General features: G+C 37.9%; 57 protein-coding genes (1 of these 57 running past the window's edge). 23 read left to right on the forward strand and 34 right to left on the reverse strand.

Going from position 1 to position 57671, the window contains the following annotated elements; translation table 11 throughout:
* Positions 1 to 391: 391 nt before the first annotated feature.
* The 4 genes from ACFX4E_RS23450 to ACFX4E_RS23465 all read right to left on the reverse strand — a co-directional run bounded on the left by ACFX4E_RS23450 (position 392) and on the right by ACFX4E_RS23465 (position 4642).
* Positions 392 to 1168, reverse strand: coding sequence for an enoyl-CoA hydratase-related protein (locus tag ACFX4E_RS23450; protein ID WP_028410294.1), 777 nt, complete (start codon positions 1166 to 1168; stop codon positions 392 to 394).
* Positions 1169 to 1203: 35 nt separating this feature from the next.
* Positions 1204 to 2736: a fatty acid--CoA ligase family protein gene (locus ACFX4E_RS23455; RefSeq protein WP_098332981.1), complete on the reverse strand. Its 1533-nt coding sequence runs from the start codon at positions 2734 to 2736 to the stop codon at positions 1204 to 1206.
* 169 nt (positions 2737 to 2905) lie between these two features.
* Complete coding sequence (gene lplA, locus ACFX4E_RS23460; RefSeq protein ID WP_377238623.1) at positions 2906 to 3895, reverse strand: lipoate--protein ligase; 990 nt, start codon at positions 3893 to 3895, stop codon at positions 2906 to 2908.
* Between the two features lie 15 nt (positions 3896 to 3910).
* Positions 3911 to 4642, reverse strand: a complete 732-nt coding sequence (locus ACFX4E_RS23465; RefSeq protein WP_098334700.1) for an MBL fold metallo-hydrolase — start codon at positions 4640 to 4642, stop codon at positions 3911 to 3913.
* Positions 4643 to 4870: 228 nt separating this feature from the next.
* On the opposite strand from ACFX4E_RS23465, the gene yhfH reads away from it, so the two are divergent.
* Positions 4871 to 5002: a protein YhfH gene (gene yhfH / locus ACFX4E_RS23470; RefSeq protein WP_013055337.1), complete on the forward strand. Its 132-nt coding sequence runs from the start codon at positions 4871 to 4873 to the stop codon at positions 5000 to 5002.
* A gap of 38 nt (positions 5003 to 5040) precedes the next feature.
* Here the strand turns inward: yhfH and ACFX4E_RS23475 are convergent, their stop codons facing one another.
* The 3 genes from ACFX4E_RS23475 to ACFX4E_RS23485 all read right to left on the reverse strand — a co-directional run bounded on the left by ACFX4E_RS23475 (position 5041) and on the right by ACFX4E_RS23485 (position 9861).
* On the reverse strand, positions 5041 to 6624 hold the full coding sequence (locus tag ACFX4E_RS23475) for a response regulator (protein WP_377238625.1): 1584 nt from the start codon (positions 6622 to 6624) through the stop codon (positions 5041 to 5043).
* Positions 6602 to 8422 carry a cache domain-containing sensor histidine kinase gene (locus ACFX4E_RS23480; RefSeq protein ID WP_098334699.1) on the reverse strand — a complete coding sequence of 607 codons (1821 nt, stop codon included), beginning with the start codon at positions 8420 to 8422 and terminating at the stop codon, positions 6602 to 6604. The genes ACFX4E_RS23475 and ACFX4E_RS23480 overlap by 23 nt, the downstream gene beginning before the upstream one ends.
* Positions 8423 to 8571: 149 nt before the next feature.
* The gene (locus ACFX4E_RS23485; protein ID WP_028410288.1) at positions 8572 to 9861 is read right to left on the reverse strand and encodes an ABC transporter substrate-binding protein; all 1290 of its coding nucleotides are present in this window, start codon (positions 9859 to 9861) and stop codon (positions 8572 to 8574) included.
* 280 nt (positions 9862 to 10141) lie between these two features.
* Between ACFX4E_RS23485 and ACFX4E_RS23490 the strand changes: the two genes are divergently transcribed.
* Positions 10142 to 12319 (forward strand): peptidoglycan D,D-transpeptidase FtsI family protein, encoded by a 2178-nt coding sequence (locus tag ACFX4E_RS23490; protein ID WP_095380412.1) that lies wholly within the window; start codon positions 10142 to 10144, stop codon positions 12317 to 12319.
* A 52-nt stretch (positions 12320 to 12371) separates the two neighbouring features.
* On the opposite strand, the gene ACFX4E_RS23495 is transcribed toward ACFX4E_RS23490, so the two are convergent.
* The 5 genes from ACFX4E_RS23495 to ACFX4E_RS23515 form a co-directional block, all read right to left on the reverse strand.
* Entirely contained in the window at positions 12372 to 12941 is a 570-nt protein-coding gene (locus ACFX4E_RS23495) for a TetR/AcrR family transcriptional regulator (RefSeq protein WP_013081690.1), read from the reverse strand.
* Between the two features lie 162 nt (positions 12942 to 13103).
* A complete protein-coding gene (gene hemY, locus ACFX4E_RS23500; protein ID WP_025751394.1) occupies positions 13104 to 14525 on the reverse strand; it encodes a protoporphyrinogen oxidase in 1422 nt (473 codons plus the stop codon).
* A 137-nt stretch (positions 14526 to 14662) separates the two neighbouring features.
* Positions 14663 to 15595, reverse strand: a complete 933-nt coding sequence (hemH, locus tag ACFX4E_RS23505) for a ferrochelatase (protein WP_028410285.1) — start codon at positions 15593 to 15595, stop codon at positions 14663 to 14665.
* Between the two features lie 97 nt (positions 15596 to 15692).
* Positions 15693 to 16736, reverse strand: a complete 1044-nt coding sequence (gene hemE / locus ACFX4E_RS23510; RefSeq protein WP_013055329.1) for a uroporphyrinogen decarboxylase — start codon at positions 16734 to 16736, stop codon at positions 15693 to 15695.
* 196 nt (positions 16737 to 16932) lie between these two features.
* The gene (locus tag ACFX4E_RS23515) at positions 16933 to 19062 is read right to left on the reverse strand and encodes a transglycosylase domain-containing protein (protein WP_377238626.1); all 2130 of its coding nucleotides are present in this window, start codon (positions 19060 to 19062) and stop codon (positions 16933 to 16935) included.
* 185 nt (positions 19063 to 19247) lie between these two features.
* On the opposite strand from ACFX4E_RS23515, the gene ACFX4E_RS23520 reads away from it, so the two are divergent.
* Both ACFX4E_RS23520 and ACFX4E_RS23525 read left to right on the forward strand, forming a co-directional pair.
* Positions 19248 to 19754, forward strand: a complete 507-nt coding sequence (locus ACFX4E_RS23520) for an antibiotic biosynthesis monooxygenase family protein (protein ID WP_025751398.1) — start codon at positions 19248 to 19250, stop codon at positions 19752 to 19754.
* A gap of 83 nt (positions 19755 to 19837) precedes the next feature.
* Positions 19838 to 21226 carry a hypothetical protein gene (locus tag ACFX4E_RS23525; RefSeq protein ID WP_098579352.1) on the forward strand — a complete coding sequence of 463 codons (1389 nt, stop codon included), beginning with the start codon at positions 19838 to 19840 and terminating at the stop codon, positions 21224 to 21226.
* 47 nt (positions 21227 to 21273) lie between these two features.
* On the opposite strand, the gene ACFX4E_RS23530 is transcribed toward ACFX4E_RS23525, so the two are convergent.
* On the reverse strand, positions 21274 to 21939 hold the full coding sequence (locus ACFX4E_RS23530) for a phosphatase PAP2 family protein (protein ID WP_097825009.1): 666 nt from the start codon (positions 21937 to 21939) through the stop codon (positions 21274 to 21276).
* 224 nt (positions 21940 to 22163) lie between these two features.
* Between ACFX4E_RS23530 and ACFX4E_RS23535 the strand changes: the two genes are divergently transcribed.
* Both ACFX4E_RS23535 and ACFX4E_RS23540 read left to right on the forward strand, forming a co-directional pair.
* Positions 22164 to 23372 carry a M20 family metallopeptidase gene (locus ACFX4E_RS23535; protein WP_098334697.1) on the forward strand — a complete coding sequence of 403 codons (1209 nt, stop codon included), beginning with the start codon at positions 22164 to 22166 and terminating at the stop codon, positions 23370 to 23372.
* A 113-nt stretch (positions 23373 to 23485) separates the two neighbouring features.
* A complete protein-coding gene (locus tag ACFX4E_RS23540; protein WP_028410280.1) occupies positions 23486 to 24205 on the forward strand; it encodes an EcsC family protein in 720 nt (239 codons plus the stop codon).
* Between the two features lie 37 nt (positions 24206 to 24242).
* Here ACFX4E_RS23540 and ACFX4E_RS23545 read toward each other — a convergent pair whose 3' ends face one another.
* Together ACFX4E_RS23545 and ACFX4E_RS23550 are read right to left on the reverse strand one after the other, a co-directional pair.
* The gene (locus tag ACFX4E_RS23545) at positions 24243 to 25448 is read right to left on the reverse strand and encodes an ABC transporter permease (protein ID WP_028410279.1); all 1206 of its coding nucleotides are present in this window, start codon (positions 25446 to 25448) and stop codon (positions 24243 to 24245) included.
* On the reverse strand, positions 25441 to 26184 hold the full coding sequence (locus tag ACFX4E_RS23550) for an ABC transporter ATP-binding protein (protein WP_013055321.1): 744 nt from the start codon (positions 26182 to 26184) through the stop codon (positions 25441 to 25443). Before ACFX4E_RS23550 ends, ACFX4E_RS23545 begins: the two co-directional genes overlap by 8 nt.
* Positions 26185 to 26875: 691 nt before the next feature.
* On the opposite strand from ACFX4E_RS23550, the gene ACFX4E_RS23555 reads away from it, so the two are divergent.
* Entirely contained in the window at positions 26876 to 27310 is a 435-nt protein-coding gene (locus tag ACFX4E_RS23555; protein ID WP_014461670.1) for an HIT family protein, read from the forward strand.
* Between the two features lie 102 nt (positions 27311 to 27412).
* Here ACFX4E_RS23555 and ACFX4E_RS23560 read toward each other — a convergent pair whose 3' ends face one another.
* The 3 genes from ACFX4E_RS23560 to ACFX4E_RS23570 form a co-directional block, all read right to left on the reverse strand.
* Complete coding sequence (locus ACFX4E_RS23560; protein ID WP_043981713.1) at positions 27413 to 29308, reverse strand: acyltransferase family protein; 1896 nt, start codon at positions 29306 to 29308, stop codon at positions 27413 to 27415.
* Positions 29309 to 29611: 303 nt separating this feature from the next.
* Positions 29612 to 30055 (reverse strand): GNAT family N-acetyltransferase, encoded by a 444-nt coding sequence (locus ACFX4E_RS23565; RefSeq protein WP_028410277.1) that lies wholly within the window; start codon positions 30053 to 30055, stop codon positions 29612 to 29614.
* A 17-nt stretch (positions 30056 to 30072) separates the two neighbouring features.
* Positions 30073 to 30627, reverse strand: coding sequence for a PadR family transcriptional regulator (locus tag ACFX4E_RS23570; protein ID WP_025752934.1), 555 nt, complete (start codon positions 30625 to 30627; stop codon positions 30073 to 30075).
* 253 nt (positions 30628 to 30880) lie between these two features.
* Here ACFX4E_RS23570 and serC point away from each other — a divergent pair, with 253 nt between their 5' ends.
* Both serC and ACFX4E_RS23580 read left to right on the forward strand, forming a co-directional pair.
* The gene (gene serC, locus ACFX4E_RS23575; RefSeq protein ID WP_098332973.1) at positions 30881 to 31978 is read left to right on the forward strand and encodes a 3-phosphoserine/phosphohydroxythreonine transaminase; all 1098 of its coding nucleotides are present in this window, start codon (positions 30881 to 30883) and stop codon (positions 31976 to 31978) included.
* Between the two features lie 124 nt (positions 31979 to 32102).
* Positions 32103 to 32633: a tryptophan transporter gene (locus ACFX4E_RS23580; RefSeq protein WP_025752938.1), complete on the forward strand. Its 531-nt coding sequence runs from the start codon at positions 32103 to 32105 to the stop codon at positions 32631 to 32633.
* Between the two features lie 257 nt (positions 32634 to 32890).
* On the opposite strand, the gene yhzF is transcribed toward ACFX4E_RS23580, so the two are convergent.
* Positions 32891 to 33109 carry a membrane protein YhzF gene (gene yhzF, locus ACFX4E_RS28255; RefSeq protein ID WP_464722081.1) on the reverse strand — a complete coding sequence of 73 codons (219 nt, stop codon included), beginning with the start codon at positions 33107 to 33109 and terminating at the stop codon, positions 32891 to 32893.
* 73 nt (positions 33110 to 33182) lie between these two features.
* Between yhzF and ACFX4E_RS23585 the strand changes: the two genes are divergently transcribed.
* Together ACFX4E_RS23585 and ACFX4E_RS23590 are read left to right on the forward strand one after the other, a co-directional pair.
* Positions 33183 to 33578: a YtxH domain-containing protein gene (locus tag ACFX4E_RS23585; protein WP_013055314.1), complete on the forward strand. Its 396-nt coding sequence runs from the start codon at positions 33183 to 33185 to the stop codon at positions 33576 to 33578.
* 113 nt (positions 33579 to 33691) lie between these two features.
* Positions 33692 to 34288, forward strand: coding sequence for an HTH-type transcriptional regulator Hpr (locus ACFX4E_RS23590; RefSeq protein ID WP_014461677.1), 597 nt, complete (start codon positions 33692 to 33694; stop codon positions 34286 to 34288).
* A gap of 3 nt (positions 34289 to 34291) precedes the next feature.
* Here the strand turns inward: ACFX4E_RS23590 and ACFX4E_RS23595 are convergent, their stop codons facing one another.
* Positions 34292 to 34636, reverse strand: coding sequence for a DUF1878 family protein (locus tag ACFX4E_RS23595; protein ID WP_013081673.1), 345 nt, complete (start codon positions 34634 to 34636; stop codon positions 34292 to 34294).
* Between the two features lie 476 nt (positions 34637 to 35112).
* Between ACFX4E_RS23595 and ACFX4E_RS23600 the strand changes: the two genes are divergently transcribed.
* Positions 35113 to 35292: a hypothetical protein gene (locus tag ACFX4E_RS23600; RefSeq protein WP_013055312.1), complete on the forward strand. Its 180-nt coding sequence runs from the start codon at positions 35113 to 35115 to the stop codon at positions 35290 to 35292.
* A gap of 35 nt (positions 35293 to 35327) precedes the next feature.
* On the opposite strand, the gene ACFX4E_RS23605 is transcribed toward ACFX4E_RS23600, so the two are convergent.
* Complete coding sequence (locus tag ACFX4E_RS23605; RefSeq protein ID WP_016762974.1) at positions 35328 to 35423, reverse strand: YjcZ family sporulation protein; 96 nt, start codon at positions 35421 to 35423, stop codon at positions 35328 to 35330.
* Between the two features lie 36 nt (positions 35424 to 35459).
* The gene (locus tag ACFX4E_RS23610) at positions 35460 to 35549 is read right to left on the reverse strand and encodes a YjcZ family sporulation protein (RefSeq protein ID WP_016762973.1); all 90 of its coding nucleotides are present in this window, start codon (positions 35547 to 35549) and stop codon (positions 35460 to 35462) included.
* A 307-nt stretch (positions 35550 to 35856) separates the two neighbouring features.
* Here ACFX4E_RS23610 and ACFX4E_RS23615 point away from each other — a divergent pair, with 307 nt between their 5' ends.
* A complete protein-coding gene (locus ACFX4E_RS23615) occupies positions 35857 to 36780 on the forward strand; it encodes a peptidylprolyl isomerase (protein WP_013055311.1) in 924 nt (307 codons plus the stop codon).
* Positions 36781 to 36822: 42 nt separating this feature from the next.
* Here ACFX4E_RS23615 and ACFX4E_RS23620 read toward each other — a convergent pair whose 3' ends face one another.
* The 4 genes from ACFX4E_RS23620 to ACFX4E_RS23635 all read right to left on the reverse strand — a co-directional run bounded on the left by ACFX4E_RS23620 (position 36823) and on the right by ACFX4E_RS23635 (position 40656).
* Positions 36823 to 37005, reverse strand: a complete 183-nt coding sequence (locus ACFX4E_RS23620; RefSeq protein ID WP_013055310.1) for a sporulation YhaL family protein — start codon at positions 37003 to 37005, stop codon at positions 36823 to 36825.
* Between the two features lie 65 nt (positions 37006 to 37070).
* Positions 37071 to 38012 (reverse strand): 3'-5' exoribonuclease YhaM, encoded by a 942-nt coding sequence (yhaM, locus tag ACFX4E_RS23625; RefSeq protein WP_013055309.1) that lies wholly within the window; start codon positions 38010 to 38012, stop codon positions 37071 to 37073.
* A gap of 498 nt (positions 38013 to 38510) precedes the next feature.
* Complete coding sequence (locus ACFX4E_RS23630; protein WP_060745402.1) at positions 38511 to 39764, reverse strand: ABC transporter permease; 1254 nt, start codon at positions 39762 to 39764, stop codon at positions 38511 to 38513.
* Positions 39757 to 40656, reverse strand: coding sequence for an ABC transporter ATP-binding protein (locus ACFX4E_RS23635; RefSeq protein WP_060745401.1), 900 nt, complete (start codon positions 40654 to 40656; stop codon positions 39757 to 39759). The genes ACFX4E_RS23630 and ACFX4E_RS23635 overlap by 8 nt, the downstream gene beginning before the upstream one ends.
* A gap of 141 nt (positions 40657 to 40797) precedes the next feature.
* Here ACFX4E_RS23635 and ACFX4E_RS23640 point away from each other — a divergent pair, with 141 nt between their 5' ends.
* Entirely contained in the window at positions 40798 to 40983 is a 186-nt protein-coding gene (locus tag ACFX4E_RS23640) for a YhzD family protein (protein ID WP_025752944.1), read from the forward strand.
* Between the two features lie 40 nt (positions 40984 to 41023).
* Here the strand turns inward: ACFX4E_RS23640 and ACFX4E_RS23645 are convergent, their stop codons facing one another.
* The 6 genes from ACFX4E_RS23645 to ACFX4E_RS23670 form a co-directional block, all read right to left on the reverse strand.
* Complete coding sequence (locus tag ACFX4E_RS23645; RefSeq protein WP_013055305.1) at positions 41024 to 41296, reverse strand: HU family DNA-binding protein; 273 nt, start codon at positions 41294 to 41296, stop codon at positions 41024 to 41026.
* Between the two features lie 112 nt (positions 41297 to 41408).
* Positions 41409 to 42212: an enoyl-CoA hydratase gene (locus ACFX4E_RS23650; RefSeq protein WP_028410271.1), complete on the reverse strand. Its 804-nt coding sequence runs from the start codon at positions 42210 to 42212 to the stop codon at positions 41409 to 41411.
* Positions 42213 to 42217: 5 nt separating this feature from the next.
* Positions 42218 to 43831, reverse strand: a complete 1614-nt coding sequence (locus ACFX4E_RS23655) for a long-chain fatty acid--CoA ligase (RefSeq protein ID WP_377259214.1) — start codon at positions 43829 to 43831, stop codon at positions 42218 to 42220.
* A gap of 115 nt (positions 43832 to 43946) precedes the next feature.
* Complete coding sequence (locus tag ACFX4E_RS23660; protein ID WP_028410269.1) at positions 43947 to 45446, reverse strand: coproporphyrinogen III oxidase; 1500 nt, start codon at positions 45444 to 45446, stop codon at positions 43947 to 43949.
* Positions 45447 to 45892: 446 nt separating this feature from the next.
* Positions 45893 to 46771: a Cof-type HAD-IIB family hydrolase gene (locus ACFX4E_RS23665; RefSeq protein ID WP_013055300.1), complete on the reverse strand. Its 879-nt coding sequence runs from the start codon at positions 46769 to 46771 to the stop codon at positions 45893 to 45895.
* A gap of 179 nt (positions 46772 to 46950) precedes the next feature.
* A complete protein-coding gene (locus tag ACFX4E_RS23670) occupies positions 46951 to 47301 on the reverse strand; it encodes a YlbF/YmcA family competence regulator (protein ID WP_013055299.1) in 351 nt (116 codons plus the stop codon).
* Between the two features lie 187 nt (positions 47302 to 47488).
* Between ACFX4E_RS23670 and ACFX4E_RS23675 the strand changes: the two genes are divergently transcribed.
* The 7 genes from ACFX4E_RS23675 to ACFX4E_RS23705 all read left to right on the forward strand — a co-directional run bounded on the left by ACFX4E_RS23675 (position 47489) and on the right by ACFX4E_RS23705 (position 54879).
* On the forward strand, positions 47489 to 48832 hold the full coding sequence (locus ACFX4E_RS23675; RefSeq protein ID WP_060745399.1) for a YheC/YheD family endospore coat-associated protein: 1344 nt from the start codon (positions 47489 to 47491) through the stop codon (positions 48830 to 48832).
* Positions 48829 to 49911: a YheC/YheD family endospore coat-associated protein gene (locus tag ACFX4E_RS23680; RefSeq protein ID WP_225049873.1), complete on the forward strand. Its 1083-nt coding sequence runs from the start codon at positions 48829 to 48831 to the stop codon at positions 49909 to 49911. The genes ACFX4E_RS23675 and ACFX4E_RS23680 overlap by 4 nt, the downstream gene beginning before the upstream one ends.
* 4 nt (positions 49912 to 49915) lie before the next feature.
* Entirely contained in the window at positions 49916 to 51265 is a 1350-nt protein-coding gene (locus ACFX4E_RS23685) for a YheC/YheD family endospore coat-associated protein (RefSeq protein ID WP_377259211.1), read from the forward strand.
* Entirely contained in the window at positions 51262 to 52422 is a 1161-nt protein-coding gene (locus ACFX4E_RS23690) for a YheC/YheD family endospore coat-associated protein (RefSeq protein ID WP_098526269.1), read from the forward strand. The genes ACFX4E_RS23685 and ACFX4E_RS23690 overlap by 4 nt, the downstream gene beginning before the upstream one ends.
* A 66-nt stretch (positions 52423 to 52488) precedes the next feature.
* The gene (locus ACFX4E_RS23695; RefSeq protein WP_013055294.1) at positions 52489 to 52698 is read left to right on the forward strand and encodes a YheE family protein; all 210 of its coding nucleotides are present in this window, start codon (positions 52489 to 52491) and stop codon (positions 52696 to 52698) included.
* Between the two features lie 29 nt (positions 52699 to 52727).
* A complete protein-coding gene (locus ACFX4E_RS23700; RefSeq protein WP_098250122.1) occupies positions 52728 to 53630 on the forward strand; it encodes a PucR family transcriptional regulator in 903 nt (300 codons plus the stop codon).
* Between the two features lie 139 nt (positions 53631 to 53769).
* Positions 53770 to 54879 carry an ABC transporter ATP-binding protein gene (locus ACFX4E_RS23705; protein ID WP_098526268.1) on the forward strand — a complete coding sequence of 370 codons (1110 nt, stop codon included), beginning with the start codon at positions 53770 to 53772 and terminating at the stop codon, positions 54877 to 54879.
* A 24-nt stretch (positions 54880 to 54903) separates the two neighbouring features.
* Here ACFX4E_RS23705 and ACFX4E_RS23710 read toward each other — a convergent pair whose 3' ends face one another.
* The gene (locus ACFX4E_RS23710; RefSeq protein ID WP_306460673.1) at positions 54904 to 55068 is read right to left on the reverse strand and encodes a hypothetical protein; all 165 of its coding nucleotides are present in this window, start codon (positions 55066 to 55068) and stop codon (positions 54904 to 54906) included.
* Between the two features lie 371 nt (positions 55069 to 55439).
* Here ACFX4E_RS23710 and ACFX4E_RS23715 point away from each other — a divergent pair, with 371 nt between their 5' ends.
* Positions 55440 to 55658, forward strand: coding sequence for an alpha/beta-type small acid-soluble spore protein (locus tag ACFX4E_RS23715; protein WP_013055290.1), 219 nt, complete (start codon positions 55440 to 55442; stop codon positions 55656 to 55658).
* A gap of 65 nt (positions 55659 to 55723) precedes the next feature.
* Here ACFX4E_RS23715 and ACFX4E_RS23720 read toward each other — a convergent pair whose 3' ends face one another.
* Entirely contained in the window at positions 55724 to 56989 is a 1266-nt protein-coding gene (locus ACFX4E_RS23720) for a hemolysin family protein (protein WP_028410262.1), read from the reverse strand.
* A gap of 185 nt (positions 56990 to 57174) precedes the next feature.
* Here ACFX4E_RS23720 and ACFX4E_RS23725 point away from each other — a divergent pair, with 185 nt between their 5' ends.
* Positions 57175 to 57671, forward strand: partial view of an NAD(P)-dependent oxidoreductase gene (locus ACFX4E_RS23725; protein WP_013081655.1) — the 5' portion only. 124 nt of this gene lie beyond the right edge of the window; the window shows 497 of its 621 coding nt (coding positions 1–497); it begins with the start codon at positions 57175 to 57177; its stop codon lies off the right edge, out of view.

Consider the following 57671-nt stretch of genomic DNA (forward strand, 5'->3'; position numbering starts at 1 on the left):
AAAAAATAAAAATTAACGTTGACGTTTGTCGCTTTGTTCAGTTTTCAAAGTTCAACCGCCGCTCTTAAGCGACTTTATCATCTTATCAAGTTTTCAACGTAATGTCAACAACTTTTTAAAATTCTTTTTTTAGCTTCGTTTTTAACGGTATGTCTCAACGACGCTTTATAATAATAAAATATATTTTAACTAAAGTCAACAGTTTTTAAAGAAAAAATTAAAAACTATTATTTATAGACTTGAACAATGACTACTGTACCGTATTATAGTAAATATTATAGGCAAAAGCCAGCTGTAACTTTGCCTTCTTTGTTCCTGCGCTTTTACATATTCTTTTTTATTATTCTTATAGAAGAAACTAAAAAAGAGCTGTCCATTAGACAGCCCTTTCTTATTTCCCTTTAAAACTAGGTCTTCTCTTCTCAGCAAATGCTTGAAGCGCCTCTAAACGATCTTCTGTCGGAATCGTTAACTCATATGCTTTTCGTTCAATTTGCAAACCAGTCTGCAAATCGGCCTTCATTCCTTCTTTGATAGCAAATTTTGCTTGCTGAAGCGCAATTGGCCCATTTTTCAATAAAAGAGAGATAAAAATATCTATTGTTTCTTCTATTTCATATCCGGGAGCCACCTTCGTTACTAGACCACATTCTTTCGCTTCTGATGCTGAGAGACGCTGAGCTGTTAAAATTAGTTCCATTGCTTTTGCTTCCCCAACTAACCGAGGGAGACGCTGTGTTCCTCCTGCGCCTGGTATAATCGCTAAGCTTGTTTCCGTTAAACCCATAAGCGCTTCGGTTGAAGCAACCCGGAAATCACATGCTAAAGCCAGCTCCATTCCTCCTCCAAATGCATATCCATTGATGATTGCTATCGTTGGCTGAGGAAGCTGCTCTATCTTCGAAAACACTTCTCCTATTTTGTAAATATTGCGCTTTACCTCTTGATCAGAAAGGGTTTTACGTTCTTTTAAATCGGCCCCTACACTAAAAGACTTTTCACCTGCCCCTTTAAACGTCACAACTCGAATATCTTTTTGAGTACGAATTCCTTCAATTACTTCTTCCAATTCTTTAAGCATATCGTAATTAAAAGCATTCATTGCTTCCGGACGGTTCAGTATCACATGGGCGACGTGTCCCTTCATTTCATAAGAAATAGATGACATCCTTTTACCACCTCCAACTTGGAATCGCTTTCATTTTATCGCTCCTGGGATACTTGTTGCTTCAGTGCACGCCGTAAAATTTTTCCCGTTGTATTTTTAGGAAGTTCTTTTAAAAATTCAATTTCACTTGGCACTTTATATTTAGCAAGGTGCTCTTTGCAGTAGGCAATAAGCTTCTCTTCCGTTATCTCTTGATTATTGCAAACCACGTAACACTTCACACATTCACCTAAGGAAGGATCAGGGACTCCGATAACAGCCACTTCTACAATATCCCGATGCGCATATAGCACTTCTTCTACTTCGCGAGGATAAACATTATATCCTCCTACAATAATTAAATCTTTTTTACGGTCAACGATATAAAAATAACCTTCCTTATCCATTCTTGCTAAGTCACCTGTATACAGCCAACCATCTCGGAGAGCATATTCCGTGTCTTCAGGAAGCTTGTAATACCCTTTCATCACGTTAGGGCCTTTGACGATAAGTTCGCCGACTTGTCCTACTTCTACTTCTTCTCCTAGTTCGTTTACCACTTTATTTTCAACATTCATAATAGATGTGCCTATAGAACCGGCTTTTCTCTCTCGGTCAATCGGATTGAAACACGTCACAGGAGAAGCCTCAGATAATCCATACCCTTCTGCTACCATTACCCCAAACTTACGTTCAAAATTGGTTAGAAGTGCCACCGGCATTGATGCCCCCCCTGATATACAAAGCCTTACCGTGTGAAAGTGCTCTTTTTTCCCTTTGTCATGCTGAAGTAAGAAATTATACATTGTGGGAACGCCGGCAAAAATAGTCGCTTGTCGATTTTGAATTAATTCAAATATAGAAGATGGACTGAATTTTGGTTCAATTAATATCGTTCCTCCATTCATTAAAGGCGCATTCAATGAAACAGTTAAACAAAATACGTGAAACATCGGCAAAGCAGCTACGACTCGGTCATTCCCATTTATACTTAAATAATCTGCTACGTCTTGAGCATTTGAATAAATATTTTTATGTGTAAGCATAGCTCCTTTTGGTTTTCCAGTTGTTCCTGACGTATACAGAATGAGGGCCACATCTTCTTCTTTTAACTCCAGAAAATCATATGTAGCTTCCCCTCTGTTTACAACTTGCGAAAACGTGTGAAAATAAGAAGGTATATTTTCTACTGTATCTGTCGTTTCACACAAGATAACGTGTTCCAAAAATGGAGCGTGTCCAATGATTTTCTTTAAAATAGGGAGAAGTAAATCAACCGCAATAACTGCTTTTACATCCCCATCCTGAAGCATGTAGCTAATTTCATCCGCTGTGTAAATAGGATTAATGGGTATAACAGTAGCTCCTACTCGAAGAGCACCGTACAATCCAATAACAAAATGAGGCGAGTTGCCGACAATCAAAGCGATATGATCTCCTTTTTTTACACCTAATTGCTTCAGACCATTAGCAAACTTAGATACCGATGCATCAAGATTTGCATAAGATGTTTCCTGGTCCATAAAAACATATGCCGATTTTTGTGGAAATTGCTCAGCTGTTTTATGAAGCTGTGCTGCCAAATTCATCTCATAACTTCCTCCTTTTAATAACGAATGAATGAACGCCCATTCATTATTAAGTCATAATAATGTAAAAATTCTTACTTCTTCTATTATATTATAATGTTACTGCTGTTCTATTGACAAGACTCATCTGTTTAAAAAGAAAAAAAGCCTGATATAGCAGACTTTTTTCTTAATAGATTAATTCAACAAACTCTTCTTTTGTAATATTACCAAAATAATGTGGAATATCGATGTCTTCTAAGGCTTGTTCAATAGAAGCTTTTTCATAACGAACACCTGTTAATTTTCCCTGCACTTCCTGGACATCCCCCACTCCAAAGAAATCTCCGTAAATGGTGCAAGCATCGATTTTCCCTTTATTCACTTCTAAACGAACGTCAATTTGTCCCACAGGAAAGCGGTGAGAGTGCTGTAAGTTAAATTTAGGTGATTTTCCATAGTTCCAACCCCATGACTGATAGCGCTCTTTAGAAATTTGATGAATCGTTTCCCAATCTTTTTCCGTTAGTTTATATTCTGTTATATTTTCTTCTCCGTCAAAGATATATCGAAGCAGCATTTCTCTAAACTCTTCCACCGTTACTTTCTGTTCTAAAAATTCGCTGATATTTGCTACTCTATTTCGAATAGACTTAATGCCTTTGGATTCAATTTTATCTTTTTTTACTCTTAACGCTGATACGACGTTTTCAATCTCTGAATCAAAAAGAAGAGTTCCATGGCTGAACATTCTCCCTTTCGTTGAAAACTGAGCATTTCCAGAAATTTTCCGTCCTTCAGCCATTAAATCATTTCGTCCGCTTAGCTCAGCATTAACTCCTAATTTCTTTAACGCTTCCACGACCGGCTCGGTAAACTTTTTAAAATTATGAAAGCTATTTCCATCGTCTTTCGTAATAAAGCTGAAGTTTAAATTTCCTTTATCATGATAAACGGCACCGCCTCCAGACAGACGTCTCACTACATGAATTTGCTGATCTTCAACATATTTTGTATTAATCTCCTCAATGGTGTTTTGGTTTTTCCCAATAATAATAGAAGGTTCATTAATATAAAACAGCAGATATGTCTCATTAATGTCTAGATGCTTAAGCGCATACTCTTCAATTGCTAAGTTAATTCGGGGATCATAGTTTTTTTGATTATCAATAAATAACATTCATTTTCCTCCTTGTTATTCCCATACATATCCTGATTCAGCTAACGTAAGCGTACCTCTATAATGAGCAGCGGCTTCCTCTACTAGCTGTTGATGTTCTCCATAGTGCGGAAGGTGAGTAAGCATGAGGTGTTTGACACTTGCTTTTGAAGCAAGTGTACCGGCTTCTGTACTTGTCATGTGTCCAGCGCCTCTTCCATCCTGATTGGCATAAAAATTACATTCACAAATAAGAAGATCTGCTTCTTCTGAGAAGGAAACAAACTCTTCTAAATAACTAGAGTCCGCTGTGTACACGACAGTTTGATTGCCGGCGCTTATTCTCATGGCATAACAAACGACTGGATGTTTCGTTTTCATAAATTCGATGGTAAAAGGCCCAACTTCAAGTTTTTGACTCGGATCATACTCTACCCCTTTAGTAATTCCTTTATGAGTAAGTTTGTTGAAGCTTTCCTGATCATATGTATGTCCATAAATAGAAAGTTCCTTAACAGCGTTTCCTAGATGAGTCTGAATGAGGCGTGCATATTGAAACACTCCGACATCAGCCACGTGATCATGATGATAATGAGATAAAATCATAGCATCTATTTCTTCTGGCTTTGCATATTTTTGCAGCTGAGCCAATGCACCGCTTCCGCAATCAACAAGCAGCTTAAAACCATCGTGCTCCAATAAATAGCTAGAAGTAGCTTCTGAAACCGCAGGATATCCTCCCCAAAAACCAATAACAGTTACTTTCATTTCAATCACCCTTTCGTACTATTTTTATTACGTTCAGTATACCCTACTTTTTTTTGAAAACTAACTGAAAGGCACTTGTTTCGATCATTTTATCGAAATAACTCATTGTTATATAACAAATAACCACTTAGAATAGCAAAATAGGCTAAATTGTTATAAAACATAATTGACATTTCATCATCTGTTATAATACAATGTTAGTAACAAAAACAACGGAGGGGATTTAAAATGTTAGAAAAAATGACTGAATTTTTCAAAAGATTACCTAATAAAAAGTGCGTAGAATGTGGAAACGACATCGAGGAACAGCATGAGTGCTACGGAAATAAATGCGATCACTGTCTAGATATCATGAAATAAAAAAAGCTGAAACTGTTATAAAACAGTTTCAGCTTTTTTTATACGGTTAAACTGCGATACTCGTTTGGCGTAATGCCTTCTACTTTTTTAAACACTTTTCGAAAGTATTTATCATCATGATATCCAATCATATTCGCAATTTCATAGATTTTTAGTTCTTCATTTAGTAAAAGTGATTTGGCTTTATTCATTCTGACTTTCACCATATAATCTGAAATGTTTTCTTGAAATTCTTGCTTAAACTTTCTCGAAATGTATTCACGGCTTAGATAGAAACGTTCCGATATTTCTTGAAGCTTCACATCTCGATGAAAATTTTGCTGCAAATATTGTTCGATTTCATAAATAACGTCCCGATTGTTTTGCTTGCTATACCTTTTTACTACTTTTAAAAAACGCTTTACTTCACGCTTCTTTCTCTCTACATACTTTGCTAGCTGAAACTGCCCATCTTGGTTATAGAAAAAAGAAAGAACATATTCAGGACCGTTATTTATCGTATAAGGAATGTGATATCTTTTTAACCAATGCTGGCTTAACAGCTGATATTCCTGCTCAAAATGCAGAATTTGCTTTAATGAGAGATAATTTTGCGCTTCAAAAACTGTGATAATTTCGTTGAATACCGGCAAAAAGGCTTCAAACTTCCCGACTTGCAGCGCTTCTTCAATTTTACTGTTATAGTCCATCATATTTATTAATAAAGCACTTGCTAAAACGTCTTGCTCGCCGTAGACCTTCACTTTATTTTGATCAAGAACATTGCTTAATAAAAGCGAATTTTTCGCATCTTCATAGGATTTCATTAGCTGATCAATAGAAGAAACTTTGCACCCTCTTGCAATCCGACAGCTCACGTCTAACGTACGGCGAATGGCTGTATGTAAAGTCGTCAGTAAAGAGGTTATGCGTTCAAAATCATTCCAAAATATAATGATAATTTCCCACTTATTTGATAAATAACGGAAGGCTACCCCATTTTCTTCTTCCATCAGCATTTCATTGATTACATTTAAAATTGAAAAATAGGCTAAATCCCGGTCACCGCCAAAAGAACGAATGATAGATTCATCTACACGTACAATCCCCACTTCATATTCTCTAGTCAAATGGAAACCAAACTCTTCATAGATTGATTGATTTAGCAAATAATTGTTCATTAACTGCGTCAGTTTTCGATCTCGATAAATCGGCTTCATTTCATTGATTAAACGATAGCTGCTATTATGGACTTTTCTGAACTCTTCTTCTTTCTTCCACTGGGTTACAGCTCGTACAAGCGTATCGTTTAAAATCGAAGGATCCACTGGCTTTAGAATGTAATCCGTACTTCCAAAATGAATAGCTTTACGCATATAGTGGTAGTCATCATACCCTGTTACCACAATCGTTTTGCTAGAAGGTGAATTCTCTTTAATCCACTCCAACAAAGCAATTCCATCGATATTAGGCATCTTCATATCAGTAAAAATGATTTCCGGTCCATGATCCTCGATAAGCGCAATCGCTTGCTCACCGCTATCAGCTTCTATCACATCTGTAATTTCATGCTCTTCCCACTGTCCAAGCAGCTTTATTCCTTCTCTTACATGCTCTTCATCATCCACGATTAATACTTTCATCACTATCCCTCTTTTCTTCAATTGTTGTTAGCTTTATGACAACGGTAAAATCGTGATTTTCTTGACTGCTAATTTGCATTGAAGCATGATCTCCATAGTAGATGCGAAGTCGTTCATAAATGTTTTGCAAGCCAATATGCTCATCTGTTTGATTATACGATTGCTGAAGTCTCGTTTTTAATTGATTCAACTCTTGTTGCCCTATCCCTTTTCCGTTATCAGAAACAGTTAGAATCAGTTCTTCACCGCTCAACTCAGCTGAAATCAACAGCTTTCCGCTTCCTGTGCGGGTTTCAAATCCATGCTTAAAAGAATTCTCAACAAGAGGCTGCAAAATCATTTTCGGTATTCGCATAAGCTCTGCCTCTTTTTCGATATTTAACTCATACTCAAACTTTGAACCAAACCGCTGCTTTTGCAGACTTAAGAAAGCTTTTACGTGATCGACTTCTTGCTTTAAGCTAACGATATCCTCTTTCATATTCATGCTGTAACGCATAATGTGGGAAAGTGAGGTTAATAAAGAATATACTTCAACTGCTTTATGCTTAAGAGCAAGAGTTCCAATCGATTGAAATGCGTTGTATAAAAAATGCGGATTAATTTGTGACTGCAGCACTTTTAGCTGCGTTGATTTATTTTCTAATTCCAATCGAAATTTACGTTCAATCAAGTCATTAATTGTTTCTACCATAGAGGTAAAATGCCTTCCTAAAACACCAAATTCATCGTTTCCAAGCGACTTAAACCGCACCTCAAATGATCCTTTTTCCACTTCTTTCATATTGCGAATCAATACGTTAATCGGCTGTGTAAAACGTACTGATATAAAAAGGGTAGCGATAACGAGCATACACAAAAATGGTAGGCCAATTAATACATTCATAAGTGCTGTCTTTCTTGCATCCTCATATAAAACACTGTAAGGAATTCGTTTCACAATGTACAAGTCCTCAAAGGGCTGTTTAAGCTTTTCATACATTAATACGCCTGAGAAGCTTTTATCTTCCCATTCCATGCTATGGTCTTTTTGAGAAGTAAGCGCCTTCACCCACGCGTAGTTTTCATTTTTTCCAATAACCTTTGAATCAGAGGAATACAAAACCTTCCCTTTATTGTTCATTAAATAAAAATCTTCTGACTCTTCATTATATAGACGCTGCGATATAGATTGAATTTGTGTCATATTAATGTCTAAAGATAGATAAGCTAACAACTTGTCTGATGGAATCTCATCAATCCGCTGATGAAAGCTAATCACTTGATTCGGCAGTGAATCAATTAACGTTGATAAATTATTGTAGCTATAAATTTCATGGGTAGGCTCAATCACAAGAAATTTATGATTTTTATTTAAATAAGAATAGTAAGGCTGAGTGTAAATATCATCGTACTTCCCTCTGCTGCTCACTTTCGAATTGTAAGCTGTATATGAATCATGCCCGTTTTCAATGTAAAGATGGAGCTGTTCAATCTCTGGACGAGTATTATATAAATAAAGAAGAGTTCGTGATATTTCCAGTTGATTGGCTCCTAAGTCACTTGATACACCTTCATCTAATACCTTAATAAATGGGTGATAGCCGTACAGCCTTTTTGTAATATTAGCAATTTCATTTAAGTAATCGCTCAAATCATTGCTTCCGTTTTTAATAACTTGATAGTTGGTAGAAATAAATCGATTCTTAACCGTTTCTTTGGTGTACTGATACGTAAAAATCGTTGAAATTAAAAATGGAATAACCGTTGCGAATAAGAAAAACAAAATTAATTTCTTGCGTATGCTCCAGCCTTTCACAAATAACCTCCTTTGACTAATGTCATACATTATGACTATTATTATACATTAAAAGCGCTTTCAATTGACTATTATTTTTTCATAGCTATGAATCTAACCAACTATTTTTTCACATCAAAAAGTCCGCGTTTTCCACGCGGACTTTTTGTTTATTTTTTCATTTTTGCCCAAATTGTATCTAATTTCTTCATAAACTCTTCTTCCGTCATTTGCTTGCCTGCGTAAGACTGCATTGCTGCGCCCACTTCTTGAACCGTTCCTTCCGGATACTTAAACCAGTTCCAAGATAATGTTTTACCTTCTTCAGAATATTTTAAGATATCATCAGATAAAGAATCGATTCCTTTTCCATCGATGTTTTTGAACGCTGGAATGAACTTGAACTTTTCAACTAAGAATTTTTGACCCTCTTTAGAAGAAACCATCCAATTTAAGAATTCCTTTGCTGCTTTTTTATCTGCATCTGGCGCATTTTTGTTCACTACCCAGTTATTTGGAACTCCGATTGCTAATTTATCATTTTTCTTTGCATCGTTGCTGATTGGCATTGGAATAAAGCCCATTTTCATGTCCGGATTAATTTTGGTAATCATATTTACCGTCCAGTTACCTTGTTGCATCATTGCTGTTTCACCAGAAGCAAATTGAGTAACTTGTGTATTGTAGTCTGTCGTTAGTGGATTTTTATTTCCATACTTTAACGTTAAGTCGAACAGATTCATAAATTGCTTAAACGTTTCATTGCCTTCAAATTTTGCTTTTCCTTCGTTTAGACCTTTAATAAACGCATCTGGATCGTCTTGCTGTGCCATTGGAATATTAAATAAGTGGTTACCTAGCACCCACCACTCGCCGTATCCATTAGAAAATGGCGTAATTCCTTTTGCTTTAAGCTTCTTAGAAGCTGCTTCTAATTCGGACAGCGTTTTAGGTAATTCTTTAACGCCTGCTTTTTCAAATAAATCTTTATTATAAATAAAACCATAACCTTCTAAGTTTAGCGGCTGACCATAAATTTTCCCGTCCATTGTCATCGGTTCTTTGGCGATATCATACAGATTATCTACCCACGGCTGATCAGATAAATCTTCCAATTTATCCTTCCACGTTTGCGCTTCTTGGAACCCTCCATTGTTAAAGATATCAGGTTCATTTCCAGAGGCAAACTGTGCTTTTAATGCTGCACCATAGTCCGCGCCTCCGCCGACTGTTTGGATGTTAAACTTTACGTTTGGATGTTCTTTTGTATATTCATCCGTTAATTCTTTCAGCTGATCTGCAATTTCCACTTTGAACTGGAACATATCAATAACAACTTGATCACCTGAGCCTGTTGATTTACTTGCTTTTGAATCCGTACCTGAGTTTGAACATGCTGTCGCAAATAAAAGTGATGTTGCTAACACGCCAGACATTATTGAAAGCCTTTTCATTTTCATTCGTTTTGCCCCCCTTGATATCTATCTCTCTTTATTTTACCGATTCTAGGACATTTGAACAGGTAACAATATTGAACAACCGAGTGGAAAATATTGAACACCCCCTTCAGCACCCTTCGACAGTTCTCTCTTCTTCTGCAAAAATTTCTATAAATTTTTTGTCTGTTTTATTCCACCTAATAACATTTATAGACAAAATTATGTTAATATGTAGAGTGATAGATTCATAAGAAAATTTATGAATTTTTTTAACTTGTATAAACAAAGTGAAGGGGTTTACATGAAAACTAAAAAGCGCAAAAAAACACATGTCTCATTTCGAATTAACTGGCTGTTTATTGTGGTTTTCCTGCTTTTTTCTGCACTCATTTTACGATTAGGCTTCGTACAGATCGTGTACGGAGAGAACTATAAACGAGAAGTTGAAAAAACAGAAGATGAAACGGTAGATTCACCGGTTCCTCGCGGAAAGATGCTAGACCGCTATGACCGCGTTATCGTGGATAATAAACCGTTGAACGCTGTCACGTACACGCGTTTGAAAGGCGTCACTCAAGAAGACAAGCTAAAAGTAGCTAAAAAGCTTGCCACTCTTATTGATGTTCCTGTTACAACAGACGTGTTTGGCAAATCGGATAAAAAGAAAGATAAAAATACGATTAAGCTAACAGAACGCGACTTAAAAGATTACTGGATTGCAACTCATCCAAAAGCAGCAGCGAAAAAAATTACCGCAGCGGATAAGCAAAAAGTAAAAGAAGAAAAAATTTCTGAAGATGATTTGTATCCTCTTCAGCTGAAGCGTATTACTAAAAATGAACTTCTATCGGTGAAGGACGACCTTGAAGTTATTGCCATTAAAAGCAAGATGGAAGGCGGGTATGCGTTAACTGCTCAAATTATTAAAAGCGGGTTAACCGATAAAGAGCTTGCCGTTATTAGTGAGCAGCTGAGTGACTTGCCGGGCGTCGATACGACAACTTACTGGGACCGTATGTATACATACGATGACTTACTTAGTACGCTGCTTGGTAAAATCACATCAGCTGATGAAGGATTGCCAAGCGAAAACTTACAGTACTATTTGTCACACGGCTATAGCCGTAACGACCGAGTTGGAAAAAGTTATTTAGAAAAGCAGTACGAAGACGTTCTTCGCGGTCAAAAAGCGCGCATACAAAACGTAACCGATCGCTCCGGCAACTTAGTGAGCCAAGAGACCGTTACTGAAGGTCAGCGCGGCAGTGACTTAATTTTAACAATTGATATGGAACTTCAAAAACAAGTCGAAGATGTTTTAACGAAAGCTGTACTTGAAGGCGCTGCTAGGAACCGCCTGATGGACCGAGCGTTTGCTATCATGATGGATCCACATACAGGAGACATTTTAGCGATGGGAGGAAAACAGCTGGTTACTGACAAACAAACAGGAGCACGCAAAGTTCAAGACTTCGCGCTTGGAAATCTTACAACTTCTTATGAAGTAGGTTCCGCTGTTAAAGGAGCGACCGTTCTAGCCGGACTTGACTCAGGTGCAATTCAGCCTGGCACGGTTTTTTATGACGCGCCAATGAAGTTTGCTGGTACTAAACCGAAGAAATCCTCTCATAATATGGGAGCTACAGGTATTGAAAAAGCCCTTGAGCAATCTTCTAACGTTTTTATGTATAGAACGATTTTAAACATGGCTGGTGAAACTTATCGACCTGGTGGATCACTGCATATCTCGCCGTCTATTTTTAATAAGATGCGTTCATACTACAGCCAGTTCGGTCTTGGCATTCCAACTGGAATTGATTTAGAAAACGAATCAACCGGTATTCGTAATACTGTAACAAATGAACCTGGTAAAGCTCTCGATTTTGCAATTGGTCAATACGATACGTATACACCGCTTCAGCTTGTTCAATACATTTCAACAATTGCCAACGGTGGATACAGAATGAAACCTCACCTTGTGAAAGAAATTCGTGAGCCTGAACTTGACAGCGAACTAAAAGGAAGTATACAAAGTTCCGTAGAACCACAAGTATTAAACCGTATTACAATGAATCAGTCACAAATTGACATCGTAAAGCGTGGTTTCCGTCGTGTTGTTACTGCTCAAGGCGGTACTGGGCATGCCTTGTATACAAATCCAAAATATAGAAAATATAATATAGCAGGTAAGTCAGGAACAGCTGAAACCTATAATCAAGGCGTAAGCGTACGTAACTCCACTTTTGTCTCTTATGCGCCTTATGACAATCCTGAAGTAGCCGTAGCAGTTGTTATTCCTTCTGCGTATGTGGCTGGAGCGAATTCTGGAGGACAAAGTAAAACTATTACAGGTGATGTTATTGATGCCTACTTCAAACTTAAAAAGCAAGGAAATACAGAAGTAGAGCAAAAAGAAGAAGATGCAAAAACAGGAAATACAGAATTAAACGGTGTAAAAAAAGATGATAATGAACAATAAAAAAGGTCTCGTCATGAGACCTTTTTTGTTTTTTCTATGAAAAAAGCCCATCTCACTGAGACAGACCGCGTAAAAAGTATAGTTCAATTAATTCAGCAATTTTTTCTTCTGAAAGCGGCTCATGCCGTTTTTCCCAATCATAGACGAGTGCAATGTACATTTTAAATAATAAAAAAGCTGTGAGCTCCGGGTTGCACGGTTTGATTTCTTTTTTAGAAATCGCAATTTCGATTTTGTTTTTTATATAAGTCAAAATCTCTTCTTCTACTCGCACCAGCACTTCTTGCACTGCTGTAGTGCCTAACTGCTGTTCCTGTACCAGCTTCAGCATGAGCTGATGCTCAGTGCGGAATTCTAAGATTCGAAAAATGGCTGCTTGGGCATTTTCAAAAAAAGGACGGTTGCTATCAATGACAGTTTCAGCTGCATCTGTCATTTCTCGAATCATTCGTGTAACAATTTCATCGAATAACTCTTCTTTGTTTTTAAAAAAAGTATAAATCGTTCCTTTTCCGACATTTGCAAGCTTCGCCACTTGCTCCATAGTCGTTGCTTTATATCCAAACAGCGCAAATGATTTTGACGCTGCATCAACAACTGATTGCTTTCGGTCTATCGCCACGTTATCCCCTTCTTTCTGACCGAATGAATATTTCGGTCAACAAGTACGGTTTTACTATAGCACAAGTTTCTTTTGCTTTTCAACCACAATCTGTTCTCTTAGTATAACCTTTCTCTACAGGTAGTAGACAAAAAAGCGGAGCATTGATTCACCGCTCCACTTCTACAGTTGCTGCACATATTTAACCGCTTTTTTAGCCACATCTTCTCCTTGCTCTACACATTCCGGTATACCCAGACCTTCGTATGAGCTTCCCGCTACATAAAGACCGGCAAGCTCTTTTTCAAGCTGTTCGTTCATCGTATCTAGCATATCGTGATGTCCGACCGTATACTGAGGCATTGACTGCTTCCATCTCGTTACCGCGTAGAATTCGGGCTCAGCAGAAATGGTGATGAGCTTCTTCAAATCCTCCAGGACAATTTTAAAAATTTCATCGTCAGGCTGATCCACTACAGCTTCATCCCCGGTTCGTCCAACCAAACATCTCAGCAGCACTTTTCCTTCCGGAACCGCATGCGGCCACTTTTTATTCAGCCACGTGCACGCCGTAATCGTGTAATCGCTATTTCTTGAAACGGCGATGTTCATTGCATCTAGATTGTCTTGCAACGCTTCTTGTGCAAAGGCTATCACAACAGTAGCTACTGAAGTGGATGGCATATGCTTCAACGGTTCGAATATTTTATATTCCGAAAGCATAGACTGAGCAGCTGCATGAGGAGAAGTTACAATAACGCTGTCTGCTTTTATGACTTTCCCGCTATTTAACGACAATTCATATGCGGTATCTTCTTTATAAATTTTCTCTACTTTTATTCCTTTTGTAATAATATCAGGATCTATTGCTTTTTCTACCCCATCTACTAGCGATTGAAGACCTTCTTTTAATGTTAAAAAGACACTATTTTTTTTGAACTCCGAATCATCACCGTGCTGTGGGTGAATTTCTTTTAGCTTTTTCATTCCAACAATTAAGCTTCTGTACTTATGTTCAGCATGCAGAAACTGTGGAAATGTTGATCGTAAACTCAAGCGATCAACGTCTCCTGCGTAAATTCCTGATAATAGAGGCTCAATTAAATTTTCAACAACTTCATCACCAAACCGTCTTCTAAAAAACACGCCTAGCGAACGGTCATCCTGATTTTTTGTCTTCGGTATAAAAAAATCAGCTGCTGCGCGCAGCTTGCCAACAGGTGAAAATAACCCTGTTGTGATAAAAGGAGATAACTTGGTTGGTATCCCCATTACAGCACCATCAGGCAGCGCATGCGGTGTATCTTTTACTAGAATATAGGATTTTCCTTTTTCATTTCCGACTAGCTCCCTGCCTAGCCCTACTTCTTTTGCCAGTTTTGTAGCAGCTAGCTTACGCGCTAAAAATGAATCCGGACCTTTTTCAAATAAATACCCGTCTCGTTTTACCGTTTGAATTTTTCCACCAAGCCGATGCGTCGCTTCTATTAGTTGAAGGTCAATTGGCAGCTGATGATCCTTTATTTTTTTTTGCAAATAATAGGCAGCTGAAAGACCTGTTATTCCTCCACCGATGATGACAACCTTTTTTCGTCTATCCGTCATGTTATCATCGCCTTTTCTGTAAAATTCAATATAAAGAGAAGCGATTATGGAAATCCATAGCTCGCTTCTTACTTTTCTCTATATTGATTATAAGTTACTTTTCATCCCTGTTCAACGTACAAAGAATCTATATTGACTTAACGGGCAATCTGTTTTAACACAACTGTAGCCAACCCATCGATAAATTCAGGCTGTGCATTGGGCATTTCGGGGCGGTAATAATCAGCCCCAATTTCATCTGTCACCACTTTGCATTCATAGTCGTTATCATAAAGTACTTCTAAGTGGTCTGCGATAAATCCAACCGGAGTATACACGAACGATGTATAGCCTTTTTCTTCGTGCAATTCTCTTGTTAAATCTTGTACGTCCGGACCAATCCATGGTTCTGGCGTATTTCCGGCACTTTGCCAGCCAATTTCATAATGTTCAATACCAGCTGCTTGTGCAATTAAATCCGCTGTTTCTTGAAGCTGATTTGGATATGGATCTCCTGCTGCAATAATTTTTTCCGGCAAGCTATGCGCAGAAACAATCAACACGGCTTTTTGGCGTTTCTTTTCGTCTATTAAATCAAACGTTTGTTTAACACGTGTAGCCCAGTACTGAATGAACTTTGGCTCACTGTACCAGCTTTCTACTGAATGAATGATTGGTCCTCCTAATTTTTCAGCCGTTTCTTTGGCGCGCCCATTATAGGATTTTACGCTAAACGTTGAAAAGTGAGGTGCAAGCACAATGCTCACCGCTTCTTTAATCCCGTCTTTATGCATCGCTTCTACTGCATCTTCAACGAACGGTTCAATATGCTTTAAGCCAAGATACGCTTTAAATTCAATTTCGTCCTGTACTTCATTCAAGCGCTTTTCCAGACTTTCCATTTGCTGTTGCGTAATTTTTGCAAGAGGTGAAATGCCCCCGATTGCTTCGTAGCGGTTTTGTAAATCTTCTAAGGCTTCCGGTGACGGTTTACGTCCGCGGCGGATATGTGTATAGTAACGTTCAATATCTTCTTCTTTATATGGCGTTCCATATGCCATTACAAGTAATCCCATTACTTTTTTACTCATGTGTTCGACACCTCTTTGTTAGATTCAATACTTGTCTTCATTTTGCCATGAATAAAAAGAAAAATTCAAAGTTTAGCGCTCCAAATTATTTGACAATTTATTGTCTATTTGCAGAATATTCATGAATAAAGGTTGTTAAACGCTTTAACGTTTCCGGCTGAACCTGTGGAAAAACGCCGTGCCCCAAGTTAAAGATGTAACCAGGACTGGCCATCCCTTTATCTAATATTTCTGTTACACGTTCTTCAATAACTTCCCATGGAGCTAACAAAATAGCAGGATCTAAGTTTCCTTGCAGCGTTTTTGTTAAGCCTAATGCACGTGCTTCATCCAGCTGCGTTCGCCAATCTAATCCCACTACATCCAGCGGCAGATCATGCCATTCTTTTGCCAAATGACTTGCCCCTACTCCAAACATAATAAGCGGTACATTTTTTTCACGTAAAGAGGTGAAAATTCGCTCCATAACAGGTTTTATAAAGTAACGATAATCCGCTACATTTAAAGCACCTACCCATGAATCAAAGATTTGAATGGCTTTTGCCCCAGCGTCAATTTGCGCTTTTACATATGTAATCGTCATATCTGCTAACTTATCCATTAGTGCAAACCATGCTTTAGGTTCCGTATACATAAATGCTTTTGTTTTATTGTAATTTTTTGAAGGTCCTCCTTCAATCATATAGCTTGCCACTGTAAAAGGGGCACCCGCAAAGCCAATTAGAGGTACGTTTAACTGTTCTGTTGTTAACAGCTTAATCGTATCTAATACATACGGAACATCTTCTTCCGGCGTAATTTCTCCTAGTTTTTCTACATCGCTTAAAGATTGAATTGGATTAGAAATTACAGGACCAATTCCTGACTTGATTTCAACATCCACTCCAATTGAAGGAAGCGGTGACATTATATCTTTATATAAAATAGCTGCATCCACTCCGTACTGTTCAACGGGCAGGCGTGTTACGTATGCCCCAAGCTCCGGCTGATGAGTGATTTCAAATAAAGAGTACTTCTCTTTTAGCTTTCGGTATTCCGGCTGTGAACGCCCTGCTTGGCGCATATACCAAACCGGAACATGATCCGTTTTTTCCCCTCTACAGGCTTTTAAAAAAGTATCGTTAAACGTTCCTTGACTCATAATTTCCACCTTTCTCGATTGTCTTCCATCCGTATTTTCTTCGATTAGACAGACAATAATCAGCAAAGGAACATACCGGTTCCTCTACTGATTAAAGTTTCACGTTATATTCTCTACTTGTCACTATACCCATTTCTTTACGACTTGTATAGCCACCTGCTAAAAATGTCAAAAATTCGCCCTACTCTTCCTTTTTTTATTGAAAAAGAGCAGGTGTTACTTCGTTGGATTTTTTTCCTTTTTGTTTTGTTTGGGAATTGTAAGGAACTACATAATAAGTAGGACTGTCGAGCAGATTCACACGCTCTTTTTCAAATGCTCCTTTTCCCTTCACTTTGCCAATTACTTCGGCTTTATCTCCTTTTTTCTCATAAACATAATAAACAGCTCTTTTATCAGGTGAAGGTGTCCACGATAAATTTACCGTTAGCAAACCAAATGGATGGAATGTTAATTCTTGTTTTAAGTCTTTAACTTGCTCTAAGCGTATTGGTTTTGGCAAATCTTTAACGCCTGCTGGCTTTTGAAATGCAGCTTCGTCGTAACCAGCTCTTGTGAGAATATCTTTAAATAATAGAGTCGGATAAGAACTTCCTTTTGTTAAATAATGCTGGTCATTTGTAGAATCATATCCCATCCACACGCTTCCTACAACATCTGGCGTATATCCAACGAACCAAGCATCCCTTGTGGCTCCTTTAACATTCGTATACGAAGTAGACCCTGTTTTTCCTGCTAACTCTCCTTTAAACTCTCCATTTTTTGCCGTTCCTTCTTTAACAACTCCTTGAAGCATCTTTGTCATATACCAAGCCGTTTGTTTTGAAAATGCTTTGTGAGTGTCGGGAACAGCTTTTGCAATTACTTTTCCGTCTTGATCTTTTATTTCTTGAATAAAGTACGGTTGGATGTTTTCTCCGTTTTCAGCAAATGCCCGGTACGCTCCTGCTAATTGAAGCGGTGTAATGCCTTCCTTTAATCCTCCAAGAGCAATCGCAAGCCCTTTATCTTCTAAAGGAACTCCTAGCTTTGTGAGATACTGCTTACTTGTTTCAACTCCTAGCTGATTCAATGTCCAGACAGCAGCTGCGTTTTTAGAATCTTTTAGGGCATCGTACATCGTTACCTTTTTAGCATATTGACCGTCTACATTTTTAGGTGTGTATCCCCCGTAGCTTCTAAGCTTGTCTTGCAGCAAAGAATAAGGCTTGAATTGACCTTCTTCTAACGCAGGGCCATATACTGCAATAGGTTTCATCGTAGAACCTGGCTGTCTTTTGACATTTACGCGATTGAGCGATTTTTGTACATAATCTCGTCCTCCCATAACAGATAAAACTCCTCCGCTTTTGTTATCCACTAATACAAAAGCACTTTGGGCACTGTTATCTGTACCTGGAAAATAACGATTTTCTTTCATTAACTCGTAGGCGGCTTCTTGTACTTTTGTACTCATCGGTACTTTGACCGTATAACCGCCGCGCAGAAGCTCATTGCTCGAAATGCTGTATTTCTTCTCTGCTTCTTGAATGACCATATCGATATAGGTTAAATACGCTGGGTTTTTAGCCTGTTCCTTTACGTTCAACCCCAGCGTTCTTCCTTGCAAACGGACATTTTTTTCAGCCGATAAATAACCTGCTCTTTGCATGGCATTTAACACAACATTCCTACGTTCTATACTTTTTTCTGGATGTAAAATAGGAGAATAAGAATTCGGTGCTTTTGGCAGTGCAGCGAGCAGTGCACCTTCTTCTACCGTTAATTCGGAGACATCTTTATTGAAGTAAAGCTTGGATGCAGCTTGGATTCCATAGGCTCCGTGTCCAAAGTATATTTGGTTCAAATACATTTCAAGCAGTTTTTGCTTGCTGTAACGCTGCTCCAAGTTAATGGCCACCACTACTTCTTTTGTTTTTCTAAGCAGCGTTTTATCATTAGATAAAAACACATTTTTAGCCAGCTGCTGTGTTAAAGTACTTCCTCCTTCAACACTTCCTCCAGCCAATATATCTCGGTATAATGCTCGACCAATAGATTTAAAATCGATTCCGTGGTGTTCATAAAAACGAACGTCTTCAATTGAAATAAATGCTTGTTGCACATGCTTTGGAATCTTATCAATTGAAACCAAGTCTCGATTTTTCACATAGAGCTTTGTTAATTCATCTCCATTTTCGTCCACTAACCTCGTAGCCGAGTCCATGACAATCTTTTTCTCATCAATTACATAGTTTCCAAGAAACAAGATGATAATATATCCAATCAATCCTAATAGAAAAATTCCAACTAAGGCAGCAATTGCGTATAAGCCTTTTTTGTACATCGTGCCACCCCTTTTCTTTCGCTAAACTTTTGATAATATGGAAAACAACTTCATCAATGTTTTACTTTACCATCTTCATTAGAAGTTCACAATTTTTGAATTTTTGTGTGTGAAATTTTATAATTTTAGTATGATTTACAATTGTAAATTGTATGCAATTCCCAATTAGAAAGGAAGTATAGTCCATGAAGATCTTTATTACTTACGGAACAGGCCCTTACCTTCAGAAGTTGATCGACGAACATCCGAGTGAACGTTTGTTACTGCTTCACAAAGATGACGATCAATTTGCACTAGTTCACGAAACAGATGGAGATACAATTTTTAAAGAAGGACATGCTTATGAGGTATTAGATGCTTCTGGAGATCTTGCAGATAGCGGATTTGCTGTACTAAATAATATTTCAGTTACAGATGAAGGCCGTCCTTTATTTGAACAGCGATTTAGCCAACGAGCTCGTTTAATTGAAAATGAAGAAGGCTTCTCAGCTATTCGTGTGCTTCGTCCACTGCAAAACGACACATACATTATCTTTACAGGATGGAAAGATGAAAGTTCATTTAGCGATTGGCAGTCTTCAAAAGCCTATAATGAAGCACACAAAAAACGCGGTACGTCAGAAGGCGTGGATCAGCAGCCATCGATTTTCTCTCGCCCTTCTTATGTGACCTCATACCACGTAGTTAAATAAGTAAACATCCTCCTAGTAGGCGAGTATCACAATAGGCACAAACGTCATATTGTATACTATATCACCTATTGGGAGGAATTTTTATGGGCATAGAGCTTGGAGCTCTTCATTGGATGTATGTCCTTTTTATCGCCTTCATTATCGGTTTTATGATTATGCGGCGAGATACGAGTATCCTTTGTATACTCGGGATTTTTTTGCTTTCCTTAACGGCTACCTCTTCGTTAAGCCACTCCGTCAGCGCTGTTTTTTCCAGCTTCATTTATGCCATTACAGAACTGCTTCCTACCATTTTAATTATTTCAATTATTGTATCCATGAGTAAAGTCTTAATGGCTACAGGAATAAATGAATCGATGATTTCACCTTTTGCTCGCCTTATTAAAACGCCTGCTCTTGCCTATTGGGTTATTGGATTAGTTATGATGACCATCTCCTATTTTTTCTGGCCTTCTCCAGCCGTTGCTTTACTTGGAGCCGTGCTTTTACCAGTGGCCATCCGCGTAGGGCTTCCAGCTATAGGCGTAGCTGTAGCGATGAATTTATTCGGCCACGGCGTTGCGCTTTCAGGAGACTTTGTTATTCAAGCTGCTCCTAAGATAACAGCTGACGCAGCAGGTCTTCCAGTTCACGAGGTGGTTCAAGCAAGTGTCCCTCTGGTCATCGTGATGGGAGTTGTTACGACACTCTCTGCTTTTTACTTTTTAAAACAAGATATGAAGCACAATAGAATTCACGCTCAACCGACAATGTTAACAAACAGTTCTTCTGTCCAATCCACACCTCTTTCCTCTTCAATACGCCGGGCTTTAGCCATTATAGTTCCCCTTTTCTTTGCTATAGACGTATGGGCAATGTTCGCCCTTCATTTACAGGGAGGAGATGCGACTGCTCTCGTTGGAGGTACAGCTCTATTTATTTTAGTGGTGGTTTCACTTATTGCTCACAAAGGAAAAGGTCTCGAACAAACAACTTCCTACTTGATTGAAGGCTTGCAGTTTGGTTTTAAAGTATTTGGTCCCGTTATTCCAATTGCAGCTTTTTTCTATTTAGGAGATGCTGGATTCACAACAATCATCGGTGACTTTCTTCCGAAAGGATCACATGGACTTGTAAATGACCTAGGCGTTGCGCTTGCTTCCACTGTGCCGTTAACCGCACAGGTCGCCACTGTAACGATAACTGCTCTAGGAGCTATTACCGGATTAGACGGTTCAGGCTTTTCAGGCATTTCACTTGTAGGCTCTGTCTCTCATTTATTTGCATCTGCTTTAGGATCGGGCGCTGCCACCCTAACTGCTTTAGGGCAAATTGCTGCGATTTGGGTTGGAGGAGGCACGTTGATTCCATGGGCATTGATTCCAGCTGCGGCGATTTGCGGAGTCAGTCCGTTTGAACTCGCCAGACGTAATTTAAAACCTGTAGCGATTGGATTAGTCGTTACAACAATTGTCGCGATGTTCTTAGTTTAAACAAAAGCCCCCTTCTTTTTATGAAGGGGGCCATATGTATATATTTTTTACATGCCTTTTGGAAACTCTTTTTCCGCTGAAGGCTTTACATACGCATAAACAAGCGTATAGAAGAAAATGCCTACAATAAGCCACATAAGCCCTAAGCTGTAGCCAGCTAAGACATCTGTTAAAAAATGTTCTCTTAATAGAATACGGCTCACACCTATTAATAAAACAATTAAAGTAATTGCAAGCTGATACCGCTTGGCTACCTTTTGACTGTTCATATGCTTTGTGAGAAAAAAGATAATCAGACCATAAATAAGAATTCCCATCATCGCATGGCCGCTTGGAAAACTGTAGCCTTCGATGCCTTCAAGAGGACGCCCTCGTTCTACCGCATCTTTAACTGCTTTATTAATAATATCACCGCTTAAAATAAATAAAAATGCCGATATCATACCGATATAGTCCTTTTTAAAAAATAAAAAAACGAGAAGTACAGCTAAAAGAACCATAATCATCACTTTTGAAGCTAAAAAAGACAAGCCATGAAAAACAGATGACGCTGACTGAAGAACAGTGCTGTCATCTATAGCTGAAACAAGCCAGTGGTCTCCTTGAAAAGAATCTGTCGACACAACAAACAACACTCCTAAAAAAACGAGACCTGCCCCCCCAAACACCCACATCAATTTTTTGTACAGAGATACAGTTTGTGAATCTACCATATCGTTACCTCCTATTATCTCATGAGAAAATTGGTAAAAAACTCATTCTTTATCCCTATTCCTCATCTTATGTATCTATTATGTATATAAAATATTTCATGATTCAATTACTTTTTTCAATAACAACGCTTACATTCTTTTCTTTTTTATGGATAATGATATAATGATTAAAATGTCAAAAAATTCAAAACTTTATTCAACCTATACAGAAAGGATATGGTCACGTGAATTCCAAGCTACATACTTTACTTGAAGAAAAATTTGATGAAATGGTTCAAGTCCGCCGATATCTGCATCAGTATCCAGAACCGTCTTTTAAAGAATTTCAAACCGCTGCCTACATTCGATCTTTTTATGACAAAATCGGTATTTCTTACCGAGCAAATGTAGGAGGAAACGGCATTGTAGCAAGCATTCAAGGAGGAAAACCTGGTCCTACTGTAGCTTTGAGAGCTGACTTTGATGCCCTTCCTATTCAAGATGAAAAAGATGTACCATATCAATCAACTGTTCCGGGTGTGATGCATGCGTGTGGTCACGATGGTCATACGGCTACTCTTTTAGTCCTTGCTAAAGCGCTTTTTGAAATAAAAGATTCTCTCCCCGGTAAAATCGTCTTCATTCATCAGCACGCTGAAGAGTACGCTCCCGGAGGCGCTAAGTCCATGATTGAAGACGGATGCTTAGACGGTGTAGACGCGATATTCGGAACGCATTTGTGGTCATTAACTCCGACTGGTGTGGTTCAATATCGAACGGGCCCTATTATGGCTGCTGCTGATCGCTTTGAAATTACGATCAAAGGAGCAGGCGGCCACGGTGCACAGCCTCACAAAACAAAAGATTCAATCGTCATCGCCTCTCAGCTTGTTGTTAATTTACAGCAAATTGTAAGCAGACGTGTAAACCCAATTGATTCAGCGGTTGTGAGCATAGGTTCTTTTGTAGCGGAAAATGCATTTAATATTATTGCTGATTCTGCTCGACTAATTGGAACGGTAAGAACATTTAATGAAGATGTACGAAATGACGTCGAAAAAGAAATCGAACGAATTGTCCAAGGTACATGCTTAACAGCTGACGCTTCTTATGAACTGAGTTATACGCGCGGCTATCCTTCCGTCGTCAACCACCCGGAAGAAACGGCCTTTCTTGCTTCTGCTGCTTCTCAAATCGATGAAGTTCATACAGTCGAAGAAACGGAGCCTCACATGACTGGGGAAGATTTCTCTTATTATTTGCAGCATATTAAAGGAACTTTCTTTTTTACAGGAGCTCAGCCAGAAGGTGTAGATGCTCCGTATCCTCATCATCATCCTAAATTTGATTTTAACGAAAAAGCAATGCTTATCGCAGCTAAAACGCTTGGTACGGCTGCTGTTGAGTATTTAAGAGAACAAGCTCCTTCTAAAAACGTAATAAAAGCGAATTAATCATTCAGCAAGCATTCGTACGGATAAGCAGACGAGTGCTTGTTGTTTTATTTCAGGAACCTTTTCCTCACTTAAAACGTAGTATTTATATCGACTGAAATGAGGTGATTTTTTTGAATACGTATGAAGAAAAAGTGTTACAAGAAGCTGAACATTGGAAATTCAGCATGTTGAAACGACCTTCTAAATTTCAACGGACCGCAAAATCTTTACAGCTTAAAATAAATGAAAAAATCCCTGCTAAAGTCCATAAGATTATGACTGAAAGCATAAAAAAAATGGTTGAAACCACGCTTGTTGGATCCGATTTCACTACTAAAAAAAGAGATGTCAGCGGTCTTTCGTTTGAAGAAAAAGAGAAAAAAATTTTGGAGCTCATACCTAAGTACAAAAAAACTGCTGCTGTAGAAGGAGCTGGTACTGGTGCAGGCGGTCTCCTTTTAGGTGCAGCAGATTTCCCGCTTCTTCTTTCCATAAAAATGAAGTGCTTATTTGACATTGCCGCCACGTATGGTTTTGATGTAAAAGAAAAAGAAGAGCGCATTTATATGCTGTATATTTTTCATCTTGCTTTTTGCAGCGATGACCATAGAACGAAGCTGCTCGAAGTAGTAGAAAACTGGGAGGAAAAGAAAGAGGAACTTCTTGAGCTTGATTGGAAAGCTTTTCAACAAGAATACCGCGACTACATTGATGTTGTGAAAATGTTTCAGCTGATGCCGGGAATTGGAGCTGTTGTAGGTGCGTATGCTAATTATCAGCTTCTTGATCATCTTACAAAAGTAGCGATGAACGTCTATCGCTTTCGGATATTATCTTCGTCACAAAAATAGTCTAAAAACGTAAAAAAGCTCCATTCGGAGCTTTTTTTTACGTTAATTTTTTATTTACATATGCATTTATAAATAAGTGAATAAATATAGCACCTGCTGCCACGGAAAGCAGTGCAGCAACTAGATTAGAAAAAGCCACCGCTATGGCGAGCACAAGAATTTGTACATACAGCGCTTTTTTCCATACGTCCAGAAATGCCTTTTTCCTTTCTTTAGCTTCAACTGGATAAAGAGAAAGCCATAAAATCTGTTTGTGCTGCTTCCAAAGCGGGAGCAATTGAAAACCCGTCATGTACACAACAAATAAAACAACCACTATATTGCCGTATTGAAACGGCGCAGCTACAATTAAAAATCCGCCAATGACAGTTAAGCGAACGAGCAAGCTTAAATAATCTCCTGATCGCAAAAATGTTCTGGTGTACAAGTAATGGTAAGTGGCACTTTGACGAAATGGAATACGTGCTACTAACCAATCTAAATATCTACGGCGTTTAATTCGCTCTTTTACCTGAGGAACATCCGTAAATAAATTAGCTAATCGATAAAAATAGCCCATGCGCTTTTCTTCTAAGTCAATTAGCTTTTCCCATTTAATCGGCTTTCTTTTTGTAAGCGACCGATAATAAATGGCTAGCGCAATCATAATTACCGCTACGATTCCTGTAAAGAATGCGTATGCATGCGAAAATAAGAAATACGTAAAAACTGCATTCAAGAAAAACCTGACGATATAATCCGTCCACTTCGCCCACTTTTCTTCAAACCATACGGCCCACCAAGACATGCCTAAGTTTACAACTTTCAAGATGAGTAATAGCAGAAAAAACACAAAAACATTTGAGTAAGAATCATGCATTACCTTTACCTGAAGAGGTGCTGCTGCACCAGTTGCAAATAATAAAATATAAAGCTGAATCGTAAAGGTAAACCAAAAAGATTTTTTAAAATAAGGTTGCAGCTTCGTCTCCAAAGGAAGTAAAAAGACTAAATCAGGTCGTTTTAAAAACGTTTGAATTTGACCCATGGTTAAAATCAATCCCATAAGTATCGCAATCACTACAGCCGAAGGAAACGCCGGTGTTAATGTACTCAACCACTGTTGATAATAGTAGGCCAAACCGCCAATCGCAAAAATTAACACTAATTTAATGTGGTCATTTAAGATATATTTTGTATATCTTCTTATATCCACTAAATACTGCTGAAATCGTTGCTTCCATAATGCATCAATCTTACTCATAGCCTTCTTCCTTTGTTAATTCAATATAAATTTCATCAAGAGTAGCATTGCGCATTTGAAATTCTTCTTGAAGGTCTTTAAGCGTTCCTTGCGCTCTTACTTCTCCGTTATGTAAAATAACAAATTTATCGCAGTAGCGTTCCGCGGTCGCCAAAATGTGTGTGGACATTAAAATGCCTGCACCTTGCTTTTTCATATCCGTCATCAAATCAAGTAAAGATTGAATACCAAGCGGGTCTAACCCTAAAAAAGGTTCATCAATAATATAAAGAGATGGCTGAACCAAAAAAGCGCACATAATCATAACCTTCTGCTTCATTCCTTTTGAAAAATGCGCAGGGAACCATTTTAACTTCCGGTCTAAACGAAATTCTTTTAAAAGCGGCTGCAGACGGGCTTCATATGTTTGAGGCTCAAGTCCATAAGCCATAGCTGTCATATCTAAATGTTCTTTTAATGTTAGTTCATCGTATAGCACAGGAGTTTCTGGAATAAATGTAAACTGACTTCGATAACCTGTTGGGTCTTGTTGAAAGGTTTTATTATTAATGGATACACTTCCTTTTTTTGCTTCCATTAATCCAATGATATGTTTAATCGTTGTACTTTTGCCGGCTCCGTTTAAGCCGATTAATCCAACTAATTCACCTGCATTTACATCAAACGATACATCTTTTAAGACGGGAGTTTTTGTATATCCCCCTGTAATATTATTAATTTGCAATAAAGAACCCATCATGATCTCCTTTTATTTGTTCTTTTTTGTCTCCAAGCGCAAGCGCTATTTGCTCTATTGTACCAAATCTTTTTCTTCCTCACATCGTTTTCAATTTTTTTCGGTTAATTTTTCCAGAATATAATCAAAATATCGGGACATTCTATATAGGGAAGAAGGAAAACAAGTTATTGATTACAACTAATCATTACAAAGCTTCTTACATTTGGGATGAGGTGTCTACAGCAGGCATATTTCAGAAAACCTTATTGTAAATCGATGTATGTTTGATTCATAAGGGGATGGTAGTCATGAACGTAGTAAGAATATATATAATGGGTAGACAATAATGTTCATTTATTACTGTGTAAATGAGGTGTTTGTCAAAGACCAAGAACGATTTCGTTCACATTGTATATTTTTTTAGCTCAATGCTTAAATGAGGTGTTTGTTAAAGAGAATATACTTTTTCAAGTTACTGTGTCATTAGGCAATGCAATTACGTAAATGAGGTGTTCCTTAAAGATCATATGCTGCATTAAAAGCTATTTTTTCCTTCTTCACATAACGGGATGCATAATCGTTTGCATCCTGTTTTTGTGTATAAAATGCCAGCAGCTATTTCTTGCCTGCTGATTGCATTTCTACTTTGTGGTAAAATAAACGTACATGTATACCCATACATTTATATTAGTAACGGAAGGTGAACATAATGAGCACACATGATGAAAACTGTATTTTTTGCAAAATTATTCGCGGTGAAATTCCAGGTGCAAAAGTATTTGAAAATGAACATGTATTAGCTTTTTTAGACATTAGTCAAGTAACAAAAGGTCATACGCTGGTGATTCCAAAAGTACATAAAAAAGACATTCACGAACTAACGCCGGAAATTGCGCGCAATTTGTTTGAAGTGGTTCCTCAAATCGCAAATGCAATTAAAGAAACATACAGCCCAATCGGCTTAAACATCTTAAATAATAATGGTGAAAAAGCTGGTCAATCCGTGTTTCATTATCATATGCACATTATTCCTCGCTATGGGGAAGGCGATGGATTCGGTGCTGTATGGAAAGAGCATACAAGCGAATACACGCCTGAAAAACTTCAAGAAATCGCTGGCAATATTTCTTCTCGCCTTTCTTGAAACAAAAAAAGCTTACACATGTAAGCTTTTTTTGTTTTATCTATTCATTTAACACATGTTTAATCAGTTTGTGATATAAAACATCGTGCGGCTTTTCACTTATTATGAACGACTTTCCGCCTTAACTTCTAAATTCATACGTTCTTCAATCAATTTTGTTAATGCTCTTGATCCTTCAGGTACCAAGTGGACACCATCTGATGTAAAGTATTCAGGGTGCTTAGAAGCCTCTGAGTACCAATCTACGAGCGTGACGTGATCAAACTTTTCAGAAGCAGCTTTCAAGTTCTTGTTCACGGTGCTTTCCCACGAACGAGGAACGCGCGTATTCACTAAGTAAACGTCCGCGTGTGAAAAAGCTTTTAACAGTTGTTCAAGTTCTTCATTTGTAAAGTAGCCGTTTGTTCCTAACTCAATAATCACTGCACTGTTCGGATTATTAAATGCTTGATAGCTAGGAGTTAGCTGCAGTGCTTCATTGAGCTGCCTTCCTACTTTTCCGTCAATCGTAATACTAAGCGGCATCTCTTTAAGATTAGGAGCAATATCCAGCATGACCGAGTCTCCAATCGCAAGAACATCTCTGTAAGAATTCGGCTGCTGTTTTTCTTTGGCATCAGATTTTTCTTCCCCGGAACTCTTTTCCGCGTTCTCTGCTTTTTTATCATCCGCTTTGTTCTTGTCTTTGACAGAAGTTGAAGCATTTTCTTTATGATTCGTTTGAATTTTAACCTCTGTCTCTTTCGCTGTCGTTTCATCCTTTTGCTGCGTACTAATAGCAAAGCTTGTCATATCCGCTGTAAACAGCGCCAAAAAGAAAATGAGACTGCCCAAAACCGCTTGTCTCGAACGAGAGAGATTACGCCATTTAAAAAGCTCTCTCGGATGGTAGTGCCGGAAATAATAGCGAAAGCCGCGTGTGCGGATAGGCACTTCGATGTAACGGTAAGAAAGTTCAGCAATGATAAATGTAAGGCCTACTTGTAGCAGCGCATGCCAATAGACCGGGCGGCCAATCTCGGATACAGGTGTTGTAAGAACAATAACCGGATAATGCCACAAATAGATGCCGTACGATCTAGTACCAAGCCAGCGAAGCGGTTTAAACGACAGAGCTTTTCCTAAAAAACTACTAGGATGACTAATTGTTGCAACCAGTACAGCAGCGTTTAAACAAATCAGCAGCATCCCACCTTGATAAAGAAAAGATGCATGAGTATACTCATCAACGCTCCATACGCAGAGAATAAATACAAAGAAACTCACCATACTTACCGCGTTTAATACTTGCTTGCCTACGGCTGGAAGATTTTTTGATGATAAACGATACATCGGCCAGGCAAATGCAAGTAAACAGCCGATTAAAAGGGCAAACAGCCGAGTGTCAGTTCCATAATAAATACGGCTAGGATCTCCTCCTGGCTCATATAAAAAAGACATTAGAATAGCTGAGGCCATTACTCCAGCTAAAATGAATAGAGAAAGAATTCCTCTCTTTTTGATAAATTTTAAACCCAACAATAAAACAAGTGGCCACACAATATAAAACTGCTCTTCAATAGCCAGTGACCATAAGTTCTTTAATGGTGACGGTGACCCAAAACTATCAAAATATGAAACTTTATGAAAAATAAACCACCAGTTACTCATATAAAAAATAGACGATAATGCATCGCCTCGTAGCGTTGTTAACAATGGCCGGTTAAATAAAATAACCCAAGCTGCAGTTAATACTACCATCACATACACAGCTGGAAGAAGTCTTCTCGTTCGGCTGATCCAAAAATGCTTCAAATTTTTCAAAGGATTTTCCCAAGATTGCACGAGTAAAATCGAGGTAATTAAATACCCTGATAATACAAAGAAAACGTCAACTCCTAGAAATCCTCCAGATGCCCATCCAAATCCTAAGTGATAGGCAATGACAGACATAACAGCGAAAGCTCGAAGTCCATCCAAACTATATATATACCTATTTTTCTTTTCCTTTGCACTCATAAAAATGCCTCCAAGCAATATGTACAACAAATTTCTTCCTCAATAAATATTAAGAATATTACGTAATTGTTACATTTTTGTTACAAAAATCATTATATACAATATTATTACTTTCTTCAATATATCACTTACTTAAAATCAAAGAATAAGTAAAAAGAAACAAATTCATTATCTATCTTATTCATAAATTACTAATTTAGTAGTAGTCATATCGATTCTATCTGCGCAGTACTAAAGCCTAACATCTTTCTTTCACCTTACCCGTTTGAGAAATAGAAAAACTTCACACAATTGGTGAAGTTTCTAAGGTGTCTTTAGCATATCTAGGTGAGGAAGCCCTTCATCTGAATAAATATCGGAAACAGGTCTAAAACCAAACGATTCATAAAATGTTTGAAGTCTGCTTTGAGCTTGAATTTTAATTGTCTTCTCGTGCAACTCATTTTCTAAAAAATCAATTCCTCTTGCTACTAGTTCTCTTCCAAGACCTGTACCGCGCTGTGCTTGTTCTACAATAATGCGCCCCAGAGAAGCTTCCTGATAGCTAATTCCTTTTGGTAAAACTCTAAGGTATGCGATAATTTTCTCATTCTCTTTTTTGAACAAGTGATAAGCAAGTTTGTCTTTTCCATCTACTTCTAAGTAAGCACACTTCTGTTCGACAACAAAAATAGCGGTGCGAACCTGTAGAATTTCATAAAGCTCATCGTTTGTCAGCTCTTGAAATGATTTTATGCACCAAGTCATGATCCGCTCACCTTTTCTTATTGTTCTTTTTCAATTAAATTCAGCGTACGTTCAAGCCAATTGATATAGCTTGTCTCCCGGTCTTGAGCGCGAGATAGCACCAAATAATGACCAAATTGAGGAGACGAAACGGTAATGTGATGATTAACTTGTTCCAAAAGGTCATCCATTCGTTTCTTTAAAAAAGTTAGCTTCACTTTCCTGCTTGATAGCTGATTATCTATTTGCTGCTTTAACTCTTCTATTGACATGGATGAAGCAAAATAAGCTTTTAACATAAATTCATCTTTAGTTGTTTCAGGAATAGGATCAATCGTAGTGAGCCACTTGCTTAACTCCGCTCTTCCTTCTTCCGTTATCGAATACATCTTTTTTTCTAATTTCTTGCCTTGAATCACGGTTTCATAGCGAATAAATCCCTCTTCTGTTAATCGCTTTAACTCAGGATAAATCTGGCTGTGCTTAGCACTCCAAAAATTACCGACCTCTTCTTTAAAAAGTCTGGTAATGTCATACCCGCTGAGCTCCTTCTGATCTAAGAGCCCTAATATGGCATATTTTAATACTCTCATTCTGTTCCTCCACATTATTTCTTCCATCAGTATAGCATATAAACATTTCATTTACATGTTTGCCAAAACATGTTTGCATATACTTTTTATTTATCTTTTTTCTATTATTTTCTCTTTACAGATTAATTTAAATTTTTGAAAAGTTACCTCCACAATCAATGGTTTTCATGATAGTATAATGATATTCTTTCTGACATCAGTCATTAGCCATTTTGTATGATGAGTGTTCGAACTAATTTGAGGAGGAATTAATGTGATTACGTTAAACAGAGCTTATAATTTTAATGCAGGTCCGTCTGCGCTTCCCCTACCTGTCTTACAACTTGCTCAAGAGGAGCTAGTTAATTTTAAAAATACAGGTATGTCTGTGATGGAATTATCACATCGCAGCAAAGAGTTTGAAGATGTATTAACACATGCTAAAGAAACACTCACGGAATTGCTTAACATTCCAGATACACATGAAATTTTATTCCTGCAGGGCGGAGCAAGCCTGCAATTCTCTATGATTCCAATGAACTTTTTAGCTCCCGATCAAGTCGGTGCATATGTACTAACCGGATCATGGTCGGAAAAAGCATTAAAAGAAGCAAAGAAACTTGGAAAAACAGCAGTTGTTGCTTCTACTAAAGAAGAGAACTACCGCTCTATTCCAGCTTTAGATGACGTAAAGCTTCCAAAAGAAGAGATTGGGTACTTGCATATCACGTCCAACAATACCATTTTTGGTACACAATGGGCTGACTATCCTTCTATCGAAGGAGTAGACTTAATTGCCGACATGTCAAGTGACATTCTTTGCCGTCAAATTGATGTATCTAAGTTCTCACTCATTTATGCTGGTGCTCAGAAAAACCTCGGACCATCTGGTGTCACGGTTGTCATTTTGAAGAAAGAATTGCTTAAACGTATTCCTGAAGGTTTACCAACAATGCTGAATTATGAGACACACGTAAAGAGCAACTCTCTTTACAACACACCTCCAACGTTCGGCATTTACATGCTTTCACTTGTTTTAGATTGGATTAAAGAACAAGGTGGCGTTAAAGCAATTGAAGCCCAAAATCATAAAAAAGCTAAGTTACTCTACACAAGCATGGAACGTTCAAATGGTTTCTATACCCCTCACGCTACAGAGGAAAGCCGATCAATTATGAACGTAACGTTTACTTTACCAACCGATGAGTTAACGGCTGCGTTTTTACAGCAAGCAAAAGAAAAAGGCTTCGTAGGATTAGCTGGACACCGTTCAATCGGCGGATGCCGCGCTTCTATTTACAATGCTGTACCGCTTGAAGCGTGTGAAGCTCTTGCCGCCTTTATGGATGAATTTGCACAGGCAAACGCATAATTGGCAGAATTAACTGATCCTTTTTTCACATAAATATGTTACAATCAGTATGTAAATATATGCAATGGGCATAGACGCACTATTGGTATATTTCGAGCTTAGCTTAGAAGAGGAGAGATGAGAAATGAATACAAAGGTTTTAGTTTCTTTAGCGTTATTAGTCGGAATTGGAGCGGTTCTCCACACGGTGGTACCTCCTATTTTATTTGGAATGAAGCCAGATATGATGTTAACAATGATGTTTTTAGCAATCCTGTTGTTTCCTAGCATAAAAAATGTTGCATTGGTTAGCTTAACCACAGCGGTTATTTCTGCTTTAACAACAAGCTTTCCTGGCGGACAAATTGCAAACTTGATTGATAAACCAATTACAGCATTTGTTTTCTTTGCATTATTTATGCTTGTGAAAAAAGCAACAGGCATTAAAACACCAGTTGCCGCTGCTTTAACAGCTGTTGGCACGCTCGTATCAGGAACCGTATTCTTGTCTGCTGCCGCACTAATCGTCGGCTTACCGGGCGGAAACAGCGTCATGGCGCTTGTTGCTGCGGTTGTATTACCTGCAACAGTAGTGAATACAATCGTTATGGTCGTTATTTACCCAATTGTTCAATCCGTTCTAAAACGCACAAGCATCAAAGCAAAATTATCGTAACGTCAAGAGCCTGATTTAATTGAGAATCAGGCTCTTTTTTTACACCAAAAGCTAAGGCCCACCAAAGCGTGGCGGACCTTTAGATAAAACGGTTCATTTATAGTATGTTGCTGATCTTTTAGAAACAATCTACAGTTCGACTCTTAACTTTTTGTTTAAAAAGAAATGGTACAGAATGCTTTTCACTTAAATTTCATTTGCAGCTCATACAATAGGTATGAAGACTTACTATGTAATAAAGGTTTAAGTTCTTCATCCTAGGTTACATAATAAAGTATAAGCGCCAATAAAAAACTCGCAAAAGCCACTGTCGCACATGTAAGAGACTTTTGTTTCAGCACATGTTTAGGTGGATATGATGCCGTTCTAGTCGTAAGGCTAAACCATTTAAAGGCAGCCAGAAAAAAACTCAGGCTAATTATCAAAAGAATGAATAAAGCTACCCCATGTTGATAACCTCCTTCTTTTGTATAAATCTATGCTATTTTTTTATGATTATGTCAGAAGGAAGTGTTAGCAATTACTTTACTACATAGGAGGAAATAAATAATGAGCAGAATGAAAAAACTAGCAGCTGGAGCAGCAATCGGAAGCACCGTAGCCGCTATTACAACGCTTCTTGTTACTCCATATTCAGGACGAGAACTTAAACAGCGTGTCAGCTCTCGAAAAGACCGAGTTAACGCTTCACAACAAGAGCTCTCAACAAAAATAAAAGCTGTTTCTCAACAAGTACAAATGACCGCCAGAGAAGGAAATACTATAGTGAAAAATATCGCAAGTGACCTTTCTACTACCCTTGGTCAGTTTAAAGAAGAAATTGTCCCTCATAAGGAATCCCTTCAGCATCATTTGAAAGAAATCCAAAATTCTTTGTCAAACCTTGAGGAACATGTACAGACAACTAAAAATCCCAATGAAAAAATTGACAAAAAAGAAGGTTGAAACGCCTTCTTTTTTAATTTTTTAAAATTTTGTAAATTTACATCTTTATAATTTTTTATTTTATTGGCATAATAGAAGATAAATAAAAAAAGAGACTAAGTAGGTGGGAGAAGATGAAAAAGACTAGTGATCAAGATTACAGTTTGAAAGAAGCACTTCTATTTAGCCAACGCATTGCCCAATTAAGTAAAGCCCTTTGGAAAACCGTAGAGAAGGATTGGCAGCAATGGATTAAGCCTTATGACCTTAATATTAACGAGCATCATATTTTATGGATTTCATATCATTTAAACGGGGCTTCCATTTCCGAAATTGCCAAGTTTGGAGTTATGCACGTTTCTACTGCATTTAACTTCTCCAAAAAACTAGAAGAACGAGGTTTACTTGAGTTTTCTAAAAAAGAAAGCGACAAGCGAAATACGTACATTCAGCTGACAGATAAAGGCGAGGCCATTTTATTAGATTTAATGGAACATTACGAACCTTCTAATAATTCAGTGTTCAGCGGCGCACTTCCGTTGCGCGACTTGTACGGCAAATTCCCTGAATTTATGGAACTGATGACCGTCATCCGCAAAATTTACGGTGAAGATTTTATGGATATCTTCGAGCGATCTTTCCATCATATCGAAGAAGAATTCACTGAAGAAGATGGCAAGCTCGTCAAGAAAGACAAAGAGAACCACCAGGAGACTATTTCAAACTCTTAATGGTTAGTCCCTTATCCATTGAATAATTTCAAAAAATTCATTCATCACATCTTGATAAGAAGGTTGATAACGAAGCGATTCGACCGTCTCTCTGGGAGTTAATTTATAATTCAGCATGCCAACAAATTGTGTAAGAAGCGGAACAAAGTCTGTTAGACCTTCCGCTTTTTGCTCAATATATTCGTTTTTTGTATCTTCACACAGAATTAAAATTTCCTCTACTTCCTTCTTTGTAAGCTGATTTCTTACCACTAAATCAATAAATGGTTTAGCTTCTTGTTCAGATGTCCCAGATAACAGTTTTATGTAATATTCTAAACGTGATACTCGAGATTCTAAAGTTTCCATCCGCTTCCCCTACTCCTTCAACGTTCATATACCTCTACTCCATATTGTACATGATTCATTCATGTTCTTCCAAATAATTCTTTCTGCGTCATTCACATTTCCTGTTTAAGTAGCACCGTATAAAGATTTTCATATACTGATTATGTACTCACTGCATATATTAATATAAATCCCTCTGTCTTTTTTAACAATCCTTTTGCACAATGGGTAATTGTTACTCATTTCTTATCCATTCACTTTGCTATTTCGTTTAAAACCTATTTCTCAACTTCTTAACTACCCTTTATAAAATAAAAACCGCATTTCTGTGTAAATACCTTTTGAAATTCTTTGCTCAACTGTATATATAACTATCTATTTTACCGCTTTTTTGGTAATGTTAATATAGATATTTGTAAATTCATACAAAGCTGTACTATATAAATGACTATAAGACTTTTTGTCTTCGTCACACTGATTTTGTTAGGGGGATTTTTATGTACATATTCTTTATTGTATTTGCACTATTCATTTTATTCTACATCAATGCACTAACAAATACATTGTGTATTCAAAAAGAAATTCCAGCTGAAAAACAGCCTAAAGTTTTTCGTACGATTAATGTATTAATTACCATTTTATTAGTTTCATCTTATATTGAAGTATCATTTACATAAAAAACGGTGAGATGTCTCACCGCTTTTTTATAGGCTTAGCAAAAACAGCTAGCTCCGATGATAACTAATAAGATGAATAATACGACTAATAGCGCAAATCCACTGCCGTATCCGCATCCGTAAGAACCCATATCTATCGCCCCTTTCCTTTTATATTCATCTGTTTCCTAGTGGTAACATGCACAACCAACAATGACTAATAAGATAAACAGTACAACTAATAGTGCAAAACCGCCTCCATATCCGCCTCCGCTCATTTGAGCACCCCCTTTGTTTACTAATACTGCATCTTATGCATCAGCTCAAAAAACGTCTAGGCTTTTAGCCCAAACTCCATAATTTATTTCTCTTACTTCTCGTTTGGAAATTACTCTGTGAGTTTGTCTGCTGTTTTGAAAACGCTTTATAAAAAAGCCATCATAAGCGTATAATCACTTCATGCTTAGTGGAAAATAAATGTAAATTTACGTGGTTTTAACTTCATTTGCTAACATCAGGAAATGTGATATAGTAAATCTTGAGTCAAGCTACATAAGTAAAAATGATGAGTAGGAGTGTTTACGTATGAAAAAAAGCTTAGTTGCACTAACAACGGCAGCCAGCCTCGTTGCTTTATCAGCATGCAGTGGGGGAAATGATGCTTCAAATGCAAACGATTCTTCAAAAGTAATTGTAGAAACAAAAGCAGGGAATATCACTCAAGGTGATTTGTATAAGCAAATGAAAGATACAATCGGACAAGACCAATTTAATACACTCGTACGAAGCGTTACCGAAGAAAAAGTATTGAGTAAAAAATATAAAGTAACGGATAAAGAGCTTGATCAGCAGCTGAACATTCTAAGAGAACAATACGGTGATCAGGTGGATTCAGTTATTAAGCAAAAAGGCGAAAAAGAAGTCAAAGATATGCTAAAAGTGGATATTCTCCGTGAAAAAGCTGCTACGGCAGGCATTAAGGTATCGGACAAAGAGCTGAAAAAAGCTTATGATGAATATAAAGCTCAAAAACCTCAAATTCGCGCAAGCCATATTTTAGTAAAAGACGAAAAAACAGCAAACGAAGTAGAAGCGAAAATCAAAAAAGGCGAGGACTTTGCTAGTCTAGCAAAAGAATATTCAACGGATCAGCAGTCTGCAGCTAACGGCGGCGATTTAGGCTACTTCGGTGAAGGCCAAATGGTTAAAGAATTTGAAGAAGCGGCTTACAAGCTGAAAAAAGGTGAAGTAAGTAAACCAATCAAAACAGAGTACGGCTACCATATCATTAAACTAGTCGATAAAAAGAAAGTAGAATCGTTTGAGAAAAAGAAACCTGAACTTGAGCAGCAAATCAAACGTTCAAAAGTAGATCAAGCAGAAGCGAACAAGAAGATTCAAAAAGAGCTTGATAAAGCCAAAGTGGAAGTCAAAGATAAAAATGTAAAACCAATTTTCGAAGAAGGTGCGACAGATAGTCAATCTGGCGTAGAAACTCCTCAGCAGTAATGCTAAGAGCCTGTCACTCATGTGACAGGCTCTTTTATATAATCAGATGGAATCGCTGTTGCGTCTTTCTTTTTCCACTTGCATTCTTTCGATGAAGACTTGTCCTTCTTTTTCAATAAACGAATCATCCACTTGCTTATCATGTTGTGCAGCACGAATCGCCATAAATCCACTAAAGAAAATGCCTGCTACAACTAAATAAATCCAAATTGGTAGTGTCACCATATATTGATCCCCCATCACAGTTATTTACAACCACTATATGCGAAGGAAGAAAGACTTATACCTTTTTAATCAATCGTTGGTTTATAAAATGAGCGATTATCAAGTGCAAAAATACGCTCTGTAAACTCACCGGGCTTCACTTTTGTTAATGCTCGGTCCAGCATATTCATTTTAGCGTCTACATTGTCAATCAAATGAAGCATCTCAGCCTCTTTAATTAACGGCTTTTTCGGACTTCCCCACTCTTCCTTACCGTGATGCGATAATACAAGGTGCTGAAGAAGCATAACCTCTTCTCCTTCAATCGCTAATTCTTCTGCAGCTTTTCCAATTTCATTCACCATAATCGAAATATGGCCAAGCAGGTTCCCTTCGACTGTGTATATCGTCGAAACAGGACCTGAAAGTTCAAATACTTTGCCAAGGTCATGAAGAATAACTCCAGCGTACAGCAAGTCGCGGTTTAAGCTTGGATAAAGGGTTGAAAATGACTCAGCCAGCTTCAGCATAGACACCACATGATAGGCAAGTCCCGATACAAACTCATGGTGATTTTTAGTTGCTGCCGGATATTCTAGAAATTCCGTTTGATATTTTTTAAACAAATGGCGAGTGATGCGCTGGACATTCGAATTTTTCATTTCAAATATACTCTTTGTAATATGTTCGACCATTTCTTCTTGAGATAAAGGCGCCACTTCTAAAAAGTCAGATGTGCGCACTCCGTCTTGGGGCTGTGCAGGCCGAATGTTGCGTATTTTCAGCTGGTTGCGTCCGCGGTAATTCATTACTTCTCCAGCAGCTCGCACAATCTTTTGAGCAGCATAATTTTCCTCGTCATCTGGGGAAGCATCCCACAGCTTGGCTTCAATATCACCTGTTTTATCTTGCAGGATTACCGTTAAAAATGGCTTTCCATTGCTTGCAATTCCTCTCGTTGAGGATTTAATTAAAAAATAAAGATCAACTTGCTCTCCTACTTCGTATTGAGCAATTCCTTTTGTCATGATCTTTTCCTCCTTACCACTTCATTCTATGTATTTGATAACGAAGCTCTTATCGCTTCGTCCGCTTCGCTTATTTACAGCTCTTTACATTTCATTTTACCATCGCTTGGCACCGAATGCACGGGTAGACGCTTTTTCATACAAGATGAGATTGCGACATAACAAAATCAATGCAATCTAAAGACGAACAAATTGGATAAAGGAGCTGAACTGCTCGAGACACCGCTGTTGATTTCCGTGCAAGACTTCGTTTTCTGCGTGAGGGCGCTGAGCCTCCTCGTCTCCTCCGTTCCTGCGGGGGTCTCACCTATTCCGCTTTTCCCTCAGGAGTCTTCGTCTTGCTCTCCAATTCACAGCTAGAAGCAGCCACATATATGAAAACTATGGTCACTATAGCAACAAAAAAATCCGAACGAGTTGGATTCTCCCTCAAGAATCTAGGTTGTTCGTTCGGATCTTCCTTCAACTAAACTACTTTTATCTCAGCCTCTCACTTCTTTATGTTTCTTTTTTCGTTAGCTGCAGCGCCTTTTTAATATCTTTAAAAGAGGTAGATTGCCCATACATAAGGACTCCTCCTTTATACACACGGGCACCAAATATAGCTAAAGCCGTAATCGTCACAACTAAAATCCCTATCGATACACTCACTTCCCACACAGGAACATTTAACATCCCTACACGCAAAAACATAATCATCGGAGCAAAAAATGGGATAAAAGATGTGACCGTAATGATTGTGGTTTCAGGATCACCAAGTCCAAACATAGCAATTAAAAAAGCAGCCACAATCACAAGGGTCATAGGCGTAATCATTTGCTGTACATCTTCAATACGGCTCACAAGAGAACCTAAAAAAGCCGCGAGCGTAGCAAAAAGGAAGTACCCCAATATGAAGAAGACAAATGCATACACGAATGTAGTCAGCGGAACATCATTAAATCCGAGATAAGAAAAGATACCGTTATGATTTGTTTCCACACTGGCTTTTAACGATGTGTAGCCCACGCTCAGTATCACTGCAAGCTGTGTTAAGCTGAGCAGTGCAATTCCAATGATTTTAGCAAACATTTGTGTAATAGGTGATACGCTCGATACAAGGATCTCCATAACGCGGGATGATTTTTCAGTAGCTACTTCCATCGCAATCATGCTCCCATACATGATAACGGCAAAATAAATAACAAACAGCAGTACATATACAAGACCTCTTGCTTGATTTAGCTCTTGTTCTGTTTTGGCATTTTCAACTAACGCTTTCTTTTTAAATGAAACAGGGCTGTAAAGCTGATCAATTTGCTTTTCTTCTAAACCGATTTTTACTGTAGCCATAGCCACTTTTGTTTGCTGTACCGCCTGTTCTAAGGTAGAAGAAAGATTTGATTCGGCCAAAGAATTAGCTTTGTACACAGCTTGAGGCAGCTGCTTATCGTTTAAAGATAAGAGTAAATAGCTATCGAGCTCCCCGTTTTTTACCGCTTGTTTTGCCTTAGACTCAGACGTAAATTCTTTTAAATGAATGTCTTTATCCATGACATTTACATTTTGTTTGAACAATGTATATACGCTTTCCACTTCATAGATGACACCCACATTTGTTCCATTATCGTCTGAATTAAAAACGTCGATAATTTTCTCCATATTTGTAAGAGCAACTAGAATAAGAGCAGTAATAATCGTTGTAATAATAAAAGATTTTGTTTTTAATTTATTAAGATATGTATGAAAGACAATGACCCAAAATTTATTCATAGGAAGCACCTACCTTTTCAATGAAAATATCATTTAATGAAGGCTCTTCCACTGCAAATTTAGATACAAATGAAAAGTGTTTAAGTTCTTGAAAAATGAGTTGTGATACGGATTCATGTTGAATTTGAACAATCATGCCTTCAACCGTTTTTTTCACCTTTACAACGCCTTCAAGCTCTGTAATTCTCTCAAATGGACCTTTTCCGTGTACAATAACGTTTTTCTTTCCAAATGAACGTTTGATCTCCGGGAGCCTTCCATACACTACAGGCGTTCCATGATGCATAATACATAAATATTCACAAAGTTCTTCCACATGTTCCATTCGATGACTTGAAAAAACAATCGTCGTTCCGCGCTTTTTCAAATCAAGCACCGCTTCTTTTAATACCTCTACGTTTACAGGATCCAAGCCGCTAAAAGGTTCGTCTAAAATAAGCAGCTCGGGCCGATGAATAACGGAGGCAATAAATTGAATTTTTTGCTGATTTCCTTTGGATAGCTCTTCTACTTTTTTGGAAGCATATTGAGGAATATTAAATCGAGATAACCAGTGCTCCATTTCTTGCAGCACGTGCGCTTTTTTCATTCCGCGCAGCCGTCCAAGGTACACAAGCTGATCTTTGACTTTTAATTTTGGATACAGTCCCCTTTCTTCTGGAAGGTAGCCAACTAGATGACTTCTACTGTAAGTTAAAGATTTATCATTCCATTGGATGTGACCTGAGGTTGGTTCAATGAGCCCTAAAATCATTCGAAACGTCGTCGTTTTGCCAGCACCGTTTGCACCTAAAAAACCAAACACTTCGCCTTTTGGAATTTGCAGGGATAGCTCGTTTACAGCTGTAAATTCACCGTACCTTTTTGAAACTTCACGGATAGAAAGAGACATTTAATTCCTCCTTTGTAAATAAACCTATGTTTATTGTATGGAAAAAAATGATATCTGTAAACCTTAGCAGGATTTAAGGGAATAGGACGAGAAATATGTTGAATACGCTTACAATTATACTATAAGAGGAGAGTAGATTTTATGAGTACTTACACATTAACCGCTTTTGAAAAGACTGGAGAAAAATTAATAGATGAAAGTTTCGAAGCAGCTTCTGATACAGAAGCAAAGACTGTCGGCACCAAGAAGTTAGAAGAGCTTTCCTATTTAGAAAAAACGCATCGATGCGTTAGCTCTAGCGGAAAACTTGTATTGTTTCATCGTTAATACAAAACGCCGGAAAGTTTTAGCTTTCCGGCGTTTTATATTACTTTACAGCTTCTTTTAGTTCTTTACCAGCTTTAAATGCCGGTACTTTTGATGCTGGAATTTGCATTTCTTCACCCGTTTGAGGGTTACGGCCTGTACGAGCAGCACGCTCGCGTACTTCAAATGTACCGAAGCCGATTAACTGAATTTTTTCACCTTCACCTAGCGTTGATGAAATTGTTTCTAGTAATGCATCAACTGCTTTAGATGCATCTGCTTTTGTTAACTCTGATTTTGTTGCCACTGCGTTTACTAAATCTGTTTTGTTCATTTCCAATCACCTCATTAGTTTCTACATTATCTTGTGTTACCACTGTTTTGCAACTTTTAAACATGCTCTATCAATATGATAGACAAAAATATTGGCTTTTAAACTAGTTCACTTAATTTTCGGAAATATCTTTTTCACTTTGATTAAAAACAGGCGCTCGCTTTTCCAGAAACGCACGTACACCTTCCTTATGATCCGAACTTCGGCTCATAGCAAACTGACTTCTTTTCTCAAGCGCAAGCACTTGCTTTAATTGTGAAAGAGATGTCTCCACATAAATTCGCTTTGTTTCCTTCAAAGCACGTGAAGGTTTTTTTAGCCAATATGAGAGATAATCTTCTACATGCTTCGCCAAATCTCCTTCTTTTATTTCATCAATTATGCCAAATTGATGAGCTTCCTCTGCTTTTAATGTCTTTCCTGCCCAAATTAGCTGTTTTGCACGATGAGCACCGATGCGCTTTTCTAGTAAAAAGTGACCGCCTCCGTCTGGAATTAGAGCAATACCGATAAAGTTCATCGCAATTTTTGTGTGTCTTTCTGCAATAATATAATCAGAAGCAAGCGCAATGCTGAGCCCTAGCCCTGCTGCCGCACCGTGCAGTACACTTATCGTCATTTGAGGAAGGCTGTATAAAGTCAGAACGGCTTCATTAATCAAATCCATCACCTGCTCAAAACGTTCTGATTGTGAAGGTGACATCATCATATTAATATCTCCGCCTGCTGAAAATACTTTTCCGTTTCCTTTTACTACTAAAAAGTCCGCTTCGCTTTCTTCGACAACTTTTAAACATTGAATAAACTGCTCTAGCACTTCTTCGTTTAATGCATTTAACGCATCCGGCCTGTTAAACGAAATTGTGGCGATACGCTCTTGCAAAACTAGTTCTACTACTTTTAATTCGACGGTCATCTTACTCACCCTTTCTGATAATGATTGAGGACTTGTTCACGAAGCGTACGTTTTAAAAATTTTCCTACCGTTGTCTTTGGAATTGCATTCATAAATAAAATGTCATCTGGAAGCCACCATTTTGCAAACTGCGGCGCTAAAAATCCGAGCAGCTCTTCTGATGAAACGATGCCTTTGTATGCATCTTTTAACACGACACAAGCCACTGGACGCTCTTGCCACACCTTATGAGGGACTGCTATGACACAGGCTTCAAAAACAGCTTCATGGGCAATAAGCGCGTTTTCTAGATCAACCGATGAAATCCATTCTCCTCCGCTTTTAATTAAATCTTTTGTTCGGTCTACGATTTTGATGGTTCCCTCTTCGTCAACCGTTACAATATCTCCGGTATACAGCCAGCCGTCTTTAAACGTATCTTCTGTTCTTTTATCCTTGTAATATTCAGAAGCTACCCATGGGCCCTTTAGTAATAGCTCACCCATTTCCACTCCATCCCAAGCAACTTCTCCATTTTGACCTATTACTTTCATTTCAACCCCAGGAACTAAGAAACCTTGCTTTGCTTTTACGTTGAGCTGATACTCAAAGTCTTCACTGTACTGATAGCTTTTTAAGCGGGAGACGGTCACCACAGGGCTTGTTTCCGTCATTCCGTATGCATGCATAAATTCAATTTGATATTTTTCCTGAAATTCTCGAATGACGCTTTTTGGAGCCGCTGATCCACCGCATAAAATAGCTCGCAAACTATCAACTGCGTAAGGTTTTTCTTCTAACTCTTGTAAAAAATTTAACCAAACGGTAGGCACAGCTGCAGCAAGAGTTACTTTCTCTTGTTCAATCAGAGAAGCAATCGTCTCTGAAGTACAAAAAGCACCCGGCAGCACGAGCTTTGTTCCAAACCAAACGGCAGCAAAAGGAATTCCCCATGCGTTCACGTGAAACATTGGAACAATAGGCATAGCGGTATCAGCTTCTGATAATCCAGCACTATCAGCAAGCCCTAGCGCCATACAGTGCAAATAAATAGCGCGATGAGAATATACAACGCCCTTTGGCTCTCCTGTAGTAGCAGAGGTATAACAAAGACCTGCTGGTTCTTCTTCGTTTACATCTTGAACAAAAGAATGCGATGCATCCCCTTGCTTAATCCAATTTTCGTAATGATAAACTGGCAAGTCTGTTTCTGGCAGCTCATCTTCATCTGACATAATGATATAGGCTTCAACATGTGGAAGTTTTTGATGAATGCTTTCAAATAAAGGTAAAAAACATTCATCAAATAAAATGACTTTATCGCGTGCATGGTTAATGATGTATACAATTTGCTCAGGATCTAACCGGATATTGATGGTGTGAAGAACAGCGCCTATTCCGGGCACGGCAAAATAAGCTTCTAGATGTCTATGATGATTCCATGCAAACGTCCCGACTCTTTCTCCTCGCTTCACTCCAATTTGTTCTAGCATACTAGAGAGCTGCCGAGTCCGTTTTATTAACTGATTATAAGTTAAACGCTGAATTCCTTTTGAAGATTTAGAAATCACTTCTTTTTTACTAAACAGCTTTTCAGCTCTTTCCATCATAGATGATACGGTTAACTGTACATTCATCATTAAGCGGCACCTCGAATCGTCATAATAAGAGAACGCTTACAACTTTTTTATATATTCAACAGATTCCGACATTTCCCTGCCGGAAATAAAAAAAGATCACTAAAAAGTGACCTTTTTATTTCATAAATAATTCATCTAAAATCTTGAGTTTCTCTTGTGTGTAGTGCTCGAATCCATCGTTATACGATTTTGGGTCTTTTGGATTCGCAAACCTTGTAATAATGCCTGTTTCTGGATGCACGAACTTACTAGATGCACCGCATCCAAGACCAATAATCGTCTGCTTTTCTTCCATGATCATAATATTGTACAGGCTCTCTTGACCAGGGAATGAATATCCAACGTTCTCTAAATTACCTAAAATATTTTTTTGGCGATATAAATAATAAGGTTCATACCCTTGTTCTTGAGTCCACTCCGTTGCTAAATCCATCATTTTACCAATTTCATAGCGATCTGCCACTTTGTATTTCCGTTTATTTTGAGTCATTTCAGACGCGCGTTTAAACGATAGCGTATGAACCGTTAAAGATTCAGGAAGCAATTTTTTAGATTCGTCTAGCGTATGCTGAAATTCTTCTACACCTTCATTTGGAAGCCCAATAATTAAGTCCATGTTAATGTTATTCATCCCCATTTTTCGAGAAAGATGAAATTTATCAATAGTTTCTTCAACTGTATGATGACGTCCAATAGCTTTTAAGGTTTCTTGAATATAAGACTGCGGATTTACACTAATCCGGTCAATATTCCATTTGTTCAAAACAGCTAGCTTTTCTTCCGTAATCGTATCGGGTCTTCCTGCTTCTACCGTAATTTCACGGATATTTTGTACATCCGGGAACGATTCATACATCTCTTCATACAGCATGTCCATTTCTTCAGCGGTAATGCTCGTTGGTGTGCCTCCACCATAATAGACGGTTGTAATCTTGACGTTATTGTCTTTTAGCCATTTTCCTACTTCACGCATTTCATAATGCAAGCCGCCTAAAAATGACGTAACGGATCCTTGACGTCCGTTAATCGCATAGGCTGGGAATGTACAGTATGCACACTTCGTCGGACAAAACGGAATGCCTATATAAATGCTGACTTCATTCTTTAACTCATGTAAATCGGGAATAGCTGCTAGTTGACGATCTACAATATGCTGCATTAAATTAATTTTGTCATCGGTAATTAAATATTCTTCCTTTAGCTCACGATGCGCTTGTTCTTTACTTTTGCCTGACTGCAGTTTCATATGAAGCAGCTTCGTCGGACGTATACCGGTCAAAATACCCCATTTTTGAACAATGCTTGTATACTCCTGTAGTACAGATAAGTAGACGCGAAGCACCACATTTTTTATTTGCTTAAATTCTTCTTTTTCTGTTTCATACGGCATAAACGATTTAGAAAGCTCTTCTGTAAACACCTTGTCCGTTTCAGCGTCATGCAGCACTGCTTTCGCATAAATTTCTTCATGAACTTTTAGCTCTACTTCGACCTTCAGCTGAGCTTCGTTATCATCCTCAAAGGAGACATTGCTTTCTTCAAAAAACAAATCTGAAATTCGGTGAAGCGGACGTAAAAAACGCTCATCTTCTATACCTTTTATATAAATGTTCAATATAATCACCTTTCAAATCAATTCTATCTAAGTAATCAGTTTACAAAACCTACGTATGTCCGGTCAAGGTGCTCAGCTCAAGGGAATGCGCGGACAGGAAAAAAACGGAAAAAGAGATTGAGGCATAACTACATTCATTCAATCTAAAGATGAACAAATGGGATAAATGAGCTCATATGAATCACTCCTTACACCTCTGTTGATTTCCGCGCAAGGCTTTGCTTTCCGCAGGCGGCCAATGAGCCTTCTCGTCGCTTGCGCTTTTCCCACAGAAGTCTTCGCCTTGCACTCCAATCAACAGCTAGAAGCACCTACATATATAAAACCTACGTTCACTCTTCCAATAAAAAAATCCGAACGAATTGGATTCTCTATCAAGAATCTCGATTCACGTTCGGATCTTTCTTCGGCTAAACTGCTTTTGTTCTAGCCTCTTTTTCCTTTATTTATTTTAAACGAAAGCTGTCAATTTGATGAAGATAACCAAGGCGCTGCTGCTTTCTAAATAGTTCTTTCACCATATAGGCTACACCATTTTCATTATTAGAACGAGTAACCCAATCCGCAAGCATTTTTAATTCTGTTGGTGAATTGCCCATGGCCACACCCATTCCCGCATGTTCAATCGTTTCTAAATCATCATAGCAATTTCCAATTGCTACTACGTCTTCCATTGGTATCCCTAAGCGATTTGCTACATAACGAACGCCGGCAGCTTTTGTGGCTCCTTTTGGCGTAATATAACATCTATTTTCATTTGGATACGAAAACCATTCAATATCCGGAACCGCACTAGCAATTGTTTGCTCGGCGTATTCTTTTTCTCTACGATCTGCAAAATACACTTCTATTTTTGGCGTAGAAACAGGTTCATCACGAAGCGTATCTCCTAATGAATCTACGAACTGCACGGGATAAAAGAGCGGTTCTCCCGTTTTTAACACGCTTTTAGCTACAATATTATTCGGAAGCTTTACACGATTTCCAATTGAAAACCTTTCATGTAAAATGCGGACATGACAATTAAAATTTTCAAAAAGCTGAATGAGATTAAATGTTTTTTCCTCGCTAATTCTCTTATCTAGTATCGGTTTGTCTATCGATGTTCCGATAAAGGCACCGCTATGAGTAATGAGCATTGCTGGATGAACTTTAAGTGACCGAGCAATTTTTTTAGCAGACGGAAAATGCCTGTTTGTTACTAACGTAACGTAAACCCCTTTATTTTTAACGAATTGAATTGCGTCTTTCGTTTCTTTTGTAACGCGCCCTTGGCTATTTAAAATGGTTCCATCAATATTCAACGCTAGCAATCGATAAGCCATATGAGAACCCCTTCTTTCATAGATGTCTAATCCGTTAGGATACGGTTATAAATGACCTTTTCATGATAGTCGGCATGTGTAGCCTTGTTACTAAGCTTATGAGCAGAACTGCACAATTAGAAGGAATTTCCGCATAAAAAAAGAGGAAAAGATTTCTCTTTTCCTCTTTCCTCTATCTCTTATTCAGCCGCACCGTAAAGTTCTTCAAGTGGCTTCATGATAATTTTGTTTAATTCACCAATTACCATGCTCATACGTTGCTCAGCTTCCATTAGCTTCGCGATATTTTGATCTTGTTGAACGATTGCAACTGTTTGTTGAGCTTGCTGAACTTCTTCTTCAGTGATTTCTTGGCCCATCATTTGCTTTTGTTGCAGCTCCATTTGCATTGTACGGAAACGCTCAAATAATTGTTTTGAACCTTGATCAGCATTTACTGCTGCATATAAGTTTTTTAAGTTTGTGTAATCGTCGCTTTGACGAATTGCTTTTTCTAAATCATTTGCTACATCATGTAAGTTTACAGACACGTTAAGTTCCTCCTAATTAAGTTCTATAATTTCTTGACTTCCCTAACTATAACAAATTATTATATAAAATTCAGCTTAAGACCTTTATTTTCTCCGAAAACGATAAATTCTCTTCACAGATTGGGCTAATTCCTCATAGTATATATCAGCATTCGCCTACTAAAGGAAAGAAAAAGAGGATTCGTTTATGAATACTTTTACCATTTCTCTAAAACCATTAGAGAACCATATGAGCAGCGACATTTACATTAGTTCTGCTCTGTTCTCACGTGTGAAGTGCAAGCACGAGTTTACGTTAACAGTAGGTTCCATCACGAAAGAAGTCGAAGCCACCGTGTTTCAGCATCGAGAATGCTGTTTCATGATGTCAGAAGCTCTATTTACAGACTTTCGCTTTCCGTATGAAACACATCAGCTGAGAGGCATTTATGAAGAGAACTCGTTTAGGTTAGGACCCGTAGTTAGCATCGTAACAGAAGTTCGAGAAGATGAAGAACTTTTTGGCTCCATTTCTGTATTTTGTAAGGAATTTGTTCAAGCTTGCAAGGAGTTAGGGTGTTTTTGCTATGTGAGCAAATTAAGCGACGTGAAGTCATTATCCCCTAAAGGATATGTTTATCGCGCTGATCGATGGGTTTATTCAGACGTTCCCTTTCCGGGAATCGTACACAACCGGATTCATGCCAGGAAAACGGAGCAAACCGCTGATTTTCAAACCTTTAAAACATTTTTAAAAGAACATGACGTTCCTTTCTTTAACGCACGCTACTTAAATAAATGGACGGTTTTTCAACAGCTTAAAGATGTCGTACACTTGCTTCCATATTTGCCAAAAACGTATCAGCTTCGTTCACGGCAAGATCTTCTTGACGCTTTGGAACTTCATGACGATGTTTTTTTGAAGCCTGTTCATGGTAGCCAAGGAAAAAACATTTTTAAAATTTCAAAAAAAGAGAAGTATATTTTAGACTATACAACATTTACGCAGCCGTATGAAAAAGAATATGAATCTCTTTATGACTTATTTGAAACGCTTTATAGTCAATTAAAAAGGCAAGGATTCCTCATCCAAGAAGGAATTTCACTGCAGACATACAAACAGTGCCCTTTTGATTTCCGCATTCTCTGTCATAAAAAAGACGACTTGACGTGGAAAATCACGTCCATTGTCACACGTGTATCAAAACCCGGCAATTTTGTCTCAAATCTTGCCCGTGGAGGAGATATTCATCCTCCTCAGCAAGTGTTAACTCAGCTCTATGATTCAAAAACTACGCGCCATATCCTTTCACTTTTAAAAGAGATTGCGATTGAAATTTGCACGCAGCTTTCTCATCCGTCTGAACTTTATGCCGAATTCGGTATTGATTTAGCGATTGATCAAGAAGGAAAGCCTTGGATTATTGAAGTAAATGTCAAACCTTCCAAACAATCCGATTCAAGCGCTTTCTCTGTCCGTCCATCAACAAAAGCACTGCTTGATTATTGTCTGCATGCAACGAATTTTCAATTTCCCAAGGAGGATTTATGATGATTTCATTAGGCTTTTTAACGATTCACCCACAGCAAGAAGTGGAGTACGTGACCGAAATTGCTAAACATGCTTCTGAGTTTTCGATTGAAATATACCGTTTTACTCCTTTTAACATTCATCCTAACACCGAAAATATTGAAGGCTTCCGCTACGATTTACAACAAGAGAAATGGATAGAAGATTCCTTCTTACTTCCTTCGTTTATTTACGATCGCTGCTTTTATCGAAAAGACTCGCTGTCTAAAAAGGCTCGCCCTATTGTAAACTGGCTTAAACAGCGGGAAGATGTTACATTTTTAGGCCATGGATTACCCAATAAGCTAGATGTCTATGAAGTAATTAAAAAAGATAGCTATTTATCTTCATATATTCCTCCTACCACTCCAATCGAAAGTGTAGAGCAACTTGTCCAGCTGCTTCGAACAAACGATAGCCTAATGATTAAACCTGCCAACGGCTCACAAGGTAAAGGGATTGTGAAATTAAGACAGCGCGGACGTGAAATTGAAGCTTCTTATCAACAAAATGACATTGTAAACACCATTCTATTTTCCTCTTTTCAAGAGTTTAAGAGCTGGTTTACGAAAACCACTCGTGATGTACTGTATATTGCTCAGCCCCATATTTCATTTTTCCCTTATGAACGCACTCCTTTTGATATAAGACTGCTATTACAAAAAGGAAACGATGGTGCTTGGAAAGAAATTGGAAGAGGCATTAGACAAGGTGAACGGGACTCTATTGTAACAAATGTAAGTTCAGGAGCATCTATTGTACCTTTTGAAAACTTGCTGCCTCGCATCCCTCGCGTTCATCGTCAATATGTAATGGATGAAATCAACACCATTTGTAAAACGATTCCGTCCGTGCTGGAAAATCACTTTCCTTCTCTTTTTGAATTAGGTATTGATTTATGTATCTCGAGAGACTTCAGCATCTGGATTCTAGATTTAAATTCGAAACCGGGAAGAAAAATAGTAATGGAAACAGCACCTGAACAAAAAGAAGTCATGTATAAAAATGTCCTGTCTTACTGCGTCTATTTAGCTAACACACTATCGTATCGTAAGGAGTAATGCTATGAAAAAAACTCTTACTCGCCTTGTTGTAGTAGAGCAGCTAGGCTGTGATCTTTCTGTTCCTGCATCTCTTTACAAAGACTCCTTGAAACAAGCAGCTTTTGGAACAATGACAGCTCCATGCCTTATACAATCTTCAGAACGTGAAGAAATTCAGATTTCAGCTGAGCTAATGACAAAACTTCAAATTCCTTTCGCCCATATGATGCATCCTATTATTGTGAATGAGACCATTCACTTAGGACCTTTAATCGGTGTGTTATCCGCTGGTTTTACTGGTTCTCTGCTGCGGCCAATTGGAAAGCGTTCCCTTCACTTAGCTAAACTTCTTTCTACTGCAAGTATAACAGGGGGCCTGCCTTTTATTTTTGGAACTCATCATATCAACTGGGAAACCGGGACCATAAACGGCTATTTTTATGAAGAAAGCGGCTGGACACAGCATGAAATCCCGCTTCCTAACGTTGTATATAATCGTTTGCCAAATCGAAAAACAGAAGGGTTAGCTCCTTTTAAGTTCATTAAAGAAAAGATGATGACTGATTACGGCATTCCATTTTTTAATCCTGATTTTTTCAACAAGTGGGAAATTCATGAGCTTTTAAAACTGAACGAGCAGACAGCCTATTTGTTACCTTATACGGTTGAAAGTCCTTCGTGTGAGCAAATAAAAAAACTTCTGCTTCTTCATCAAACCGTTTATTTAAAACCGAAAAACGGAAGCTTAGGCCGCGGCATTTATACCCTATCTTTTAAGGATTCCATATACACGCTGACTTACAAAGGAGAAAAAGGTCTTCATGTTCAAGAAAAAGAAACCTTAGAGGATCTATTATCAGAATTTGAATATTTACTTACTAATCCTTCCTACATTGCTCAGCAGGGTATTTCATTAATCCAAAAAGAAAAGCGCTGTGTAGACTTTCGCGTGCATACGAATAAAAACGGGAATAACCAATGGGTGCTTACTGCTCTAGCTGCTAAAGTAGCCGGTCCCAACAGCATCACTACGCATCTTGATTACGGCGGAGAAATTGAAGCTACAGCTAAAATATTCACCAACCCTTCTTACAAAAAAGAAATTGAAAATAAGCTAAAAGATGCCGCTATCTCAATTAGTCATGTGCTTGAACAGGAGTTGAACGGATTAATTGGAGAGCTTGGATTCGATTTTGGAGTGGATTATCAAGGAAACGTATGGCTGTTTGAAGCTAACTCTAAGCCCGGTCGCTCTATTTTTTCACACCCTGCCTTACGAAAAGCGGATCAACAAACTAGAAAACTTTCTCTAGAATACGCGATTTACTTGTCTGGATACTATCTAAATACACCTGAAGGCATCAGCATATGATTACAATTTACTATCACAAAGAAAAGCAGCAGTGGTTTCATCACAACCCTTCAGCATCTTACACATGGGGAGTTCAAGAAATTGAACTTCCCTTTACTCAAAACATTTCTTCTACTCAAGCTTTTCTTCGTTTAAAAGGAGGAAAAGTCGGTCCTATTGTGGGAGTTTTAACGAACAAGGCTGTTTTGGAAAAACTGAATGTAAAACAGCGTCCTTTATTGGAACTCTTACATCATACCCTGCAAGAAAAAGGAGGGCTTCTTGCTTTATTCGCTGAAGAAACAATGTCTCATCACTTCTTTGAAGGGTATTGCTTTGACGGTGCAAAAAAGCAGTGGATCAAAACAACTTTGCCGCTGCCAAACGTTATATATAATCGTTATCCAGGAAGAAAATCAGAAACCAAGAAGCTGACATCTTTGCATCAAAAAATTAAAGGCAAGCACATTCCACTTTTTAACTCCGCTTTTTTTTCAAAATGGAAAGTATATCAATTATTTTCAAAGGATCCACTGCTATCTTCTCACCTTCCTAAAACCTATCGTTTAACACCAGAAATTGATATTGCTAAGCTTCTGCAAAAACACTCTTCCCTTTACTTTAAGCCTATTAACAGCAGTAAAGGTGCTGGAATTTTCCGATTATCTTTCCATAAGCATACGATTATTTATCAAGATCATAAACGCAAAGAAGAATTTTCTTCTTTACAAGCAATTGACCTTCCCAAGTCTGCTTATCTCATTCAAGAAGCGATTGAGACGCAACCATTCAAAGACAGGCGCTATGACTTACGTATTTTAGCCCACCACAAAGATAGCCAATATGTTATTAGCGGCGTCGGTATTCGACATAGTCCCTATCAATCCATTACAACACATACGTTAAACGGCGGCAGCATTTCATCTTTTCAAGATCTTGAAGATGAAGTAGATACTTCCTTTCTTTCGTCCTTTGTAAATACGTGCGGGCAAGTCCTTCAAAAGTCCTTCCCTCTAGTTGAAGAATTTTCTCTTGATATGGCAAAGTCAGCCCAAGGACAGTATTATTTGTTTGAAGTGAATGCAAAACCGATGATTTTTGATGAAACAGATATTCAAACGCAAGGTGCTAAACACATATGCAACATATTTTACAAATTAACAAAATTTTTAGATTAAATGATTTTTCATCTCCTTTTCTCATGGTAAGCTTATAATAACTAATTGAGAAAGGAGATTTTCTTTATGGTTTCACACTTTCAGGTTAAACCACTGTATCAAAATAATCGAATGCCGGGCTGGCACATCTCGTTTTATATGAATAGGGTTTATTATGAGGCTGATTATTTAAAAGATGGACAAATTGTATGGAAAACTGCGCTTTCTAATCAAATAGATGAAACACAATTAATTGATTATATTCATGAGCTTATGCTTTTTCACGTTTATGAATAGTAAGCTTTCACCGAAGGGAACGAGCACAGATGAAACAGCTGCACACACTATTTGGGGATAAAATGATTAAGGCTAAAATCCCTTCTCAATTTGAACGTTACAAATGGTTTTCATATGATGAAGGCTTCATTGGAATTGAACACACGGCTTTATCTCAAAAAGAGCAGGCGTTACTTTCTGCTTTTTTAACCCCTTATGATGAGAAAGTTTCTTTACTAACGCCAGAGCAATTGTATTGGTCAAACCTGTTATTTGAAGCACCTGAAAAAGTCATTCACTCTCATCATACGCACCATTCTTTTCGCTTCACCCAGTTTTTAATTAAACGTTTGTTTGAACAAAAAATAGAGTTTGAAAATGCGCTTCACGCCTTGTATTCTACCTCGATTACTGTGTTGTGGATTGATAAACAATCAGGTATCGTTATCGAAACCTTTAATGATCCTAATGACTTAACTGAAAATTTATCAGATTCTATCGAGGTGCTATGTCATGATTTTGAAACTTCGATTCAGTTCTTTGAAGGACAAATTCACTTTTTTCCGTCTTCACCGCGATTAATTTTTGAGCGTGAAAAGAAATGGTTTTATCAAATTAAGCATACAGTCGAACAAAACCATGTTATCCATTTTGCCGACGTTTTACCCCATTTGGTTCTGCAAGAGTCTTCAGAGGCAATCCAAAATCATATGATACATTTACTTGACTTAGTAAAAGATGATGGAGATCTTTTAGAAACGATTAAAGTTTATTTAGAATGTAATTTAAACGTATCTCTTGCTGCTAAGAAATTGTACATGCATCGCAACAGCTTGCAGTATAGAATTGAGAAATTTATTGATCGCACACACCTTGATATCAAACACTTCACAGGAGCTGTGTCTGCTTACTTAGCCATTCTTGCTTTAAAAAATTTGCAAGATGGAGAATAAAATGAAAGGGTTTTCGTAAATAGTGCACGAAAACTCTTTCTTTTTTTTGTGCATGTTTGCCATTTACCGTTTCATTAAAAAAAATTACACTAGAGTTAAGAAAACGGTTTCACAGAGTACATACAAGGGGGAAATGGAAATGGCTGAATTACGTTTAGAACATATTTATAAAATGTATGATAAAGATGTGACGGCGGTAAAAGATTTTAACCTTCACATTCAAGATAAAGAATTTATTGTATTTGTTGGGCCTTCAGGCTGCGGAAAATCGACAACGCTTCGTATGGTTGCAGGGCTAGAGGAAATTTCCAAAGGTGATTTTTATATTGACAGCAAGCGTGTAAATGACGTAGCTCCAAAAGATCGCGACATTGCAATGGTATTCCAAAACTACGCATTGTATCCGCATATGAGCGTGTATGACAACATGGCTTTCGGCTTAAAACTTCGTAAATTACCAAAAGATGAAATCGAACGCCGCGTAAAAGATGCCGCTCGTATTTTAGGACTTGAGCAATACTTAGAGCGAAAGCCAAAAGCATTATCTGGCGGGCAGCGTCAGCGTGTAGCTCTAGGTCGTGCAATCGTTCGTGATGCTAAGGTCTTCTTAATGGACGAACCTTTATCAAACTTAGACGCGAAATTACGTGTGCAAATGCGTTCTGAAATTGCGAAGCTTCACCAGCGTTTGGGTACAACGACAATTTACGTAACACATGACCAAACCGAAGCAATGACAATGGCTTCTCGTCTGGTTGTTATGAAAGATGGGATTATCCAGCAGGTTGGTACACCAAAAGAAGTATATGAAAAACCTGAAAATGTATTTGTAGGCGGGTTTATTGGTTCTCCTGCTATGAACTTCTTAACCGGAACGTTAAAAGACGGGAAGGTTCAAGTAGGCGATTCTCTTCTTGCAGTTCCGGAAGGTAAAATGAAAATACTTCGCGAGCAAGGATATTTAAACAAACAAATTATTTTAGGCATCCGCCCTGAAGATTTCCATGATGAGCCTGTATTTATTGAATCTTCACCTGGCACAAAAGTTACAGTCAAAGTCGATGTATCCGAGTTAATGGGAGCTGAAACCATGCTTTATTCTAAACTTGGCGGACAAGATTTTGTAGCACGCGTAGATTCAAGAACAGATATTAAACCACTTCAGTCTCTGGACTTAGCATTAGATATGAACAAAGCGCATTTCTTTGATGCAGAATCCGAACAACGCATCCGTGCTGAACAGGAATAAAAAAAGACCCCTAGGGGTCTTTTTTTATTCCTGTATTTGCTTCAATTCTTCACTGTGACAAGTAGAGCAGTAAAAGAGATGAATACATTGGTGATTTGCTAAATCACTAGGATACCCATTTTCTATTTTTAACTGATCGATTTCCATGTAAGCACTGTAATCATCAAAATAATCGCTGACTTTGCCCATATCCCCCAGCACTCCTCCACATGTTTTGCACGTCATTTGTACATCACTAAACCCATTACATAAGGAACAAATCGACATCCGCACACCTCACTTTACCTGATCAATATGTACCTATAATATGCACGGAATAAAACTCTCTTACTCTTTATCAAACTCCACACAAAAATTTCTATAAATTACCAACAGATTTCTATGTATATGTTTTTTTCCCTTTCGCCATAATACTAGTAACAACCGAGCACAACAGCTCGCAAGCATTGAGTTACGCCGCGGTAGGCAAGCAGATCTAATCGATGCATCTGCTCGGCTGGTTCAACTCCAGCTAACTCAACCATTACAATCTATTTTATCTAACGAGGAGATGAATACACATGGCAAATTATCAAAACGCATCAAACAGAAATTCATCAAACAAGTTAGTAGCGCCTGGTGCTCAAGCTGCTATCGATCAAATGAAGTTCGAAATCGCTAGTGAGTTTGGTGTAAACTTAGGACCAGATGCAACAGCTCGTGCGAACGGATCTGTTGGTGGCGAAATCACAAAACGTTTAGTACAATTAGCTGAGCAAAACCTAGGCGGCAAGTACTAATATTAACTAATTTCATATTATGGCTTTAGCGCTCCAAGATTTCTTGGAGCGCTTTCTAGTTTCTTTTAATCAGCTTCCTCATTCTTATTCGCAAATGACTTTACGGAAACTTTGCGAATACGTCGATTTTCTACTTCCTTAATGGTAAACAATATCTCTTCATATGAGAAAAAGTCTCCTTTAGCAGGAATATGATCAAACTGCTCATATATCCATCCCCCTAAGGTATGGCACGTACTGTCAGGAGAACTAACCGCTATATAGGTTAAAAATTCATCAATAGGGATGTCGGCGTTAAATTCGTACTCCTTTTCCCCTATCTGGTGTACATACTTAACAGCTTCATCATGTTCATCCCAAATCTCTCCTACAATTTCTTCTAATATATCCTCTAAGGTCACAAGACCGGCCGTTCCCCCAAACTCATCAACTACAATTGCCATGTGAACCTTACTTTTTTGGAGCTCTGGCAATAGAACAGATATTTTCATGGATTCTACTACAAAAATAGGTTGTCTCAACAAATCACGAATAGAAATCTCTTTTCTTTGGACTAAACAGGTTAAAAATTCTCTTTCTGATAAAATGCCAATAATATTATCAATATGATCTTCGTATACAGGGACTCTTGAATATCTCTCTTCAAGAAACATTTGACAAACCGAATCAATATCGGCATTTACGTCAACTGCTGTGACATCTATTCTAGGTTTTAAAATTTGCCCCACCACAATGTCATTAAAATTGAGTGAACGATGAACTAGCTCTTTTTCAATATTATTAATCGTTCCTTCTTCTTCGCTTAAATCTACCATCACTTTAATTTCATCTTCTGTAATCGTTGGTGTAGGAGCAGACGCTAACAAGTGAGAAGTTCCTTTTTTCACCTGTAAAAATAAGAAGGAAATCGGGGTTAACAATTTAATAATAATAAATAACAAGGAAGAAATCATCAGCGCAAAAGATTCGGCATGCTCTTTAGCTAACGATTTTGGCAAGACTTCACCAAAAATCAAAATGATGATGGTCATAACGATGATACTAATCACAAGTGCTAGGTTTCCTTTAAACATATCGAGGGCAATTTTGGCTGCCAAAGAGGACGCAGCAATGTTTACGACAATATTTCCTACTAAAATTGTCGATAGCGTCTGCTCAAAGTGTTCAGCAATATGCAGCGCTTTTTTACTTCCCCGATATTTTTTCTCAGCGTAATGTTTTAAACGAATTTTATTTACGCTTGAAAAGGCTGTCTCGGCAGATGAAAAGAAAGCTGATAACATAAGCAAAACGACTAATATCATCATTTGATTCAGAGGCAAGTCTCCCAAAAGACATTCACTCTCCTATTTTTTTGATTTTTCTGTCTTTTTATCATATCAAATTTTTTTGTTGTTGAATATTTCATTCATCAACTTTGTATTACTTTATGCTACGCATGCTTTTTATTATGAATAAGTATACAGATTGTATATCCTAAAGAATAGATACTATCTTTTATAGAGGGGTGTAGCCAATGAAAATTTTACTATTAGGCTCTACAGGGCGAGTTGGACAGTCTTTATTAAAAATGATGCTAAAAGATGAAAACGACGTTACTGTACTTGTTAGAGACCGCAATAAGCTACAGGTTAGTCATCCAAACCTACATATCTTACAAGGCGATGTACTTCATCAAGAAAATATCAACTTTGCCCTCAAGCACCAAGATATCGTAGTCAGCGCGTTAAATACAGATGGTGCAGAGACGATTTCAAAAAGTATGCCGCTTATTATAAACAGCATGAAGTATTACGGCGTTCATCGTATTCTTACTATTGGAACTGCAGGCATCTTACAATCACGAACAGAACCAGAAAAGTATCGTTTTCAATCAAATGAATCAAAGCGTAAAACGACGAGAGCAGCAGAAGATCATTTAAAAGGATACTTACACTTGAAGGAAAGTGATCTAAACTGGACGGTTATATGCCCAACATACTTGCCTGAGGGTGAAATAACAGGCACATATCG

The sequence above is a fragment of the Priestia sp. YIM B13491 genome (genome assembly GCF_042787605.1).
GTDB classification, from domain to species: Bacteria; Bacillota; Bacilli; order Bacillales; family Bacillaceae_H; genus Priestia; species Priestia megaterium_E.

Bases quoted from the DNA above. Each gene is read 5' to 3' on its own strand.
- ACFX4E_RS23450 (WP_028410294.1), bottom strand. From the start codon at position 1,168: ATGTCATCTATTTCTTATGAAATGAAGGGACACGTCGCCCATGTGATA.
- ACFX4E_RS23455 (WP_098332981.1), bottom strand. From the start codon at position 2,736: ATGAATTTGGCAGCACAGCTTCATAAAACAGCTGAGCAATTTCCACAA.
- lplA (WP_377238623.1), bottom strand. From the start codon at position 3,895: ATGTTATTTATTGATAATCAAAAAAACTATGATCCCCGAATTAACTTA.
- ACFX4E_RS23465 (WP_098334700.1), bottom strand. From the start codon at position 4,642: ATGAAAGTAACTGTTATTGGTTTTTGGGGAGGATATCCTGCGGTTTCA.
- yhfH (WP_013055337.1), top strand. From the start codon at position 4,871: ATGTTAGAAAAAATGACTGAATTTTTCAAAAGATTACCTAATAAAAAG.
- ACFX4E_RS23475 (WP_377238625.1), bottom strand. From the start codon at position 6,624: ATGAAAGTATTAATCGTGGATGATGAAGAGCATGTAAGAGAAGGAATA.
- ACFX4E_RS23485 (WP_028410288.1), bottom strand. From the start codon at position 9,861: ATGAAAATGAAAAGGCTTTCAATAATGTCTGGCGTGTTAGCAACATCA.
- ACFX4E_RS23490 (WP_095380412.1), top strand. From the start codon at position 10,142: ATGAAAACTAAAAAGCGCAAAAAAACACATGTCTCATTTCGAATTAAC.
- hemY (WP_025751394.1), bottom strand. From the start codon at position 14,525: ATGACGGATAGACGAAAAAAGGTTGTCATCATCGGTGGAGGAATAACA.
- hemH (WP_028410285.1), bottom strand. From the start codon at position 15,595: ATGAGTAAAAAAGTAATGGGATTACTTGTAATGGCATATGGAACGCCA.
- hemE (WP_013055329.1), bottom strand. From the start codon at position 16,736: ATGAGTCAAGGAACGTTTAACGATACTTTTTTAAAAGCCTGTAGAGGG.
- ACFX4E_RS23515 (WP_377238626.1), bottom strand. From the start codon at position 19,062: ATGTACAAAAAAGGCTTATACGCAATTGCTGCCTTAGTTGGAATTTTT.
- ACFX4E_RS23520 (WP_025751398.1), top strand. From the start codon at position 19,248: ATGAAGATCTTTATTACTTACGGAACAGGCCCTTACCTTCAGAAGTTG.
- ACFX4E_RS23525 (WP_098579352.1), top strand. From the start codon at position 19,838: ATGGGCATAGAGCTTGGAGCTCTTCATTGGATGTATGTCCTTTTTATC.
- ACFX4E_RS23530 (WP_097825009.1), bottom strand. From the start codon at position 21,939: ATGGTAGATTCACAAACTGTATCTCTGTACAAAAAATTGATGTGGGTG.
- ACFX4E_RS23545 (WP_028410279.1), bottom strand. From the start codon at position 25,448: ATGAGTAAGATTGATGCATTATGGAAGCAACGATTTCAGCAGTATTTA.
- ACFX4E_RS23550 (WP_013055321.1), bottom strand. From the start codon at position 26,184: ATGGGTTCTTTATTGCAAATTAATAATATTACAGGGGGATATACAAAA.
- ACFX4E_RS23555 (WP_014461670.1), top strand. From the start codon at position 26,876: ATGAGCACACATGATGAAAACTGTATTTTTTGCAAAATTATTCGCGGT.
- ACFX4E_RS23560 (WP_043981713.1), bottom strand. From the start codon at position 29,308: ATGAGTGCAAAGGAAAAGAAAAATAGGTATATATATAGTTTGGATGGA.
- ACFX4E_RS23565 (WP_028410277.1), bottom strand. From the start codon at position 30,055: ATGACTTGGTGCATAAAATCATTTCAAGAGCTGACAAACGATGAGCTT.
- ACFX4E_RS23570 (WP_025752934.1), bottom strand. From the start codon at position 30,627: ATGAGAGTATTAAAATATGCCATATTAGGGCTCTTAGATCAGAAGGAG.
- ACFX4E_RS23580 (WP_025752938.1), top strand. From the start codon at position 32,103: ATGAATACAAAGGTTTTAGTTTCTTTAGCGTTATTAGTCGGAATTGGA.
- ACFX4E_RS23585 (WP_013055314.1), top strand. From the start codon at position 33,183: ATGAGCAGAATGAAAAAACTAGCAGCTGGAGCAGCAATCGGAAGCACC.
- ACFX4E_RS23590 (WP_014461677.1), top strand. From the start codon at position 33,692: ATGAAAAAGACTAGTGATCAAGATTACAGTTTGAAAGAAGCACTTCTA.
- ACFX4E_RS23595 (WP_013081673.1), bottom strand. From the start codon at position 34,636: ATGGAAACTTTAGAATCTCGAGTATCACGTTTAGAATATTACATAAAA.
- ACFX4E_RS23600 (WP_013055312.1), top strand. From the start codon at position 35,113: ATGTACATATTCTTTATTGTATTTGCACTATTCATTTTATTCTACATC.
- ACFX4E_RS23605 (WP_016762974.1), bottom strand. From the start codon at position 35,423: ATGGGTTCTTACGGATGCGGATACGGCAGTGGATTTGCGCTATTAGTC.
- ACFX4E_RS23610 (WP_016762973.1), bottom strand. From the start codon at position 35,549: ATGAGCGGAGGCGGATATGGAGGCGGTTTTGCACTATTAGTTGTACTG.
- ACFX4E_RS23615 (WP_013055311.1), top strand. From the start codon at position 35,857: ATGAAAAAAAGCTTAGTTGCACTAACAACGGCAGCCAGCCTCGTTGCT.
- ACFX4E_RS23620 (WP_013055310.1), bottom strand. From the start codon at position 37,005: ATGGTGACACTACCAATTTGGATTTATTTAGTTGTAGCAGGCATTTTC.
- yhaM (WP_013055309.1), bottom strand. From the start codon at position 38,012: ATGACAAAAGGAATTGCTCAATACGAAGTAGGAGAGCAAGTTGATCTT.
- ACFX4E_RS23630 (WP_060745402.1), bottom strand. From the start codon at position 39,764: ATGAATAAATTTTGGGTCATTGTCTTTCATACATATCTTAATAAATTA.
- ACFX4E_RS23635 (WP_060745401.1), bottom strand. From the start codon at position 40,656: ATGTCTCTTTCTATCCGTGAAGTTTCAAAAAGGTACGGTGAATTTACA.
- ACFX4E_RS23640 (WP_025752944.1), top strand. From the start codon at position 40,798: ATGAGTACTTACACATTAACCGCTTTTGAAAAGACTGGAGAAAAATTA.
- ACFX4E_RS23645 (WP_013055305.1), bottom strand. From the start codon at position 41,296: ATGAACAAAACAGATTTAGTAAACGCAGTGGCAACAAAATCAGAGTTA.
- ACFX4E_RS23650 (WP_028410271.1), bottom strand. From the start codon at position 42,212: ATGACCGTCGAATTAAAAGTAGTAGAACTAGTTTTGCAAGAGCGTATC.
- ACFX4E_RS23655 (WP_377259214.1), bottom strand. From the start codon at position 43,831: ATGATGAATGTACAGTTAACCGTATCATCTATGATGGAAAGAGCTGAA.
- ACFX4E_RS23665 (WP_013055300.1), bottom strand. From the start codon at position 46,771: ATGGCTTATCGATTGCTAGCGTTGAATATTGATGGAACCATTTTAAAT.
- ACFX4E_RS23675 (WP_060745399.1), top strand. From the start codon at position 47,489: ATGAATACTTTTACCATTTCTCTAAAACCATTAGAGAACCATATGAGC.
- ACFX4E_RS23680 (WP_225049873.1), top strand. From the start codon at position 48,829: ATGATGATTTCATTAGGCTTTTTAACGATTCACCCACAGCAAGAAGTG.
- ACFX4E_RS23685 (WP_377259211.1), top strand. From the start codon at position 49,916: ATGAAAAAAACTCTTACTCGCCTTGTTGTAGTAGAGCAGCTAGGCTGT.
- ACFX4E_RS23690 (WP_098526269.1), top strand. From the start codon at position 51,262: ATGATTACAATTTACTATCACAAAGAAAAGCAGCAGTGGTTTCATCAC.
- ACFX4E_RS23695 (WP_013055294.1), top strand. From the start codon at position 52,489: ATGGTTTCACACTTTCAGGTTAAACCACTGTATCAAAATAATCGAATG.
- ACFX4E_RS23700 (WP_098250122.1), top strand. From the start codon at position 52,728: ATGAAACAGCTGCACACACTATTTGGGGATAAAATGATTAAGGCTAAA.
- ACFX4E_RS23705 (WP_098526268.1), top strand. From the start codon at position 53,770: ATGGCTGAATTACGTTTAGAACATATTTATAAAATGTATGATAAAGAT.
- ACFX4E_RS23710 (WP_306460673.1), bottom strand. From the start codon at position 55,068: ATGGGCAAAGTCAGCGATTATTTTGATGATTACAGTGCTTACATGGAA.
- ACFX4E_RS23715 (WP_013055290.1), top strand. From the start codon at position 55,440: ATGGCAAATTATCAAAACGCATCAAACAGAAATTCATCAAACAAGTTA.